Origin of the sequence: Streptomyces sp. NPDC004610 (genome assembly GCF_040609715.1) — a bacterium.
Classification (GTDB): domain Bacteria; phylum Actinomycetota; class Actinomycetes; order Streptomycetales; family Streptomycetaceae; genus Streptomyces.
Window position 1 is genome coordinate 55425 of record NZ_JBEXLA010000011.1, and the last position, 57671, is coordinate 113095.

The 57671-nt window shown below is 73.6% G+C and carries 43 protein-coding genes and 3 pseudogenes (2 of these 46 cut by a window edge); 18 read left to right on the forward strand and 28 right to left on the reverse strand.

What is annotated here, in order from left to right; all coding sequences use genetic code 11:
- The 4 genes from ABZX40_RS14535 to ABZX40_RS14550 all read right to left on the reverse strand — a co-directional run.
- A protein-coding gene (locus tag ABZX40_RS14535) for a xanthine dehydrogenase family protein molybdopterin-binding subunit (RefSeq protein ID WP_355737945.1) crosses the window boundary here: on the reverse strand, positions 1 to 272 show its 5' end (the start). 1936 nt of this gene lie to the left of the window's left edge; the window shows 272 of its 2208 coding nt (coding positions 1–272); its start codon is at positions 270 to 272; its stop codon lies beyond the left edge, outside the window.
- The gene (locus ABZX40_RS14540; RefSeq protein WP_355737947.1) at positions 269 to 1243 is read right to left on the reverse strand and encodes a xanthine dehydrogenase family protein subunit M; all 975 of its coding nucleotides are present in this window, start codon (positions 1241 to 1243) and stop codon (positions 269 to 271) included. Before ABZX40_RS14540 ends, ABZX40_RS14535 begins: the two co-directional genes overlap by 4 nt.
- A gap of 2 nt (positions 1244 to 1245) precedes the next feature.
- Positions 1246 to 1854, reverse strand: coding sequence for a (2Fe-2S)-binding protein (locus ABZX40_RS14545; protein WP_355737949.1), 609 nt, complete (start codon positions 1852 to 1854; stop codon positions 1246 to 1248).
- Between the two features lie 317 nt (positions 1855 to 2171).
- A complete protein-coding gene (locus tag ABZX40_RS14550) occupies positions 2172 to 2471 on the reverse strand; it encodes a hypothetical protein (protein WP_355737952.1) in 300 nt (99 codons plus the stop codon).
- A 317-nt stretch (positions 2472 to 2788) separates the two neighbouring features.
- Between ABZX40_RS14550 and ABZX40_RS14555 the strand changes: the two genes are divergently transcribed.
- The 4 genes from ABZX40_RS14555 to ABZX40_RS14570 all read left to right on the forward strand — a co-directional run bounded on the left by ABZX40_RS14555 (position 2789) and on the right by ABZX40_RS14570 (position 11773).
- On the forward strand, positions 2789 to 4078 hold the full coding sequence (locus ABZX40_RS14555; RefSeq protein WP_355737954.1) for an ROK family protein: 1290 nt from the start codon (positions 2789 to 2791) through the stop codon (positions 4076 to 4078).
- Positions 4079 to 4419: 341 nt separating this feature from the next.
- On the forward strand, positions 4420 to 7332 hold the full coding sequence (locus tag ABZX40_RS14560; protein ID WP_355737956.1) for a carbohydrate-binding protein: 2913 nt from the start codon (positions 4420 to 4422) through the stop codon (positions 7330 to 7332).
- Positions 7333 to 7336: 4 nt separating this feature from the next.
- Entirely contained in the window at positions 7337 to 9475 is a 2139-nt protein-coding gene (locus ABZX40_RS14565) for a ThuA domain-containing protein (RefSeq protein WP_355737958.1), read from the forward strand.
- A gap of 87 nt (positions 9476 to 9562) precedes the next feature.
- Positions 9563 to 11773: an RICIN domain-containing protein gene (locus ABZX40_RS14570; protein ID WP_355737961.1), complete on the forward strand. Its 2211-nt coding sequence runs from the start codon at positions 9563 to 9565 to the stop codon at positions 11771 to 11773.
- Positions 11774 to 11833: 60 nt separating this feature from the next.
- On the opposite strand, the gene ABZX40_RS14575 is transcribed toward ABZX40_RS14570, so the two are convergent.
- From ABZX40_RS14575 to ABZX40_RS14585, 3 genes are all read right to left on the reverse strand, one after another.
- Positions 11834 to 12550 (reverse strand): NPP1 family protein, encoded by a 717-nt coding sequence (locus tag ABZX40_RS14575; RefSeq protein ID WP_355738357.1) that lies wholly within the window; start codon positions 12548 to 12550, stop codon positions 11834 to 11836.
- Positions 12551 to 12859: 309 nt separating this feature from the next.
- Positions 12860 to 13828 (reverse strand): SDR family NAD(P)-dependent oxidoreductase, encoded by a 969-nt coding sequence (locus ABZX40_RS14580; protein ID WP_355737964.1) that lies wholly within the window; start codon positions 13826 to 13828, stop codon positions 12860 to 12862.
- Between the two features lie 387 nt (positions 13829 to 14215).
- Positions 14216 to 15265, reverse strand: a complete 1050-nt coding sequence (locus ABZX40_RS14585; protein WP_355737966.1) for a PHP domain-containing protein — start codon at positions 15263 to 15265, stop codon at positions 14216 to 14218.
- Between the two features lie 208 nt (positions 15266 to 15473).
- On the opposite strand from ABZX40_RS14585, the gene ABZX40_RS14590 reads away from it, so the two are divergent.
- A complete protein-coding gene (locus ABZX40_RS14590) occupies positions 15474 to 15710 on the forward strand; it encodes a hypothetical protein (RefSeq protein ID WP_355737969.1) in 237 nt (78 codons plus the stop codon).
- A 12-nt stretch (positions 15711 to 15722) separates the two neighbouring features.
- Here the strand turns inward: ABZX40_RS14590 and ABZX40_RS14595 are convergent, their stop codons facing one another.
- From ABZX40_RS14595 to ABZX40_RS14615, 5 genes and pseudogenes are all read right to left on the reverse strand, one after another.
- Positions 15723 to 17012, reverse strand: a complete 1290-nt coding sequence (locus ABZX40_RS14595; protein WP_355737971.1) for a family 16 glycosylhydrolase — start codon at positions 17010 to 17012, stop codon at positions 15723 to 15725.
- Positions 17013 to 17155: 143 nt separating this feature from the next.
- Complete coding sequence (locus tag ABZX40_RS14600) at positions 17156 to 17785, reverse strand: VanZ family protein (RefSeq protein WP_355737974.1); 630 nt, start codon at positions 17783 to 17785, stop codon at positions 17156 to 17158.
- 72 nt (positions 17786 to 17857) lie between these two features.
- Positions 17858 to 18517, reverse strand: coding sequence for a DUF4230 domain-containing protein (locus tag ABZX40_RS14605; protein ID WP_355737977.1), 660 nt, complete (start codon positions 18515 to 18517; stop codon positions 17858 to 17860).
- A gap of 98 nt (positions 18518 to 18615) precedes the next feature.
- On the reverse strand, positions 18616 to 18996 hold the full coding sequence (locus ABZX40_RS14610) for an anti-sigma factor antagonist (RefSeq protein WP_355737979.1): 381 nt from the start codon (positions 18994 to 18996) through the stop codon (positions 18616 to 18618).
- Between the two features lie 367 nt (positions 18997 to 19363).
- Positions 19364 to 19450, reverse strand: a pseudogene (locus tag ABZX40_RS14615) (NADP-dependent oxidoreductase); the annotation flags it as partial.
- Between ABZX40_RS14615 and ABZX40_RS14620 the strand changes: the two are divergent.
- Positions 19449 to 19863: pseudogene (locus ABZX40_RS14620) on the forward strand (helix-turn-helix domain-containing protein); the annotation flags it as partial. The pseudogenes ABZX40_RS14615 and ABZX40_RS14620 sit on opposite strands and share 2 nt — an antisense overlap.
- A gap of 39 nt (positions 19864 to 19902) precedes the next feature.
- Positions 19903 to 20289: a VOC family protein gene (locus tag ABZX40_RS14625; RefSeq protein WP_355737982.1), complete on the forward strand. Its 387-nt coding sequence runs from the start codon at positions 19903 to 19905 to the stop codon at positions 20287 to 20289.
- Between the two features lie 205 nt (positions 20290 to 20494).
- Here ABZX40_RS14625 and ABZX40_RS14630 read toward each other — a convergent pair whose 3' ends face one another.
- Complete coding sequence (locus tag ABZX40_RS14630; RefSeq protein WP_355737984.1) at positions 20495 to 20941, reverse strand: nitroreductase family deazaflavin-dependent oxidoreductase; 447 nt, start codon at positions 20939 to 20941, stop codon at positions 20495 to 20497.
- A gap of 199 nt (positions 20942 to 21140) precedes the next feature.
- Between ABZX40_RS14630 and ABZX40_RS14635 the strand changes: the two genes are divergently transcribed.
- The gene (locus ABZX40_RS14635) at positions 21141 to 21590 is read left to right on the forward strand and encodes a nuclear transport factor 2 family protein (RefSeq protein WP_355737986.1); all 450 of its coding nucleotides are present in this window, start codon (positions 21141 to 21143) and stop codon (positions 21588 to 21590) included.
- Here the strand turns inward: ABZX40_RS14635 and ABZX40_RS14640 are convergent.
- Both ABZX40_RS14640 and ABZX40_RS14645 read right to left on the reverse strand, forming a co-directional pair.
- Positions 21565 to 22067: pseudogene (locus ABZX40_RS14640) on the reverse strand (hypothetical protein); the annotation flags it as partial. The gene ABZX40_RS14635 and the pseudogene ABZX40_RS14640 sit on opposite strands and share 26 nt — an antisense overlap.
- Positions 22068 to 22163: 96 nt before the next feature.
- The gene (locus ABZX40_RS14645; protein WP_355737989.1) at positions 22164 to 23057 is read right to left on the reverse strand and encodes a sigma-70 family RNA polymerase sigma factor; all 894 of its coding nucleotides are present in this window, start codon (positions 23055 to 23057) and stop codon (positions 22164 to 22166) included.
- A gap of 67 nt (positions 23058 to 23124) precedes the next feature.
- On the opposite strand from ABZX40_RS14645, the gene ABZX40_RS14650 reads away from it, so the two are divergent.
- Complete coding sequence (locus ABZX40_RS14650; RefSeq protein WP_355737991.1) at positions 23125 to 23793, forward strand: NAD(P)H-dependent oxidoreductase; 669 nt, start codon at positions 23125 to 23127, stop codon at positions 23791 to 23793.
- Here ABZX40_RS14650 and ABZX40_RS14655 read toward each other — a convergent pair.
- The gene (locus ABZX40_RS14655) at positions 23790 to 24353 is read right to left on the reverse strand and encodes a TetR/AcrR family transcriptional regulator (protein WP_355737994.1); all 564 of its coding nucleotides are present in this window, start codon (positions 24351 to 24353) and stop codon (positions 23790 to 23792) included. The two genes, ABZX40_RS14650 and ABZX40_RS14655, sit on opposite strands and share 4 nt — an antisense overlap.
- Before the next feature lie 99 nt (positions 24354 to 24452).
- On the opposite strand from ABZX40_RS14655, the gene ABZX40_RS14660 reads away from it, so the two are divergent.
- The 3 genes from ABZX40_RS14660 (at position 24453) to ABZX40_RS14670 (ending at position 26509) form a co-directional block, all read left to right on the forward strand.
- The gene (locus ABZX40_RS14660; protein ID WP_355737997.1) at positions 24453 to 24908 is read left to right on the forward strand and encodes a nuclear transport factor 2 family protein; all 456 of its coding nucleotides are present in this window, start codon (positions 24453 to 24455) and stop codon (positions 24906 to 24908) included.
- A gap of 9 nt (positions 24909 to 24917) precedes the next feature.
- Positions 24918 to 25460, forward strand: a complete 543-nt coding sequence (locus ABZX40_RS14665) for a flavoprotein (protein ID WP_355737999.1) — start codon at positions 24918 to 24920, stop codon at positions 25458 to 25460.
- An 80-nt stretch (positions 25461 to 25540) separates the two neighbouring features.
- Entirely contained in the window at positions 25541 to 26509 is a 969-nt protein-coding gene (locus ABZX40_RS14670) for an aldo/keto reductase (protein WP_355738002.1), read from the forward strand.
- 17 nt (positions 26510 to 26526) lie between these two features.
- On the opposite strand, the gene ABZX40_RS14675 is transcribed toward ABZX40_RS14670, so the two are convergent.
- Positions 26527 to 27348, reverse strand: coding sequence for a phytanoyl-CoA dioxygenase family protein (locus tag ABZX40_RS14675; RefSeq protein ID WP_355738004.1), 822 nt, complete (start codon positions 27346 to 27348; stop codon positions 26527 to 26529).
- 70 nt (positions 27349 to 27418) lie between these two features.
- Between ABZX40_RS14675 and ABZX40_RS14680 the strand changes: the two genes are divergently transcribed.
- Positions 27419 to 28339 carry a helix-turn-helix domain-containing protein gene (locus tag ABZX40_RS14680; protein ID WP_355738006.1) on the forward strand — a complete coding sequence of 307 codons (921 nt, stop codon included), beginning with the start codon at positions 27419 to 27421 and terminating at the stop codon, positions 28337 to 28339.
- Between the two features lie 385 nt (positions 28340 to 28724).
- The gene (locus ABZX40_RS14685) at positions 28725 to 30530 is read left to right on the forward strand and encodes a ricin-type beta-trefoil lectin domain protein (RefSeq protein ID WP_355738009.1); all 1806 of its coding nucleotides are present in this window, start codon (positions 28725 to 28727) and stop codon (positions 30528 to 30530) included.
- Positions 30531 to 30545: 15 nt separating this feature from the next.
- Here ABZX40_RS14685 and ABZX40_RS14690 read toward each other — a convergent pair whose 3' ends face one another.
- The 4 genes from ABZX40_RS14690 to ABZX40_RS14705 all read right to left on the reverse strand — a co-directional run bounded on the left by ABZX40_RS14690 (position 30546) and on the right by ABZX40_RS14705 (position 36515).
- Complete coding sequence (locus ABZX40_RS14690) at positions 30546 to 32915, reverse strand: SpoIIE family protein phosphatase (protein WP_355738011.1); 2370 nt, start codon at positions 32913 to 32915, stop codon at positions 30546 to 30548.
- Between the two features lie 223 nt (positions 32916 to 33138).
- A complete protein-coding gene (locus tag ABZX40_RS14695) occupies positions 33139 to 34731 on the reverse strand; it encodes a cytochrome bc complex cytochrome b subunit (protein ID WP_355738014.1) in 1593 nt (530 codons plus the stop codon).
- The gene (gene sigJ, locus ABZX40_RS14700; protein WP_355738016.1) at positions 34728 to 35666 is read right to left on the reverse strand and encodes an RNA polymerase sigma factor SigJ; all 939 of its coding nucleotides are present in this window, start codon (positions 35664 to 35666) and stop codon (positions 34728 to 34730) included. The genes ABZX40_RS14695 and sigJ overlap by 4 nt, the downstream gene beginning before the upstream one ends.
- A 126-nt stretch (positions 35667 to 35792) precedes the next feature.
- Positions 35793 to 36515 (reverse strand): 2OG-Fe(II) oxygenase, encoded by a 723-nt coding sequence (locus ABZX40_RS14705; RefSeq protein WP_355738019.1) that lies wholly within the window; start codon positions 36513 to 36515, stop codon positions 35793 to 35795.
- Positions 36516 to 36698: 183 nt separating this feature from the next.
- Here ABZX40_RS14705 and ABZX40_RS14710 point away from each other — a divergent pair, with 183 nt between their 5' ends.
- The 3 genes from ABZX40_RS14710 (at position 36699) to ABZX40_RS14720 (ending at position 39403) form a co-directional block, all read left to right on the forward strand.
- Complete coding sequence (locus ABZX40_RS14710; protein ID WP_355738021.1) at positions 36699 to 36944, forward strand: hypothetical protein; 246 nt, start codon at positions 36699 to 36701, stop codon at positions 36942 to 36944.
- A gap of 3 nt (positions 36945 to 36947) precedes the next feature.
- The gene (locus tag ABZX40_RS14715) at positions 36948 to 37331 is read left to right on the forward strand and encodes a toxin Doc (RefSeq protein WP_355738023.1); all 384 of its coding nucleotides are present in this window, start codon (positions 36948 to 36950) and stop codon (positions 37329 to 37331) included.
- A gap of 503 nt (positions 37332 to 37834) precedes the next feature.
- Complete coding sequence (locus ABZX40_RS14720) at positions 37835 to 39403, forward strand: RICIN domain-containing protein (protein ID WP_355738025.1); 1569 nt, start codon at positions 37835 to 37837, stop codon at positions 39401 to 39403.
- 1085 nt (positions 39404 to 40488) lie between these two features.
- On the opposite strand, the gene ABZX40_RS14725 is transcribed toward ABZX40_RS14720, so the two are convergent.
- The 4 genes from ABZX40_RS14725 to ABZX40_RS14740 form a co-directional block, all read right to left on the reverse strand.
- Positions 40489 to 40812 (reverse strand): hypothetical protein, encoded by a 324-nt coding sequence (locus ABZX40_RS14725; protein WP_355738027.1) that lies wholly within the window; start codon positions 40810 to 40812, stop codon positions 40489 to 40491.
- A 109-nt stretch (positions 40813 to 40921) separates the two neighbouring features.
- Positions 40922 to 46579, reverse strand: a complete 5658-nt coding sequence (locus ABZX40_RS14730; RefSeq protein WP_355738030.1) for an amino acid adenylation domain-containing protein — start codon at positions 46577 to 46579, stop codon at positions 40922 to 40924.
- Positions 46579 to 49689, reverse strand: coding sequence for an amino acid adenylation domain-containing protein (locus tag ABZX40_RS14735; RefSeq protein WP_355738033.1), 3111 nt, complete (start codon positions 49687 to 49689; stop codon positions 46579 to 46581). Before ABZX40_RS14735 ends, ABZX40_RS14730 begins: the two co-directional genes overlap by 1 nt.
- A 127-nt stretch (positions 49690 to 49816) precedes the next feature.
- Positions 49817 to 52921: an AMP-binding protein gene (locus ABZX40_RS14740; protein WP_355738036.1), complete on the reverse strand. Its 3105-nt coding sequence runs from the start codon at positions 52919 to 52921 to the stop codon at positions 49817 to 49819.
- A gap of 463 nt (positions 52922 to 53384) precedes the next feature.
- Between ABZX40_RS14740 and ABZX40_RS14745 the strand changes: the two genes are divergently transcribed.
- The gene (locus tag ABZX40_RS14745) at positions 53385 to 54428 is read left to right on the forward strand and encodes a polysaccharide deacetylase family protein (protein WP_355738039.1); all 1044 of its coding nucleotides are present in this window, start codon (positions 53385 to 53387) and stop codon (positions 54426 to 54428) included.
- Between the two features lie 362 nt (positions 54429 to 54790).
- Here ABZX40_RS14745 and ABZX40_RS14750 read toward each other — a convergent pair whose 3' ends face one another.
- The 3 genes from ABZX40_RS14750 to ABZX40_RS14760 form a co-directional block, all read right to left on the reverse strand.
- Positions 54791 to 55534, reverse strand: a complete 744-nt coding sequence (locus ABZX40_RS14750; protein WP_355738041.1) for a peptidase E — start codon at positions 55532 to 55534, stop codon at positions 54791 to 54793.
- A gap of 96 nt (positions 55535 to 55630) precedes the next feature.
- Complete coding sequence (locus ABZX40_RS14755) at positions 55631 to 56962, reverse strand: sugar ABC transporter substrate-binding protein (protein WP_355738044.1); 1332 nt, start codon at positions 56960 to 56962, stop codon at positions 55631 to 55633.
- 134 nt (positions 56963 to 57096) lie between these two features.
- Positions 57097 to 57671, reverse strand: the 3' portion of a protein-coding gene (locus ABZX40_RS14760) for a lactate 2-monooxygenase (RefSeq protein WP_355738047.1). It continues 604 nt past the right edge of the window; only the last 575 of its 1179 coding nucleotides appear in the window; its start codon lies off the right edge, out of view; it ends in the stop codon at positions 57097 to 57099.

The following is a 57671-nucleotide window of genomic DNA, read 5'->3' on the forward strand; positions in this document are numbered from 1 at the left end:
TCCCCGGACTCCGGGGTGCCGGGCCACTCGGGCCGGTTCTCATGGGTGAGGACGGCGAGCACCCCGGGCGCCCGCTCGGCGGCGGAGATGTCGATGCTCCGGATCCGGGCGGAGGCCAGCGGGCTGGTCACCAGGCTCGCGTTCACCGCGCCGGTCACCTGGACGTCCCCGGTGTAGACGGCCCCGCCGGTGACCTTCGCGGTGGCCTCGACCCGGTCCAGCGGGGCGCCGATCGGCTCGGTCCACCCGGAGCGCTCGGGCGCGGTCGTCATGCTGCCACCTCCGTCAGGGCCCGGCGGACCACACCGCGGACCAGTTCCACCTTGTAGGCGTTGTCCCGCTGCGGCCGGGCGCCCTCGGTCGCCGCGTCGGCGGCGTCCTCGATGGCCTCGGCGTCGAACGTCCGCCCCACCAGGGCCCGTTCGGCCCCCTCCGCCCGCCAGGGCCGGGGCGCCACCCCGCCCAGCGCGATCCGCGCCGACCGCACCCGGCGCCCGTCCAGATCCACCACGACCGCCCCCGAGACCAGCGCGAACGCGTACGACGTACGCTCCCGGAACTTCACATAGTGCGAGCGCCGACCGCGCGGCTGCGCCCCGATCCGCACCCCCACGATCAGCTCCGCCCGCCGCAGCTCCGTCTGCCGCTCCGGGGTGTCGCCCGGCAGCCGGTGGAAGGAGCCGAGCGGGATCTCCCGCCGCCCGTCCGGCCCCTGCACCAGCACCACCGCGTCCAGCGCCAGGAGCGCCACGGCCATGTCGGAGGGGTGCACGGCGATACAGGACGAGGAGGTGCCGAAGAGGGCCTGCCCCGGGTTGGCGCCCTCGATGGAGGCGCAGCCGCTGCCCGGGTCGCGGCGGTTGCAGGCGAACTCGGTCTGCCGGTAGTAGGGGCAGCGCACGCCCTGGAGCAGATTGCCCGCGGTGGTGGCCATGTTCCGGATCTGCGCGGAGGCGCCCGACCGGATCGCCTCGGACAGCACGGGCGTACGCTCCCGCAACGTCCGGGCGGTGTCGCTGTTGGTGGCGAGCGCGCCGAGGGTGATCGTGCCGTCCGGTGCCCGGGTGATCCCGGCGAGATCGAGCCCGGCCACGTCGACCAGCCGGCCCGGCGTCTCGATGCCCTCCTTCATCAGGGCGACCAGATCCGTGCCGCCCGCGATGACCTTGGCCTCCGGGTCCGAGTCCAGCAGCCGCACCGCCTGCGCGACGGTGTCCGGCCGTTCCAGGTGAAAGGTCCGCACGGTCAGCGCCTCCCGCGGGCGTCGCGGATGGCCTGATGCATGTTCTGGTAGGCGGCACAGCGGCAGAGATTGCCGCTCATCAGCTCCGGGATGTCCTCGTCGGCGACATCCGGTTCCTCCGCGAGCAGCCCGACCGCGGACACCACCTGACCCGAGGTGCAGAAGCCGCACTGGAAGCCGTCCCGCTCGACGAACGCGGCCTGCACCGGGTGGAGTCGGCCCCCCTTGGCCAGTCCCTCGACGGTGGTGATCCGGCGCCCCTCGTAGCGCGCGGCCAGGGTGATGCAGGACAACTGCCGCTCACCGTCGACCAGTACGGTGCACGCTCCGCACGCGCCCTGGTTGCAGCCCTTCTTGCTGCCGGTCAGCCCGAGCCCGTCCCGCACCGCCTCCAGCAGGCTGGCCCGCACATCCAGGTCGACGGCGTGGGTGCGGCCGTTGACGTTCAGCGTCACCCGGGTGGTCTCGACGGGCGCGGCGGGCGCCGCCTCCACGGGCGCGGCGCCACCCCCCACGACGGTGGCCCCGACGAGGGTGCCTCCGGTCCCCAGACTGCGAGCGAGAAACGTACGACGACTGCTGCCGTCGGGTAGAAGAGCGTCCTGGGGCATGGGCGATGTCCTTTCGAGGGGGTGGGGGGTGGGGTGGGGGGGGGTGAGGTCGGGGGGAGGAGACGGCGGGATGTGGGAGGCGGGATACGAGAGGATTTCAGGTCGCAAATGCTAGGAACACCGACCGAAAGCCGAGCTAAAGCAAGGTCGAACACGGGGTCGCTCCGCGGGGGTGGTGGGGGAGGAGGGCGTGGGGAGGTGAGCCGCGGGGCGGCGGGCGCGGGTACGGGGCGCAATCCGCGAGGGGACGCGGGGCCAGGTCACCGGGGCCAGGTGACCGGGGCCGGATGACCGGGGCCGGATGGCCGGGTCCCGGGTCACCGCGTCCGGCGGCACGGCGTCCGGCAACCCGGCATCGGGCAACAGGCGTCCGGTGGCACCGCGTCCGGCCACACGGCATTCGGCGATACGGCATCCAGCGGCACCGCGTCCGGCCACACGGCATTCGGCGATACGGCATCCAGCGCCACGGCGTCCGGCCACACGGCATCCAGCGCCACTACGTCCGGCGCCACCGCGTCCGGCAGCATGGCACCCGGCGGCACCGCGTCCGGCCACACCGCCTCCAGCAACACGGCACCCAGCCACACGGCCTCCGACCGCACCCGGAAATCCAACCCCCGCAGCCAACACGCCACCCACCTCACGCATCCGAACAATTCCGGCCACACCGCGCGGCAGCGCCCCGTGGGGAATGTCCCGGTGGGTCGCGAAACGCCCCGCGTTCACTACCCTGTGAACCGTGCGCCGGGACCGCATAGCCGCCGCACAGGGGGCCGCCGCCCGCGAGACGGTCGCCCCGGTCGTCGCCCCGTACCCCGCCCGGCGGAGCCCCCCGCTTCGCTCAGCACATGAATTAAGGGTTCGAGAAAGGTCGCGGTCAGGACAGCCCGAGAGGTATGTTGCAGGTCGGACACAGGGCGGAAGGAGCCACATGACGGGGCGGAACGGGCGCACGGTACGGGATCTGAGGCGGGCCAACCGCACAGCCGTGCTGCAACGGCTCTACTTCGACGGCCCCCTCAGCCGCTTCGAGCTCGGCCCGGCCACGGGCCTCAGCTCCGGCTCGATCAGCAATGTGGTCGCCGACCTGGTCGGGGACGGCCTGGTCGAGGAGGCCGGCAGCGTCGACTCCGACGGCGGCCGGCCCCGTACCCTGCTCCGCGTCGCCCCCGGCAGCGGTCATATGATCGGCGTCGATGTCGGCGAGACCCGCGTCCGGGTCGAGCTGTTCGACCTCACCCTCACCGAACTCGCCCGCACCGAACGCCCCCTCGCCCCCCAGCGCTACGACGTCGAGGTGATCGTCGGTCATATCCGCGACGGCATCGCCGAGGTGCTGGAGTCCGCCGCCATCGCCCCCGAGCAGCTGCTCGGCGTGGGCATCGGCGTACCCGGCATCGTCGAGCGCACCGCCGGACGCGGCGCGGTGGTGCACGGCCAGACCATCGGCTGGGACGCGGTCCCGCTGGAGGAACTGCTCCGCGAGGGCTCCCCGCTGCCGGGCACGGTCCGCTACTTCATCGACAACGGCGCCAAGACCCTCGGCCAGGCCGAGATGTGGTTCGGCGGCGGGCGCGGCGCGCACAACGCCGTCGTCGTGCTGTTCGGCTCCGGCGTCGGGGCCTGCCTGGTCACCGCCGAGGTGGACAACGGGCGGGCCGTCGAGTGGGGGCATCTGACGGTCCGGGTGCGCGGGCGCCGCTGCCGCTGCGGAGCGCTCGGCTGTCTGGAGGCGTACGCGGGCGCCGAGTCGCTGCTGGAACGCTGGCGCGAGGCGGGCGGGCAGCCCCCTCGGGGCACCGACGAGGAGACCGCCCTCACCGCGATGCTCGCCGCCGCCTACCCCGCCGACGGCACCGACCCCGACCCGGTCGCCCTCGGGGTGCTGGAGGAGACCGCCGAGTACCTGGGCGCCGGGCTGTCCGATCTGATCAACCTCTTCCAGCCCGAGCGGATCCTGATCGGCGGCTGGGCCGGACTCCAGCTCGGCACCCGCTTTCTGCCCGCCGTCCGCCGCCACGCCATGTCGTACGCGCTGACCTATCCGGCGCAGAAGGTGACCGTGGAACTGGGGCGGCTCGGGCCGGACGCGGTCACCGTGGGGGCGGCGATCCTGCCGCTGGCCGACTTCTTCGCGCGCGGCGGACGCCGGCTGGAGCCCGCCCCGGAGGGGCCGACCCCCGCGTGGCAGGCGGTCCTTGAGGAGCGCGCCCCGCACTGAGGAGGCGGCGGGAGGAGGGCCGAGGGGGCCGGGGGGAGGGCCGAGGAGGGTCAAGGGGGCTGAGGGGGAGCCGAGGGAGGCCGGGGAGCGCCGGGGGAAGCCGTACCCGGCCCGGCCGGAAGTGCTCGTCTGTAACGTAGTTTTGACAGGCACTTGACAAATGGCCGGGTGGCCAACAGCATGCAAAGGGTTAGCAGAAATCTGCAATTCCCTTGGCTGTGTCACGCAATTAATACACACCGCAAGGGATATGCGCCCGAGCACGCCCAGAAGCCACCCGGCAAGCGCGGCCGGCGCGCGCCTTGCCTGACATCCCCCACCGTCAGGAAGGACGATCCTTCATGCATTGGCGCCCTCGCGCGGGGCTGAGAACGCTCACCGCGCTCGCGCTCGTCCTGGCCGGAGCCGTCACCGCGGCCCCCGCCGCCAGTACGGCCCCGCACGCCAGCACGACGTCCCACGCCAGTACGGAGTCCCACTCCAGTACGGAGTCCGCGGCGGCGGCCGACCTCCCGCCCGCCGACTACCAGCAGATCCAGCTCGCCACCGGAGCCGCCGAGACGGGCGAGCCGATGTCGCTGGCCGTGCTGCCCGACCGCTCCGTCCTGCACACCGCCCGCGACGGCACGATCCGCCTCACCGACGCGGCCGGCAACACCAAGCAGGCCGGGAAGCTCGACGTCTACACCCATGACGAGGAAGGGCTCCAGGGGATCGCCGCCGACCCGGCCTTCACCACCAACCGGTTCGTATACGTCTACTACTCCCCGAAGCTCACCACCCCGGCCGGTGACGCCCCCACCACCGGCACCGCCGCCGACTTCGAGCCCTGGAAGGGCCACCTCAACCTGTCCCGGTTCACCCTGAGGGCCGATGGCACCCTGGACATGGCCAGCGAGCGGATCGTCCTCGAAGTCCCCAACGACCGTGGCCAGTGCTGCCATGTCGGCGGCGACATCGACTTCGACACCGCCGGGAACCTCTATCTGACCACCGGCGACGACACCAACCCCTTCGACTCCGCCGGATACGCGCCGATCGACGAACGCACCAACCGCAACCCGCAGTTCGACGCCCAGCGTTCCTCCGGCAACACCAACGACCTGCGCGGCAAGCTGCTGCGGATCAAGCCCACCGCGGCCGGCGGCTACACCGTCCCGGCGGGCAACCTCTTCGCCGCGGGCACCGCGAACACCCGCCCCGAGATCTACGCCATGGGCTTCCGCAACCCGTTCCGGATGTCCGTCGACCGCGCCACCGGCACCGTCTACCTCGGCGACTACGGCCCCGACGCGGGCGGCACCGACGCCAACCGGGGACCCGGCGGCCAGGTCGAGTTCAACCGCATCACCTCGCCCGGCAACTACGGCTGGCCCTACTGCACCGGCACCAACACCACCGCCGAGACCTACAACGAGTACACCTTCCCGAGCGGCCCCTCGGCCGCCAAGTACACCTGCTCCGGCGGCCCGGCCAACAACTCCTTCCGCAACACCGGCCAGTCCACCCTGCCACCCGCCAGGGCGAGCTGGATCAAGTACGGCCTGGACGGCTCCCCGCCCGAGTTCGGCGGCGGCTCCGAGTCCCCGATGGGCGGCGAGGTCTACCGCTACGACCCGAACTCCACCTCCACGGTCAAGTTCCCCCAGTCCCTCGACGGCCGCTTCTTCGCCGCCGAGTACGGCCGCCAGTGGATCAAGGCCATCGAGGTCAAGGCCGACGGCACCTACGGCGTCATCGAGGACATGCCCTGGAACGGCACCCAGGTCATGGACACCGACTTCGGCCCCGACGGCGCCCTCTACGTCCTGGACTACGGCACCGGCGGCAACAACTCCGCCCTGTACCGCATCGAGTACATCGGCGGCGCCAACCGCAACCCGGTCGCCCAGGCGTCCGCCAACCGCACCTCCGGCGCCCTGCCGCTCGCCGTCCAGTTCTCCAGCGCGGGCAGCTCCGACCCCGAGGGCGGCGCGCTGACCTACTCCTGGAACTTCGGCGACGGCACCACCTCCACCGCGGCCAACCCCAGCCACACCTACACCACCGCGGGCACCTACCGCCCCACCCTCACCGTCCGCGACCCCCAGGGACTCACCGGCACCGCCAGTCTCGTCGTCACCGCGGGCAACACCGCGCCGACGGTCACCCTGCAACAACCCCTGGACGGCCAGCTGTTCTCCTTCGGCGACACCGTGCCCTTCACGGTGCAGGTCTCCGACCCCGAGGACGGCACGATCGACTGCTCCAAGGTCAAGGTCACCTATCTCCTCGGCCATGACGCCCACACCCACGCCATCACCTCCTCCACCGGCTGCCAGGGCACCATCACCGTCCCCGCCGACGGCGAGCACGACAGCGCCGCCAATCTGTACGGGGTCTTCGACGCCGAGTACACCGACGCCGCCGGGCTCACCACCCACTCCCTGCGCACCCTCCAGCCACGCCACCGGCAGGGCGAGCACTTCACCGCCCAGTCCGGCATCCAGACCGCCGACCACGGCCCCGCCGAGGGCGGCAGGACCGTCGGCTTCACCGACGACGGCGACTGGATCTCCTTCAAGCCGTACGCCCTCGCGGGTGCCACCCGGTTCACCGCCCGGGTCTCCTCCGGCGGCGTGGGCGGCCGGATCGAGGTCCGCGCCGGTTCCGCGACCGGCACCCTGCTCGGCACCGCGACCGTGCCGGTGACCGGCGGCTGGGAGACCTTCACCGACGTCACCGCCACCCTCGCCGGGGCACCGGCCGGGACCACCGACCTCTACCTCGTGTTCCGCGGGGTGACCGGACAGGGCAACCTCTTCGACCTCGACGCCTTCACCCTGGCCAGCGGCGGCACCACGACCACCCCGTGGGAGGCCGAGTCGTTCTCCTCCCAGTCCGGCGTCCAGGCCGCCGCGCACACCCCGGCCAGCGGCGGCTACACCCTCGGCTACATCGACAACGGCGACTGGGCGGGCTACGCCTCCGTCTCCACCTCCGGCGCCCGCTCCTTCACCGCGAAGGTCTCCTCCGCGGGCGCGGGCGGCACCATCACCGTCCGCTCCGGCTCCCAGACCGGACCCGTCCTCGGTTCGATGACCGTCCCGGTGACCGGCGGCTGGGAGACCTTCACCTCCGTCACCACCGCGCTCACCGGCACCGGCACCGGCCCGCTGTTCCTCACCTTCACCGGCGGCGCCGGAGCCCTCTTCGACATCGACACCTTCTCGCTGGGCACCACCGTCCTCACCTCCACGGCACGGAAGGGGTGACGACATGACCCGACCGACCCGACTGACCCGCGCCCTGCGCCGCCTCACCTCGGCCGCGGCCCTGGCCCTCATGGGTTCCCTGATCGTCCCGGCGGGCACCGCCCACGCCGCCGCCTTCGACGTCCTGGTGTTCTCCAAGACCGCCGGATTCCGCCACGACGCCATCCCCACCGGCCTCGACACCCTGCGCACCCTCGGCACCCAGAACGACTTCACCGTCACCACCACCGAGGACGCGAACGCCTTCACCACCGCCAACCTGGGCCAGTACGAGGCGGTGGTGTTCCTCAACACCACCGGCGATGTCCTCAACGCCACCCAGCAGACCGCGTTCCAGACCTATGTCGACTCCGGCGGCGGCTACCTCGGGGTGCACGCCGCCGCCGACACCGAGTACGACTGGCCCTACTACGGACAGCTGGTCGGCGCCTGGTTCCAGAGCCACCCGGCGATCCAGTCGGCCACCGTCCGCACCGAGGACCGCACCCACCCGGCCACCCAGCACCTGGGCGCCACCTGGACCCGCACCGACGAGTGGTACAACTACCGCGCCAACCCCCGCCCCAGCGTCCATGTCCTCCAGACGCTCGACGAGTCCACCTACAGCGGCGGCTCCATGGGCTCCGACCACCCCATCACCTGGTGCCACGGCCAGGGCCAGGGCCGCTCCTTCTACACCGGACTCGGCCACACCATCGAGTCCTACGCCGACCCCAACTTCCGCTCCCTGCTGCTCGGCGGGGTCCGCTACGCGGCCGGTCAGGTCACCGCCAACTGCGCGCCCCCGGCCGGTACCGGACAGATCGAGGCCGAGTCCTTCACCTCCCAGTCCGGTGTCCAGGCCGCCGCGCACGGCCCGGCCAGCGGCGGCCAGACCCTCGGCTACATCGACAACGGCGACTGGGCGGGCTACGCCTCCGTCTCCACCGCGGGCGCCCGCACCTTCACCGCGAAGGTGTCCTCGGCGGGCGCGGGCGGCCGGATCGAGGTCCGCTCCGGCTCCGCCACCGGCACCCTGCTGGGCTCGGTCGCGGTCCCGGTGACCGGCGGCTGGGAGACCTTCACCACCGTCTCCACCACCCTCACCGGCACCGCCACCGGCCCGCTCTTCCTGCGCTTCACCGGCGGCTCCGGCGCCCTCTTCGACATCGACACCTTCAGCCTCGCCGCCCAGACCACCCAGGCCCTCTCCAACGACGTCCACCTCTTCTACTACCCCTGGTACGGCAGCCCCGCCGTCAACGGCGGCTGGCGCCACTGGCAGCAGGGCACCCGCACCCCGCCCAGCGACGTGGGCGCCGACCTCTACCCCACCCTCGGCGCCTATGACTCCGGCGACTTCGCCGGAGCCGTCGCCCAGCACATGGAGTGGGTCGCCCGCTCCGGCGCCGGAGTGCTGGTCTACAGCTGGTGGGGCCAGGGCAGCTACGAGGACCGGCTCGCCCGCGGAGTCCTGGACGCGGCCCAGAAGAAGGGCATCAAGGTCGCCTGGCACCTGGAACCGTACGGCGGCCGATCCGCCGCCTCCACCGTCGCCGACATCCAGTACATCAACAGCACCTACGGCGGCCACCCGGCCTTCTACCGCTCCGCCGCCCACGGCAACAAGGGCGCCTACTACGTCTTCCAGAGCCTGGACATCCCCGACTGGACGGCGCTGGACCAGGTCACCGGCTCCAGCATCGTCCTCGCCCAGACCACCGACACCACCAAGATCGCGCACTTCTCCGGCATGTACACCTACGACGGCATCGCCGGTGCCACCGCCCCCGGCTGGAAGCAGGCCGGTGACTATGCCCGCGCCAACGGCCTGATCTGGTCCCCGTCCGTCGCCCCTGGCTACATCGACGACCGGGCCGTCCCCGGCAACTCCACTCCCACGGTGGCCCGCGCCAATGGCGCCGCCTACGACCGGCAGTGGAACAACGCCCTGGACCCGGCCATCGGTGGCAACCCCACCTGGGTGTCGGTGACCTCGTTCAACGAATGGCACGAGGGCAGTTCCATCGAGCCCGCCGACTCCACCCCGCCCACCGGCTTCGGCTACCAGACCTACAACGGTGCCTACGGACAGACCGGCACCGCCGCCGAGACCGCCTACCTCGACCGCACGGCGTACTGGGTGGGCCGCTTCAACCCGTAGTCAAGGCCCCTCTCCGAGGGTGCCCGGACCTCACCGTCCGGGCACCCGTTCCCCCTGCTCCCGGCCGAGTCCTCATCAGGAGGATGCGTGTCTCTCCTCTCCGCCCCCACCGCCACCCGGCGCAGCAGCTGGGCCGCCGCCCTGCTCACCGCCGCGTCCCTGCTCACCGCGGCCCCCGCCCAGGCCGCCCCCGACGCCGCCACCGGCATCGCCGCCCTGCCCACCGACTGGTCCACCGTCGTCAACCAGGGCAGCGGCAAATGCCTGGACGCCCGCGCCGCGGGCACCGCCAACGGCACCGCCGTCCAGCAGTACACCTGCAACAACTCCACCGCCCAGCAGTGGTCGTTCACCACCACCACCGACGGCTACATCCGGATCAACAACCGGGGCAACGCCACCCAGGTCGTCGACGTCTCCAACGTCTCCACCGCCGACAACGCCGCCGTCCACCTCTGGGCCTACGGCGGCGGCACCAACCAGCAGTGGCTGCCGGTGGACGAGGGCGGCGGCGCCTATCACTTCGTCAACCGCAACAGCGGCAAGTGCCTGGACGTCCCCGCCGCCTCCACCGCCGACAGCGTCCAGCTCGTGCAGTACACCTGCAACGGCAGCGCCGCCCAGACCTTCCAGGTCGCCCCGGTCACCCCGCCGCCCGGCGGCATCGACCTCGGCCCCAATGTGGCCGTCTTCGACCCCTCCATGCCGGCGTCGACCATCCAGAGCCGGGTCAACTCCATCTTCCAGCAGCAGGAGACCAACCAGTTCGGCTCCCAGCGCTACGCCCTGCTCTTCAAACCCGGCACCTACAGCGCCGATGTCAATGTCGGCTTCTACACCCAGGTCGCCGGGCTGGGGCTGTCGCCGGACTCGGTGAACATCAATGGGGCCGTGCATGTGGAGGCGGACTGGTTCCCGCCGCAGAACGCCACCCAGAACTTCTGGCGGGGCGCCGAGAATCTGTCGGTGAATCCGGCGGGCGGCGCGGACCGGTGGTCGGTGTCCCAGGCGTCCGCCTACCGGCGGATGCATGTCCGGGGCGGTCTGGCGCTCAGTGACGGTGGCTGGTCCAGCGGTGGGTTCATGGCCGACAGCAAGATCGACGGCCAGGTCAACTCGGGTACGCAGCAGCAGTGGCTGACCCGCAACTCACAGCTGGGCAGCTGGACCGGCTCCAACTGGAACATGGTGTTTGTCGGCAGCCAGGGCGTCCCCGGCACCAGCTTCCCCAGCCCGCCCTACACCACCGTCGCGCAAACCCCGGTCGTCCGTGAGAAGCCGTTCCTCTACATCGACTCGGCGGGCACCTACCAGGTCTTCGTCCCCGCCCTGCGCGCCAACAGCACCGGCACCACCTGGGCCAACGGAACGGCGGCGGGGTCGTCGCTGCCGATCGACCAGTTCCACATCGTCAAGCCGGGCGCGACGGCCGCCGAGATCAACGCGGCACTCGCGGCGGGCAAGAACCTCCTGGTCACCCCCGGTGTCTACCACCTCAACCAGACCCTCCAGATCAACCGCCCCGACACCGTCGTCCTCGGTCTCGGCCTGGCCACCTTCATCCCCGACAACGGCATCACCGCCATGCGCGTCGCCGACGTCGACGGGGTGAAACTCGCCGGGATCCTCTTCGACGCCGGGACGGCCAACTCACCCACCCTCCTGGAGGTCGGCCCCGCGAACTCCGCCGCCTCCCACGCCGCCAACCCCACCTCCCTGCACGACATCTACTTCCGCGTCGGCGGCGCCGCCGTCGGCAGGGCCACCACCAGCCTCACCGTCAACAGCGACCACGTCATCGGCGACCACCTGTGGATCTGGCGCGGCGACCACGGCACCGGCATCGGCTGGAACACCAACACCGGCGACACCGGACTCATCGTCAACGGCGACAACGTCACCATGTACGGCCTCTTCGTCGAGCACTACCAGAAGTACCAGACCATCTGGAACGGCAACGGCGGCCGGACCTACTTCTACCAGAACGAAATGCCCTACGACCCACCCAACCAGGCAGCCTGGATGAACGGCACCACCCAGGGCTACGCCGCCTACAAGGTCGCCAACACCGTCACCAGCCATCAGGTCTACGGCTTCGGGAGCTACTGCTACTTCAACGTCAATCCGGGGGTGGCCGCCGAGCGGGCCATCGAAGCCCCGAACACGGCGAATGTGCGGTTCACCAGCATGGTGACCGTCTCCCTCGGCGGGGTCGGCACCATCCGCCGGGTCATCAACGACCGGGGCGGGCCGTCCAACTCCACCACCAACGTCGCCAACCTCACCAGCTACCCCTGACCACCCCCCACAGGCCGGAGGCCGGGAACCCCGCCGAGGGCTCCCGGCCTCCGGGTCCGGTCAGGCGTAGGCGTCGAAGGCGATGCCCGAGGGCTTCGAGTAGTTGAGGTGCCACTCGAAGTCGCCGTTCTTGATCTTGAGGGAGGCGGAGCCGAAGTTCGCCGCCGTCAGCTTGTCGCGGTAGCCCGCCGGGTAGCCGTCCCAGCCCACCAGACGCGGGTAGAACCAGTTGCCGGTGTGGTTCTCGGCCGGCTCGTCATTGCCGTTGGCGAACCGGAAGCAGTGGGTCGACGCCCCGTCCTTGTGGTACACGATCTTCGGATGGGTCCCGTCGAACCGGATCGCCGACCGGGCGGCCACCTGGTACGAGGAGTGCTGGGACACCGACACGTACGCGACCTGGTCGTTCTGGATCCACACCACGACATGCTCCCAGTCATGGGTGTGCCCGATCGCGGCCGGGCCCAGGGTGGCCTGGTCCTTCTCGAAGTAACTCGCGTACATCACCGCGCACCAGCCGTTGTTGCACTTGGCGCGCGAGTAGGTGTTGGCCTGGGCGAGCTGGGCGTAGTCGCGGCACTTGCCGTTGACGTCGCCGCCCAGCGGCAGTCCAGGGTTGATCGTGCCGTCGGCGCCGATCGCGGCGGTGGCGTAGCAGCCGTCGCCGTCGTAGTCGTAGGCGGGGGAGAAGGTCTGGTCCAGGCCCGGCGCGTTCTGCGGCAGCGCGGTGAGCACACTGGCCCGGGCCTGGGCGGGGAGGGCGACGACCAGGGCCATCGCGCCGAGGGCGGCGGCGACCACGGAACGGCGCCGGACACGGGTGGGGGCGGCGGTGCCGGAACCTCTGGTGGGGGACAGCGGGTTGCGCACGTCGACTCCTGACTGCGAACGAGACGCTGGATGCGCTCGGCCAATTCAGGTCCAGACCTTCGCAGGCCCGATTCGACGACGTCAATGACTCGGCGACAGACGGCACTTGACCTCCGTCGGGAGCACCCGAGCCGTTCACCTGCCGGTCGGAATGACCCCGTCCGCGGCCATCGCTGGTACCGCGCCTCCGGCGACCCCGCCGTCCGGACGGATCCGTCAGCGCCGCCCCCCGAACGCGTCCACCCCCGTCCGCTCCGCCGACAGGGTCCACAGGCGGGCCGCCTGCTCCGGGTCCGTCGCGTAGGGCATGACGCCGGAGCGCGCGCCGTCGGCGGCGGGCTCGGCGATGTCGCAGTCCTCCAGGTACACCCCGCCCAGCCCGTCCAGCCGGGGCGAGGTCGCCGCCCAGACCTGGGTGGCGGCGCCCTGCTGCGGGGTCTTGAAGGCGTCCGGGTCGACCGGCTCGCCGTGCTCGTCGATCCAGCCGCGCCCGACCATCTCCTCGGTGCTCAGATGGCGCTGGAGCGGGGTCAGGATGCCGCCCGGGTGCAGGGCGAAGGCCCGGACCCCGGCGTCCCGCCCGAGCCGGTCCAGCTCCACCGCGAACAGCACATTGGCGGTCTTGGCCTGGCCGTAGGCGAGCCACTTGTCGTAGCCGTCGCGGAAGTCGATGTCGTCCCAGCGGACGGCGGAGTTGTGGTGGCCGGCCGAGGACACCGACACCACCCGCGCCCCGCCCGGCTCGATGGCCGGCCACAGCCGGTTGACCAGGGCGAAGTGCCCGAGGTGGTTGGTGGCGAACTGGGCCTCCCAGCCGGGGCCGACCCGGGTCTCGGGGCAGGCCATGATCCCGGCGTTGTCGATCATGAGGTCGATGGTGCGCCCGGAGGCCAGGAAGCGGTCGGCGAAGCCGCGCACACTCTCCAGGTCACCGAGGTCCAGCGCGTCCACTTCGACCCCGTCCAGGTCCTTCAGCGCCTCGCGGGCGGCCTCCGGGCGGCGGGCCGGGACGACGACCCGGGCACCGGCGCGGACCAGCGAGCGGGTGGTCTCCAGACCGAGCCCCGAGTAGCCGCCGGTGACGACGGCGAGCCGTCCGGTGAGATCGATGCCCTCAAGCACCTCGTCGGCGGTGGTGCGGGCGCCGAAGCCGGATCCGATCGCGTGCTGTGCAGTGGTGGTCATGTTCGGAACGCTACGAATTGGAGCGCCCTCGAAGTCAAGCGCGGGCGGCCCGGTCGGGGCCGCGAGCGGCCCGTCGCGGGCAGGGGAAAGCCCCGACCGCGACGGGGGAACCACGGTCGGGGCAGCTCAGGGTGGGGTGCGAAGGGCGGTCGCCTCCTGGCGAGGGGCTCCACAGGGCTTCAGCCGAACGATCGTCCCTGTGGGCGAAAGGTGAGGCCCGGGGACACTGTTCCCTTCGCACCCACGGTCTGTTCAACGGAGAACCACCTCTGGTTGTTCCCGCCCCTGCGTGAACCGTGTCACCGCCCTGCGTGAGCCGTGCCACTGCCCTCCGCCAGTCGTGCCACTGCCCTCCGTCAGCCGTGCCACCGCCCTCCATGAGCCCTGTCACCGCGCCACCCCGGCCGGTACCCGACCCTCCTTGGTCCAGGCCAGCAGCTCCTCCCGGGACCAGGTGGTGACCACCCGTTCGGCGGGCACCCCGCACTCCTCGGCCCGCGCGCACCCCAGGAGCTGCCAGTCCAGCTGGCCGGGCGCGTGGGCGTCGGTGTCGATCGAGAACAGCACGCCCGCGTCCACCGCCCGGCGCAGCAGCCGCCGGGGCGGGTCGAGCCGCTCGGGCCTGCTGTTGATCTCCAGTGCCGTCCCGGTCTCGGCGCACGCCGCGAACACCTCGTCCGCGTCGAAACTGGACTCGGGCCGGGGCCGCCCGCCGTCCCGCCCGATCAGCAGCCGCCCGGTGCAGTGCCCGAGGATGTCGGAGCGCGGATCGCGGACGGCGGCCACCATCCGCCGGGTCATCGCGCGGGCGTCCATCCGCAGCTTGGAGTGGACCGACACCACGACCACGTCGAGCCGCTCCAGCAGCTCGGGCTCCTGGTCCAGCGAGCCGTCCTCGTGGATGTCGCACTCGATGCCGGTGAGCAGCCGGAAGGGCGCCCAGGTCGCGTTGAGGGCGGCGATCACATCGAGCTGTTCGCGCAGCCGCCCGGGGCTCAGCCCGCGCGCCACCGTCAGCCGGGGGGAGTGGTCGGTGAGCGCCGCCCACTCATGGCCGAGCGCGGCGGCCGTACGGCCCATCTCCTCGATCGGGCTGCCGCCGTCGGACCAGTCGGAGTGCAGATGGCAGTCGCCGCGCAGCAGCGCCCGCAGCTCGCGCCCCCGCTCGGGCTCCGGCCCGGCCGCCGCCTCGTCCTCCAGCCCCGCCAGATACTCCGGTACGTGTCCGGCGAGGGCCTCGGTCACCACCTGGCCGGTCTTGGGGCCGACGCCCTTGAGCCCCTCCAGTGTCCCGGCCTCCGCCCGCCGCCGCACCTCGTCCGGGCCGAGGGCGGTGAGCACCCGGGCGGCGGTGCGGAAGGCGCGCACCCGGTAGGACGGCGCCAGGGACCGCTCCAGCAGGAAGGCGATCCGCTCCAGGGCCTCGACGGGATCCATCGCCACCTCCTGCCCCCAGGGTTCCGCACCCCCGCCCCCGGCGCACGGCGGAGCCCCGGGCCCGGCGCAGCGCCCGTGCCGAGGGATCTTCCCGGGGCCCGCCGATCACCGCCGACGGGCCCCGGAGGGCGTGACGCGTCCGGGCCGGGGGTGCCGACCCGGACGCATCAACAGATCATTCCGGACAAATGCGCTCTACGCTCTAGGCATGACCGAAGTAGCGAGTCCGCGTATCTTCCGCCCGCGGATCATGGTGCTCGGCGTCCAGCCCGGCACCCCGCCGTTCCGCATCGTGGAGATCGACGGCGAGGTGGTCGGCGCGGCGAGGACCGTCATCGACGTCCTCGAAGTGGCCGCCGAGTGGGGTATCACCGTGCACGATCTGGACGATCCGGACGTGGTCTGCTGGGTCGGCGGTGACAAGTTCACCTGGATCCCGCGCTGACCGGCCCTCCGCTCAGCCGACGGTCCACTTCTGGGCGGCGGTGCCGTTGCACGTCCACAGTTGGAGCCGGGTCCCGTTGGCGGAACTGGCGCCGGTCACGTCCACGCACTTGTTCGCCTGGACGTTCACGATGTCCTGCGCCGCGCTGACCGACCATCTCTGGGCGCCGGACCCGTTGCAGTCCCACAGCTGGAGCCGGGTGCCGTCGGCGGTCCCGCCCCCGGTGGCGTCCAGGCACTTGCCCAGCGCCCGGATGGTGCCGTCCGAGCCGACCGTCCACTGCTGCGCCCCGGACCCGTTGCAGTCGTAGAGCTGGACGGCGGTGCCGTTGGCGGAGCCGCCGCCCGCCACGTCGGCGCACTTTCCGGCCAGGCCCCGGATCGCCGAGCCGCTGCCGCCGCTGTCGCCGGTGGTGACGGTGACATGGTCGACCACCATCTGCTGCGGGAACACCGAGGAGCCGTTCGGGTCGCCGGGCCAGTAGCCGCCCACCGCGAAGTTCAGGATCAGGAAGAACGGCTTGTTGAACACCCACTGACGGCCGCCGAGGTCGGCCGGGGTGCGGGTCTGGTAGACGTTGCCGTCCACGGACCAGGTGATGGCGTTGGGCGACCAGTCCACCGCGAAGGTGTGGAAGGCGTCCGCGAACGCCTGCCCGCCCGGCAGCGAGTAGGCCGCGCCGATCCCGCCCGACCCGGAGTAGCCGGGACCGTGGAGGGTGCCGTGCACGGTCGACGGTTCGAAGCCGACGTTCTCCATCACGTCGATCTCGCCCGAGTTGGGCCAGCCGACCTGGCCGAGGTCGTTGCCGAGCATCCAGAACGCCGGCCACATGCCCTGACCGCGCGGCACCTTGATCCGGGCCTCGACATGCCCGTACTGCGCGGTGAACCGCCCGGCGGTGTTCAGCCGGGCCGAGGTGTACTCGCACCGGCCGTACCAGCACTGGTAGTTGTTCGGGTTCTCCCGGCGGGCGGTGATCACCAGCTGGCCCTGGCCGTTGAGGGCCGCGTTGGCGTTGCCTGCGGTGTAGTACTGCCGCTCATGGTTGTTGACGTTGTCGCCGGTCTCGATCTGCCACTTCGAACCGTTCACGGCGGAACCGGCCGCACCGTCGAAGTAGTCGGAGAAGACCACCGCCTGGGCACCGATCTCACCTTCGGCGGTCACGGTCGCGGTGGCGGAGACGGTGGCGGCGTCGTCCGGACGGGCCTGTGCGGGGGTGGCGACCGCCGCCGAGCCGACCATCACGGCCGACAGGGCGGCGAGCAGACATCTGCGGAGCAGTCGTGGAGAGGCCACGGCTCTCCCTTCCGTAGGCGGCCCGAGGGGGCGGGTGTGCCTACCGAGGTGGGGGAAAGAGAGGTCGCCCTTGATTTAAGTAATGAGATAAGGGGCCGTCAATACTCTGGTCCGGACCATTATTCGAAGTCATGGTTCGCACCTCACCGAGCCGGTTCCCGGGAGTCCCGGGTGTCCCGGGTGTGAACGACCCGGCCCAGCCGCCGCCCGAGCAGCAGATAGCCGACCAGTGCGCCCGTGCTGTTGAGGATCACATCGTCGACGTCGAAGGCCCGCCCGGTCACCATCGCGCCCTGCACCAGTTCCACGCACAGCATCACGAACGCGGTGAGCAGCAGGATCCGCAGCACGCCGCGCGCCTTCGGGGCGACCACCGGCACCAGCACCCCGAACGGCACGCCCAGCAGCAGATTCCCGCCGACCTGCTTCGCCGCGTCCCGCAGTTCGGGCTGGTCCAGATAGGCCATCAGGGAGCGGCCGGGGTGCAGATTGGTGTGGGTCAGCGCCTCGGAGGCGGGGGAGGGCTGGAGGGTGAGCCGGGCGAGCACCGCCGCGAACGCCACCATCAGCGCGAACGCACAGACCACGGCGAGGGAGCGGAGGAGCAGCCGCAGATACCGGCGGGCCGAGCGGCGCCCGGTCCCCCTGCCTTCCGGTGCCTTCTGCTGCGGCTGCGGCTTCGCCTTCGCTTTTGCCTTCTGCTTCTGCTTCGGCTTGCTCTTGCCGGGGCGTGCGCGCTGCGGTAGCCGGGGACGTGCGGCTGCACGGGCCATGGCAGGGCTCCTCCTGTCGGTGGACGGGCGGTTCGGGGGAGGTTCGGGGAGGGGGCGGGCGTCAGACGGGGCTCACCCGTACGTCACCTTCACGTCCTCGAAGCCGAGGGAGCGCAGGAGCCCCTCCAGCATCCCGGTGGTGTTGCTCTCGGCGCGGGCGGTGAGCCCGCTCTCCTTCGCGGCGTCGCCGATGTGCTGGACGGCGAGTTTCTGCACCGCCTGCTCGCTGTTGGGGTTGCCGGAGAAGAGGTCGCCGAGGCGGTCGAGGAGCCCGCGCTGCTTGGAGACCGCGTAGGAGCGTTCGGGGTCGAGGGCCGGGGTGCCGAGCGCGGCGTGCGGCAGCCGCAGGGTGGCGGAGGTGCGGTCCTCGTTCACCGTGACGTCGTTCTCGCCGACCTTGCCGAGGTCGACATAGGCGTCGACCGTGCCCGCGCCGACATACAGCGTGCGGGTGCCCCGGATCGCGTCCGGCAGCAGCCGGGCGTCCTTCTCCAGGTCGACCACGACCTGGAAGTTGCCCGAGGCGGCTTCGTAGCGGCTCATGTCCTGGATGGACTGGAGCAGGGCGGGACCGGAGCGGTCCTGGGTGTCACTGCCGAAGAGATCCTTGAGCCCGGGGACCACGCTCAGCCGGAGACCGGCGAAGAGCACGGCGAGCACCAGCACCACGACGGCCGCGAGCTTGGCCCAGCCGGGTATCCGGCCGGGGAGGCGCCTGAGGTGAGTCGACATGTCGACGGCCCTCCTTCCTCCCTTCCGGATGCCCAGCCAAGTCCCGCGCCATACCGATGGGTTGACGGAGCACCTTTCCCCGGGGGCGCCCGGGACGGTCAGACCGAGCCCTTGGCCGCCCCCGGCCGGGCCGTCGCCTCCTCCAGAGTGGCGACCGGCGGCAGCAGTCGGGAGAGCCCGGTCACCCGCAGCACCCGCAGGGTCAGCGGATGGGCGCAGACCAACTGGAGCCGCCCGTCCCGGTCGAGCACCCGGGTGCGGGCCCGGTACAGCAGACGCAGCCCCGAGCAGTCGAAGAACTCGATGTGGGTGAGGTCGAGCACGATCAACGAACCGGGGCGGGCGGTCACCGCGTCGAGATGCGGGGCGATCTCCGCCGCGGCGGCGATGTCGATCTCGCCGCGGAACTCCACGACGGTGTAGCCGCGCACCCGGTGGACTCGCAGCTGCCGGCTGAGCGGCGCGGGGTCCTGCTGCACGACATCGCCTCCTACCTGCTGAACCCGCGGGGCACGGTCCAACACCGTCCACTGCCCCGCAAGTTACCCTCGTTAGAAGGAATTCCAGCATGTTCGATTGACATATGTCGCCGAATTGAGAGCGAGATCTGTGTTCTCGGGGCAGAGACCGACCGTAGTTGTGTACTTTGTGGTCCCAGCGGAGCGTAACCGTCCCACCGGTCAACGGCAGCCCCGGGTGCCTCAATCGGCCACCGGGACCAGCTTCCCGGTCGGTCGTCCGGCCGGTCCCGCCCCGCGCTCGAGCGCCCGCGCCGCCTCCGAGCCGACAGCGGGAACGTCCTCCGCAGCGCCCCCGCTTGCCCGCGCTCGCCGTGCTGATCACCTACGCGCCGCGCGCCTTGGTGATCTGCACGGCCACCTGACCGACCCCACCGGCCGCCGCGTGGATCAGCACCCGCTGCCCGGCGGCCAGCGCCGTCGCCGACACCGTCGCCCGGCGCTGTGTCGTCCCGCCCTGGCGCGACGGCGGCCAGGCCCGGTTCATCGAGCGGCCGGTCCCCGCGCCGGGTGCCACCGGCACGGCCGCCACCCGCGCCTGGATGCTGAAGCGGCTGGGCGATCCGGTCACCCGCGCCTGGGCGCCGGAGCGGCTCGGCGATCCGCGCGTGGCCCGAGCCCGGCATCTCCTGGAGGCCGACGACCTCCCGGTCGACCACATCGCCGGGCAGGTCGGCTTCATCACCGCCGCGTCCCTGCGCCGGCATCTGCACGCGGCGATCGGCGTCCTCCCCACAGGCGCACCGCCGTACGTTCGGAGCGCGCCCGGTGCCGACCGCGTGGACGCGTTCACGCCGGGCCAGGACTGAATCCCCTGAACCGGGATAGCCGGGAAAGACCAACCCGGAACCGGCCCCTGGAGGAGAGATGACCCTGGTGCGCACGGGGATCGTGGTGCTCGACTGTGCCGAGCCCGAGAAACTCGCCGATTTCTACCGGGAGTTGCTGGGGGCCGGTGAGGCGGAGGTGAGCGTCGACCGGGTGGACCTCCGCGGCGCCGACGGCATCCGGCTCGCCTTCCGCCGCGATCCCACCGCCACCCCACCGAGCTGGCCCCGCCCCGAGGACGCCCTCCAGGCCCATCTGGAGTTCCTCGTCGACACCGCCGACGACATGGACGCGGCGGAACGCGCGATCATCACCCTCGGCGGCCGGATCCTCGACGCCCCGTCCACCCCCGGCCCGACCGAGGAACGGCTCTGCGCCGACCCCGCGGGCCACTCCTTCACCCTGCGCCACACCCCGGGCGCCTGACACCGCCGCCGGGACCAGCCGCGAGGCGCCGGGAGGCTCTGCACAGCAGGCCCGACGACAGGCCCGACGGCAGTCGCCGGGCAGCGAGAGGCCCCGCCGCGACGGGGGAACGCGGCGGGGCCTGACAGTCGAGTGCCCGGCGCGAGGCAGATTTATGCACGCCCGGCGCGGAGAGTTCGGTTCCGCTCCGGCGCGGGCGCCCCGCTCACGCCCCCGCCGCCTCCACCACGAACACCGGGATCACCCGGTCCGTCTTCGTCTGGTACTCCGCGTACGGCGGATACGCCTCCACCGCCCGCGCCCACCACCGCTCGCGCTCCGGCCCGGACAGCTCGCGGGCGACCATGTCCCACTTCTCCGGCCCGTCCTGGAGCTCCACCCGGGGCTCGGACTTCAAGTTGTAGTACCAGACCGGGTTCTTCGGGGCTCCGCCCAGCGAGGCGACCACCGCGTAGTCACCGTCGTGCTCCACCCGCATCACCGGCGTCTTGCGGATCTTGCCGCTCCGCGCGCCCACACTGGTGAGGATCACCACGGGCAGATCACCGCCGGGCTGATGATTGCCCTCGGCCCCGCCGGTCCGCTCGTACAGCTGGACCTGGTCCTCCACCCACTTGTTCGGGCTCGGCTCGTACTCACCTTCCAGAGGCATGACTTCCGTCCCTTCCCGTCCCGCTGTCACGCGGCTCGCGGACAGCGCACCTGTCGGCTGCAACACCGCGCCGCACCCGTTTCATCCACCGGGCCCGGTCCGGCACGCCATTACCCCGGACGTCATCGCCCCGCCGCGGGCCCGTCCGGCACAGTGGTGATCACCGCGACCAACATCGCACGACGACAGGGGAGGGGCCATGACCAGCGCCGACGACACGACCACCCGCACCGTGGTGGAGGAACTGCTGCGCCGGATCGCCGCGGGCGACCCGGAGCACGTCGCCGAGCTGTACGCCGACGACACCGACTGGAAACTGAACTGGCCCGAGGAGGAGCACGGACGCACCGCCACCCCGTGGATCCGCCCCCGCCGCACCCGCGCCGACGCCGCCGCGCACTACCGGGAGCTGGGCGCCCACCACCGCCCCGACGAGGTGGACACCCGGGTCGAACGCGTCCTGGTGGACGGCGCCGACGCGGTGGTCCTCGGCGAGATCCGCCAGACCGCCGCCGCGACCGGCCGCGCCTACCGGGCCCGCTTCGCCCTCCATCTGACCGTCACCGACGGCCTCGTGGTCCGCCACCACGTCTACGAGGACAGCCTCGCCGTCTCCCGGGCCTTCACCCCGGACGGCCACCCCGGCTGACCCCGTCCGGACGGCTCCGGCCGACCCGTCGAGGGGCGGTCAGCCAAGGCGCCATCCGTGCCGCAGGGCCCGTCAGCACCGCGCCGGACACCAACGCGGTCACCAGCCGCCCCCGGTGCCGGTCAGCGCCCGGCCCAGGAGCGCACCGCCGCCCGCCGGCTCGCGGAGGCGGCAGCACGAACACCGCCCGCTCCGATGCGGACCCGGCTGCCCCCGGCCCCCGCTGCCGAGCCCCAGCGCCCGCGCCCGGTACCGCCGTACGGCGGACACCGCGCCCAAGGCCGCCGGGGCAGCAGGCACCAGGGCCGACGCCCAGCGCAGCGGCACCGTCCAGGGGCGCAGCGCGTCGGCGAGAGCGGCACCGCCCACCACGTACACCCCGTCGGCCACGGCCACGGCCACGCCGAGGGCGGCGCATACCCCGGTCCGCCACGACATCCGGGCGCTCAGCGACACGAGACACGCCCCGCCCGCCCCGCCCCCACCGAATCACCCGCCCCGACGCTGCCCCCACGGCGTGCCACGCCCCGCCCCCACCGAATCACCCCCGCCCAACCCGCCCCACCCAGCCCCTCACCACCCCAGCACCCCCACCTCCACCCCCCGCAACCGCCCCTGATCCGCGATCACCTCGTACCCGGTGACCCGCTCCCCGGCCACACTCACCCGCAGCACGCACAGCAGCCGTCCGCCCGGGGCGACGACGATGCCGACCGTGCCGTCCACCAGGGCGACCGCGCCCGACCGGGCCCGTTCCCGCAGCAGGACCGTGCCCTCCGCCACCGCGCGGGCGCCCCGCAGCTCCACCGGCATCCCCGGTGGCAGTACGGCCGGGTCGGCGTGCCGGACGACATCGGGGGCGAGGACCGCGAGCAGCGCCGCCGTGTCACCGCCCCGCGCCGCCGCGAGGAACGCCTCGACCACCCGCCGGTGCCCTTCGAGCGTCTCGCCGGGCAGTGCGGAGGTGCCCCGCACCTTGTGCCGGGCGCGGCTGGCGAGTTTCTTCGCGGCGGGCGGCGAGCGGTCCACGATCGGCGCCACCTCCTCGAACGGCAGCGCGAACAGATCGTGCAGCACGAACGCCACCCGCTCCGCCGGGGTCAGCCGCTCCAGCACCACCAGCAGCGCCAGCCCCACCGACTCCGCCAGCACCGCCCGCTCCTCGGGCACATTCCCCTCCCCGGGACCGCCCGGCTCCGGAGCGTGGGGCCCGTACGGCTCCTCCCGGCGGGACGCGCGCGCCCGCAGCAGGTCCAGGCAGACCCGGGAGATCACGGTCGTCAGCCAGCCCGCCAGATTGCCGACCCCCTCGGCGCCGGAGCGGCTCAGCCGCAGCCAGGTCTCCTGGACGGCGTCCTCCGCCTCCTCCGGCGAGCCCAGCATCCGGTACGCGACCGCCCGCAGCCGCCCGCGCTGCTCCTCGAACCGGAGGGCCAGTTCCTCGCCCCCGCCGCCGTTGCCGTGCATCGGTCACCTTTCCCTGTCGTGCCCCGTCACCTCTCTGACGAGCCCACGACCACCGAGGTGACCACGGATGACTCTCCTGCACATCGACTCCAGCGCCGACACGCCCGCCGACTCGGTGAGCCGCGGTCTGACCGGGCGGTTCCTGACCGCCTGGCGGGCCCGCCACCGGGGCCCGGTCCGCCATCGCGATCTGGCCGCCGATCCGGTGCCGCCGCTGACCGCCGCCTACACCGCGCTCGGCCGCCGGGTGGAGCGCGAGGGCATGGTCCCGCCGGACAAGGTGCCCGCCCTGCTCACCGGCCCGGACGAGGAACGCGAGTGGGCGCTGACCCGCCCCCTCGTCGACGAACTGCTCGCCGCGCGGACCGTGCTGCTCGGCGTCCCCATGTACAACCTCTCGGTGCCCGCGTCCCTGAAGGCATGGATCGACCGGGTCACCTTCCCCGGCGCCTTCACCGACCCGGACTCCGGTGAGAGCCTGCTCGCCGGGACCCGGGTGGTGGCCGTGCTGGCGCGCGGCGGCGGATACGGCCCCGGCACCCCGCGCGAGCACCATGACTTCCAGGCCCCCTATCTGCGCACCTACTTCGGCAACCTCGGCGTGACCGATCTCCATCTGGTGACCGCCGAACTCACCCGCGTCGACCTCATCCCCCAACTGGCCGGCCTGGAGCACCTGGCCGCCCGCTCCCTGACCGAGGCGGAGGAGAGGGTGACCGCCCTGGCGGCGGCCTAGGGAGTGTCCGCGAGCAACGACCGTGCCGCGTCGCGCGCCCGCGCGGCCGGTTCGGTCGTGCCCTCGATACCGGCCGTCACCATCGCCCCCTCGGCCAGCAGGAACAGCGGCCACACCAGCGCGGCGGGCTGCCCGGCGTCCGCCACCAGGCCCGCCAGATAGCGCCGGAACTCCTCCTTGTGCGCCCGCACCCGTTCCGCGACCCCGGCGGAGGTGGCGCCCAGCTCGCCGTAGGCGTTGATCCAGGCGCAGCCCCGGAAGCCGTCCTCGGCGAACCAGCCGCCCAGCCAGTCGTAGACCGCGAGGATCCGCTCGCGCGGGTCGCCCTCACCCCGGCCCTCCACATACCCGGCGAGCCGTCCTCGCCAGTCGGCGTCCCGCCGGTCCAGATATGCCTCGACCAGCCCCTCCTTCGACGGGAAGAGCTGGTACAGCCGCTTGAGCGAGAGCCCCGAGGCGGCCCGCACCGCGTCCATCCCGACCGACTGCACACCCCGCCGGTAGAACAACTCCTCGGCGGCGTCGAGCGCCCGGTCCCGTACGGCGGCTGCGCTGTCCATGGACTGCCTTCCTTGACGTGGAGAACGACCGTTCTCTACCTTAGCCGAGCGACGGAGAACGCCCGTTCTCCCCCCTGTGTCCGGACCTCTGGAGCCCCCATGGACCGCCCGCCCCTGCCCCCCTTCACCCACCGGACCGCCGCCCGCAAGGTGCAGGCCGCCGAGGACGCCTGGAACACCCGCGACCCGCACACGGTCTCGCTCGCCTACTCCGAGGACTCCGTCTGGCGCAACCGCGACACCTTTCTCACCGGCCGCGCCGAGATCGTCGCCTTCCTCACCGCCAAGTGGGCCCGCGAGCAGGAGTACGCGCTGCGCAAGCACCTCTGGGCCTTCAGCGGCAACCGCATCGCCGTCCGCTTCCAGTACGAGTGCCGGGACACCGGGGGCCGGTGGTGGCGGTCGTACGGCAATGAACTGTGGGAGTTCGACGCGCACGGACTGATGACCCGCCGGGAGGCCGGCATCGACGACGTCCCCATCGAGGAGCGCGAACGCCGGATCCACGGCCCCCGCCCGGAGGCCGAACGCGGAGTGTCCTTCCCCCTTCAGTAGGGTGCCCGGATGAGCCGGCAGAGCCCCGGGGACGACGGACCGTTCCTGTACGTCGTCGTCTGCGCCGCCGGGATCGCCGCCGAGGTCGGTGAGCTGATCGACGCGGCCCGGCGGCGGGGCTGGGAGACCGGGGTCATCGCCACCCCGGTCGCCGCGGGCGGCGGTTTCCTCGACCTCGCGGACATCGAGGCCCGCACCGGACGCCCGATCCGCTCGGCCTGGCGCAGCCCCGGCGACCCCCGCCCGTTCCCGCCGCCGGACGCGGTGGTGGTCGCGCCCGCCACCTTCAACACCGTCAACAAATGGGCCGCGGGCCTCGCCGACACCCTGGCCGTGGCCACCCTGTGCGAGACGTACGGCCTCGGCGTCCCGGTCGCCGCGCTGCCCTGTGTCGCCGACGCGCTGGCCGCCCACCCCGCCTACCAGGACAGTCTGATCCGGCTGCGCGCGATGGGCGTCCGCTTCGGCGAGCCCTACTCCGGCGACCCGGACGAGCACGGCCACCGCCCGCGTTTCGGATGGGAACGGGCCCTGGACCTCGTGGAGCGCTGACCCCGGCGCCCGGCCCGGAGCGGGCACGGCGTCGTAGGCTGCCTGCCGGTCGCCTCCACACCACGACGGGAGCAGCAACGATGGAGTACGTGAAGCTCGGCTCGACCGGTATGGACGTGTCCCGGATCTGCCTGGGCTGTATGACCTACGGCGTCCCCGACCGGGGCACCCATGAGTGGACCCTGGACGAGGACGCCGCCCGTCCGCTGATCAAGCAGGCGCTCGACGCCGGGATCACCTTCTTCGACACCGCGAACGTCTACTCGGACGGCACGAGCGAGGAGATCGTCGGCCGGGCGCTGCGGGACTTCGCGGACCGGGACGAGATCGTGCTCGCCACCAAGGTGCAGGGGCGGATGCGGCCCGGCCCCAACGGCGGCGGACTGTCCCGCAAGGCGATCATGACGGAGATCGACCGGAGCCTGACCCGTCTCGGCACCGACCATGTCGACCTCTACCAGATCCACCGCTGGGATCCGCACACCCCCATCGAGGAGACGATGGAGGCGCTGCACGATCTGGTGCGGGCGGGCAAGGTCCGCTATCTCGGGGCGAGTTCGATGTACGCCTGGCAGTTCTCGAAGGCCCAGTACACCGCCGCCGCCCATGGCTGGACGCGGTTCGTGTCCATGCAGAACCACTACAACCTCCTCTACCGCGAGGAGGAGCGCGAGATGCTCCCCCTGTGCGCGGACCAGGGGGTGGGTGTCCTGCCCTGGAGCCCGCTCGCCCGGGGGCGCCTCACCCGCGACTGGGGCACGGCCACCGGCCGCAGCGCCACCGACCGGTTCGGCAGCACCCTCTACCAGGACGGCGACCGGGCCGTCGTCGAGACGGTCACCCGGATCGCCGCCGAGCGGGGCGTCCCCCGCGCCCGGGTCGCCCTGGCCTGGCTGCTCCAGCGGGACACGGTCACCGCGCCCATCGTCGGCGCGTCCAGGCCCGGTCATCTGGAGGACGCGGTCGCCGCCGTCGATCTCACCCTCACCGACCAGGAGATCGAGGAACTGGAGCGGCCCTACACCCCGCACCCGGTCTCCGGCCACTGAGCCTCCTCGTCGGCTCCCTAGTGCGGTCCGCCCGGGGTGAACTCCGTGCCGCACGGGCCCGCGCCCTCGCTCTCGGGGAGCGGGACCCGTCGGCCGTCCATGGTGAGGGTGCGGTAGTAGCCGCCGATCCGCTCGGTGGAGCGGCCGACGTAGTGGCCGATGAAGGAGCGCCGGAACCGGTTCGCGGAGCGGTTCGGGTGGGAGCCGTGCACCAGGCTGCCGTTGAAGAACAGCACGTCACCCGGGGCCATGTCGACGGGGACCGGGGCCAGACCGGGCGGCGGGGGGACGTACTCCCGGGCGAAGGACAGCTCCTCGTCCGCCGTCTCCGGGCAGAACAGGTCCATCCGGTGGGTGCCCGGCACCACCTCCAGGCCGCCGTTCTCCCGGTCGATGACATCGCAGGCCACCCAGGCCGCCACACAGGTGCCCGGCTCGACCCGCAGATAGAAGTTGTCCTGGTGCAGCGCCTGCCCCCGGGCGCCCGGCGGCTTGAAGTAGAACATGCTCTGCGCGGCGAGCACCTCCTCCCCGAGCAGCGTCTCCAGCACCGTCCGCAGCCGGAGGTCCAGCAGCATGTCCCGGGCGGGCGGGCTGATCTCGTGCGGCTGCATCACCCGCGGATAGTCGGCCAGCGGATCACCGGCGGCGCCCCGGCCCGGTTCGAAATGCCCCGGCAGCGGACCGGCCGCGTGCAGCGCGTCAAACACCTCGCACAGTCGTTCGATCTCGGCCGTTCCGAAGAGGCCCCGTACCACCAGGTAGCCGTCCTGGAAGCTGGCCAGCTCGGTGTGGGCCAGGATGGAGGAGTCGGCGGTGCCGTTGTCCGTGGCTGTCATGCTCTGCTCCCTCGGTCCGGCGTCCGTGCACAGGTCACGCTAGGTCGGCGGATCGCACCGGAGGATGTCCATGAGCGCTGACGAATTGTCCGTGGCCGCCGCCCCGGGCAATCCCTCCCCGCCGCCCGGCCTGGTGGTCGCCGGCCACTACGACCAGCGGCCCGGCTACACCGTCAGCCGTCCGGGCGGCGCCGACAGCTGGCTGTTCACCTGGACCACGGCCGGGCGCGGCCGGCTCCGCCAGGGCGCCACCGAGGTGACCGCGGGCCCGGGAGAACTGGTGGCACTGGCACCCGGCGTCCGGCAGCTCTACACAGTGGCGCCCCGCGCCCGCCACTGGCGGTTCTGGTGGGCGCACTGCCGGGCCCGATCCGCCTGGCTCGGCTGGCTCCGCCCGTACGAGGCCGGGGACGGCGTCTATGTCGTGGCGCCGGTCGCGGCCGGGCTGCACCCCCGGGTGGAGTCGGCGTTCCTGCGGCTGCTCGCCGACGCCCGCTGGTCCGGCGACCCCGGCGCCACCCCCGGACCGGTGGGCGACCCGGTCCCGCCGTCCGGTGAGGCGGTCGCCGTCGCCCACGGCACCCTCACCACCGAGCTGGCCCTCGTGGCACTGGAGGAGGCGGTGCTGCTCGCCACCGGCACGGCCCGCTCCGCCCCCACCGCCCCCGGCGCCGACCTGCGGCTGCTGCGCGCCCAGGCCGTCATCGCCGCCGACCCGGGCGCCCCGCACACCGTGGCCTCGCTGGCCGCCGGCGTCGCCCTCTCCCCGTCCCGGTTCGCCCATCTCTTCGCCCAGCAGCTCGGCGAGTCCCCGATGCGGGCGCTGCGCGAGGCCCGGCTCCAGTACGCGGCCCGGCTGCTGGAGGCCAGCGACCTGCCCGTCGAGCGGGTCGCCGCCACCTCCGGCTTCGCCAGCCCCTTCCACTTCAACCGGGTCTTCCACCGCCGCTACGGAGCCCCGCCGGGCGCCTACCGCGCCGCCCACCGCTGAACACCCGCCCACCGCTGAACACCCGCCCGGCGCCGCTGCCCGGCGCCGCTGCCCGGCGCCGCTGCTCGGCGCCCCCGCCCGGTGCCTCTGCCGGGCGGCGAATGGCGTCGAATTCCCTTGTCGACTTTCCTGGTCGACTTCCCAGGTCTGCTTCCCAGGTCGACTTCCCTGGTCGACAAGAGGCTGATTTCCGGTCGATTCGACCCCGCCCCTTTTGGATCTCCGGAGAATTGACATGCGGTCAAATACCGTCCGGAGCCCGCCAAAACCGGGCCCCTCCAGAAATGAAGATGTCCCTTGTTCCGCCAGATGCCCTGTGCGAAGGTGTGCGCAGTTGGTGTGCAGACATTGCGTTCGCCGCATGTCCTTTGAGAGGAATGCAGCCGTGCTCGACGCAGGCTCGTCGAATTCCCCGGACCCCGTGCCCCACCCCGTGGGTGAACTCCTCGACCGGCACTGGGAAGCGGCCTTCGCCTACGCCCGGCTGTGCACCGACGGCACCCGCGCCGCCGGAATGCTCACCACGGCCGCGTTCACCAGGCTCTTCGGCCAATGGCCGGCCCACGGCGAACCGTCCCCCCTGTGGCGCCAGCGCCTGCTGACCGCCGTCCGCCGTATCGCGGCGGAATGGAGCGCCGACGAACGGCACGCACTGCTGGCCCCCGAACTGCGCGCACAACTGCGCGGAGAACCGCGCGCACAACCGCGCGGCCACGGCACCCGCCGCGCCCCTGCCGCCGCCCTCGTGCCGTCCGCCGAACGGCGCCTGGTCGCCGCCGCGTTCCAGCGCCTGCCCGAATCCGCCCGCTGTCTGCTCTGGCACACCGACGTCGAGTCCGACCCCCTCGCCGTCCCCGCCGCCCTGCTCGACTGCGACCCGCGCGGCGCCGACACCGATCTGCGCCGGGCCCGCGAACGGCTGCGCACCGAAGCCGTCCAGGTCCACCACGAACTCGCCCCCTCCCCGCGCTGCCGCCACTTCAGCCGGATGCTCGACGTCACCTGCCGCCGCGGCGGCGCCGGCCTCGACCCCGACCTCGGCACCCACATCGACGCCTGCCCGCACTGCCGGCACACCGCCGACCAGCTCCGCCGGTTCGACACCGACCTCGGTGCCGTCCTCGCCGAGGCCGTCCTCGGCTGGGGCGCCCGGCCCTATGTCGCCGCCCGCGCCGCCCGTGGGACACGCGCCGCCGGAATCCCGCCGCGCCCGGTCCACGCCCCCCTCGCCGCCATGCCGTCACAACCCGGGGCACCCGCGCCCGAGTCCCTCGCCGCCGTCCCCTCCACCGCCCTCGGCCCCCGCCCGCCGGCCCCCCGGGTGGCCGCCCGCCGCGCCGCCGCCCGGCGCCGCAACCGGGCCGCCGCGCTCTTCACCGTCGGCGCGCTGGTCGCCCTCCCGCTCGCCCTGTGGGCCGCGAACGGCTCCGGCGAGGGCGCCCCCCTCACCGCCGGCACCCCCGACACCGACGCCGCCGAACCCCCGACCGGGCCCGAGGACCCCTCCGGCTTCGACAACGCCTCCGCCCCCGAGCGAGACCTCCAGGGCCGGCTCCACAATGTCGCCTCCGGGCTCTGTCTCTCCGTCGCGGACGGCGAGGTCGCCCAGGGCGCCGGGACCGAACTCGCCCCCTGCGGCGACGACCCCGCCCAGCGCTGGTCGTACGAGACCGACGGACTGCTGCGCAGCGCCGCCGACCCCGGGCTGTGTGTCGACGCCCGGATCGGGCACTCGGTACGCCTCACCGCCTGCGCGGACACCGCCGATGTCCGCTACGACCTCACCGCCCAGGGCACCCTGGTGCCGCGCTGGGACCGGGACCTCGCGCTCACCCCCGCCGCCACCGACGGCACCGGCGCCCTCATGGTGAAACTGCGCGACGGCGGCCAGGCCCAGCGCTGGGCGTTCGACACCTCCCGGCCCGATCTGCGGATGGCCGCGGTCGACCGGGACGACGTCGGCGCCCTCGGCCGCACCACCCCACCGGCCCCCGCCCCCGCCCCCACCACCGCGAAGCCCTCACCCACCCCCTCGCGCCCGCCCGCGACCCCCACCCCGACACCCGAGCCGTCCACCGAGCACCCCTGCTACCCGTACTCGTACTGCTACGGGGACGGCGATGACGGCAGGGACGAGGGGCGCGGCGACGGCGGGGGCGGGCACGGCGGCGGGGGCCGGGGCGGACGCTGAGCCCGCGGGCCCGGCTCAGGAGTCTTCGTAGAGGCCCAGTTCGGCCCAGATGGTCTTGCCCTCGGGGGTGTGGCGGCTGCCCCAGCGCTGGGTGAGCTGGGCGACCAGGAGCAGACCCCGGCCCCCCTCGTCCCAGGTACGGGCGCGGCGCAGATGCGGGGCCGTGTGACTGGTGTCGGAGACCTCGCAGATCAGGGTGTCCGTGTCATGGATCAGCCGGAGCCGGATCGGATGGGCGCCGTAGCGGATGGCGTTGGTGACCAGCTCGCTCACCACCAGTTCGGCGGTGAACGCCGCCTCCTCCAGCTTCCAGACGCCGAGCTGCTCCACCACCTGCTTGCGGATCGGGGCGACCAGCGCCGGATCGGCCGGGATGTCCCAGGTGGCGATCCGGGCCGGGGGCAAGCCCCGGGTGCGGGCCAGCAGCAGGGCCACGTCGTCGCAGGCGCCGCCCGCCGGGAGCAGGGTGTGCAGGATGTGATCGCAGGTCTCGTCCAGCGAACCGCCGAGGTCGGCCAGTGCGTCGGAGAGCAGCCGCAGCCCCTCGTCCTGCGGGCGGCCCTCGGACTCCAGCAGACCGTCCGTGTAGAACGACAGGACACTGCCCTCGGCGAGATACAGCTCCGCCGTCTCGAACGGCAGCCCGTCGAGGCCGAGCGCCGGGCCCTCCGGCACCGCCACCTGCCGGGGCTCCCCGCCCGGCGGCAGCAGCAGCGGCGGGGGATGACCGGCGCTCGCCATCGTGCACCGCCGGGACACCGGGTCGTACACCGCGTACAGACAGGTCGCCCCGACCTCTCCCGGGCTGCCCTCGCCCCCGGACTCCTCCGACAGCCGCAGCACCAGATCGTCGAGGTGGGTGAGGAGTTCGTCCGGCGCGAGATCGATGTCGGCGAGGGTGCGGACGGCGGTGCGCAGCCGCCCCATCGTGGCCGACGCGGCGACGCCCCGCCCGACCACGTCGCCGACCACCATGGCGACCCGCAGCCCGGACAGCGGGATCACATCGAACCAGTCACCGCCCACCCCGGCCCGCGCGGCCGGCAGATAGCGGGAGGCGGCGTCGACGGCGGCCGTACGGGGCAGGGTGCGGGGCAGCAGACTGCGCTGGAGGGCGAGCGCGGTCTGCCGTTCGCGGGAGTAGCGGCGGGCGTTGTCCAGACAGACCGCGGCCCGCGCGGTGAGGTCCTCGGCGAGCAGGACATCGTCCTCGGTGAACGGGTCGGGGCGTCGAAAGCGGGTGAAGACGGCGACGCCGAGGGTGATGCCGCGGGCCCGTATCGGCACCGACATCGTGGCGTGCACCCCCATCCGGCGGACGCGCTCGCTGCGCAGGGCCGCCGTGGCCAGCCAGGGGTCCAGATCACCGGCCGCCACCGAGGAGAGGACGGTGTGCCCGGCGGTGAGCGAGGCGGCGTGCGGGGCGGTGGCCGGATAGCGGTCGACGTCACCGGGTTTGACGGTGGCCTCGGGGGTGCCCGGGGTGATGGAGCCGTGGGCGGCGCGGCGCAGCACGACCGGGGCGGTGAGCCGGAGCGGGGGTTCGCCGCCGTAGTCCTCCGGGTCCAGCAGATCGACGCTGACGAAGTCGGCGAGGGCGGGGACGCAGATGTCGACGAGCTCCTGCGCCGTGCGGGTGAGGTCGAGGGTGCTGCCGATCCGGACGCTGGCCTCGTTCAGCAGCTGGAGGCGGTCCCGGGCGAAGTGGTTCTCGGTGACGTCGTGGGCGGCCAGGCAGATTCCCCGCACCCGGCCCTCGGAGTCGGTGAGCGGGGCCATTCGGGTGAGCCAGGCCCGCGCGCGCTCGCTGCCGCGGCTGCGCATCCACATCTCGACGTCCAGGGCGCGCCGCTCGGTGAGGGACTCCCGCAGCCGCTCCTCCAGGTGCTCGGTCTCCGGTGTCCCGCCGATCTCGGCGGGGCGCAGGCCCCTGACGCGGTCGCCGGGCAGACCGATGATCTCGGCCATCGCTGCGTTGAGGCCCCGTAGCCGCAGCTGCTCGTCGCAGACCGCGACGGCGCAGGGGGACTGGGTGAGGACCGCGCTGTCCAGGGTGTCGTCCGGGGTGAGGGCGGCATCGCCCACAGGGGTGACCACCAGCCAGTCGCCCGGTGCGCCGTCCGGGGGTCGGCGGTGGTGGATCAGCAGCCACACCGGGAGCGCGCGCCCGTCCCGGTGGCGCAAAGTGAGCGTTCCGTCCCAGCGGAGGGACCGGGGGACCGGGAACGCGCCGTCCACCAGCGCGGTGACCGGGCGGCCCACGACCTCGGCGGCGGTCCAGCCCAGCAGCCTGCGGGCTCCTTCGTTCCACTCCGCCACATCACCGTGGGCATCGATGACCGCCCTGGCCGTCGAGGCATCGTCGAACGGATCGTCCGGGCTCATCGTCGCCACTCCTACGCGCACACTCACCGTGAAGGGTGAGTCACTTGAGTCCAAGCGTAGTGCGTTCCGACGCTTCCCGAGCGACAAGCCCCAACCTCGCCACGCGGCTCAGCTGAGCAGGTCAAGGAGGGGAACCGGCCGGTCCGGGGTACGAGGCGGGGCCGTACACCGGGGAACCGGCCGGGCGGTGACTGAGGGGCCGTCATGATCACTCCGGTCGCGATCAGTTGTCGGTGGGGCCGCGTCCGGACGATCCACCGGAGTCCCGGCCGCCGTCCCCGGCCCCCGGCCCGGCCTCGTAGCCGGTGCCGTCCCGGACCGGGGGCCCAGGGGGTTCCCCGGGTCCGTCCCCGGCGGGGCGGCCGTCGCCGTGGCCCACCGGCGGGCCCGGCCGCTCGTGGGCCGTCAGGACATGGCGGCGGGCCGCGTCCAGCGGCTCGTGCACCTCGATGTACTCCCCGTGCGGCAGCCGGACGATCCGGCCCGTCGCGCGGCCGTGCGCCACCAGCTCCCGGTCCCGCAGCCGGAGCCCCCGACAGATCCGCCGGGTGAGGACGAGGACCAGCACCGGGACGGCGAACACCGCGATCCGTACCGCCCAGGTCACCGTGTTGATCGACAGCTGCAGCCGGGTCGCCACGATGTCATTGCCGCCGCCCGCCAGCAGGACCAGATACAGAGCGATCCAGGCCGCGCCGATCGCCGTGCGCACCGGCCGGTCGCGGGGCCGGTCCAGGAGATGGTGCTCGCTCCGGTCGCGGGTGAGGCGGGCCTCGGCGAACGGGTACACCCCGATGAACACCAGCAGCAGCGGGAACACCACCACCGGGATCAGCACCCCCAGCACCAGCGTGTGCCCCCAGGCGTTGATCTCCCACCCCGGCATCACCCGGACCAGTCCCTCGGCGAAGCCCAGATACCAGTCGGGCTGGGCGCCCGTGGAGACCTGGTCGGCGCGGAACGGGCCGTAGCTCCACACCGGGTTGACCGTCGCCACCGCCGCGATCACCGCCAGCACCCCGAACACCAGGAAGAAGAACCCGCCCGCCTTCGCCAGATACACCGGCAGGAACGGGGCGCCCACCACATTGCGCTCGGTCCGGCCCGGCCCCGGGAACTGGGTGTGCTTGTGGTAGATGACCAGCAGAATGTGCGCCACGATCAGCGCCGCCATGACGCCCGGCACCAGCAGTACGTGCAGCGAGTAGAAGCGGCCCACGATGTCGTCGCCCGGGAACTCCCCGCCGAACAGGAACAGCGTCAGATACGTCCCCACGACCGGCGTCGCCAGCAGCGCCCCCGCCACGAACCGCAGCCCGGTCCCCGACAGCAGATCGTCCGGCAGCGAATAGCCGAACAGCCCCTCGAACATACCGAGGAACAGCAGCAGCCAGCCGAACACCCAGTTCACCTCGCGCGGCCTGCGGAACGAGCCGGTGAAGAAGTGCCGCATCATGTGCGTCAGCATCGCCGCGACGAAGATCAGCGCCGCCCAGTGGTGCAGCTGCCGGATCAGCAGCCCGCCGCGCACATCGAAGGAGATCTCCAGCGTGGAGGCGTACGCCTCGGACATCCGCACACCGTTCAGCGGCACATAGCCGCCCTCGTACACCACCTCGTTCATCGACGGGTGGAAGAAGAACGTCAGCCAGACGCCGGTCAGGATCAGCACCACGAAGCAGTAGAGGCAGATCTCGCCGAGCAGGAACGACCAGTGGTCCGGGAAGACCTTGCGCAGATACCTCCGGCCCAGGGTGTGGACGCCGAGCCGTCCGTCGAACCAGTCGGCGACCCGCTCGCCCCGTCCGGCGCTCACCGCTCCGCCCGCCGGACACCCGTCAGCTTCTCCGGGTTGGTGACCACATACACCGCCGCCACCCGGTCGCCCTCGGCTGTGAGGTCCGTGACCAGCACCGCGTACGGCTCCGCGCCCCGGAACAGCACGGCCGCCGGGTCCCCGTTGACCTGCCGGAAGGCCAGATCGAGCCGGAGCGGCGCACTCCGCCGCGCATATCCGGCGATCAGCCGTGCGGCCTTGTCCCGGCCGTGCACCGGGTGCCGTCCGCTCGCCTCGGTGCGTCCCCCGCCGTCCGTCCACACCGTCACATCCGGCGCGAGGATCTCCAGCAGCGCGGCGATGTCCCCGCCGACCGCCGCCCGGACGAACCGCTCGGTGGCCTCCCGCCGCACCCGGGGATGCGCCCGGTAGCGGGGCCGCCGGGCGTGCACATGCTCCCGCGCCCGGTGCGCGAGCTGCCGTACGGCGGCGGGGGAGCGGCCGAGGATCTCCGCGATCTCGGGGTGCGGGTAGCCGAACACCTCGTGCAGCACGAACACCGCCCGCTCCAGCGGGGTGAGGGTCTCCAGCACCACCAGCATCGCCAGCGACACCGACTCGGCGCGCAGCGCGGGATCGCCGTCCCCGTCCGGGGCGGCGACCAGCGGCTCGGGCAGCCACGGCCCGATGTAGGTCTCCTGGCGGCGGCTGATCGCGGCCCGTCTGCTCAGCGCGTGGTTCACGGCGATCCGCACCAGGTAGGCGCGCGGCGCGGCGATCCCGGCGAGGTCCCGGCCGGCGCCCCGGGCCGTCCAGGACAGCCAGGTCTCCTGGAGCACGTCCTCGGTGTCGGCGACACTGCCGAGGATGTTGTAGACGAGGCGGAACAGCAGCTCACGATGGTCGGTGAAGAGTTCCGTCGCCGGGGCGAGGGGACCGGCGGTGCCGTCGCCGGACAGGGGTCTGTCGGACATGCGTATGCCTCCGCAGCGGTGCTGGGTCACCACTGGGAGGGGGCGGGCGGGCCGGAGTGTGACATCGGCGGGGCTTGTGTGACCCAGCTCTCACCGCGCTGCCGGGCGAGGGAGCGTTCCCCGTTGCTAGGCGGCGTCGTGGAAGACCAGGCCCAGGGTGCGCCGCCGGCCGGAGCGGACCGTGCTCACCCCGTGCCGCATCGCCCCGGCCGACCAGCCGCGCGCCGAGCGCACCGGCCGCTCCCGGGTGGTGAACACCAGCCCGTGCCCCCGCTCCAGCACCGTCGCCAGGCCCCGGGACTGGGCGCGGGCCCGCTGCTCGACCATCAGGAACTCGCCGCCGGTGTAGTCGGCGCCCTGCGCGTCCAGGCCGATCACCACCTGGAGGGGGAAGACCAGCTCGCCGAAGACATCGCGGTGCAGGGCGTTCCAGTCGCCCTCGGTGTAGCGCAGCAGGATCTGCGCCGAGCGGTCCTGCCCGGCCGCGTGGCAGCGCTCCAGCCACGCGTCCAGGGAGTCCGGCCAGGGCGCGGGACGGCCGAGCCGCGCCGCCCACTCGCGCGCGATCGGCAGCAGCCGGGGGTAGAGGGCGGCGCGCAGGGCGGCGACCGGTGCGGGCAGGTCATGGGTGAAGTAGCGGTACCGCCCGGAGCCGAAGCGGTGCCGGGCCAGATCGACGGTGGTCCGGAACAGCTCCGGGGTGTCGTACAGGTCCGCCAGGTCCCGGCACTCGTCGGGGGTCAGCAGCGGCCCGGTGGGCGCACAGCCGTGCCGGTCCAGTTCGGCCGCGAGGGCGGGCCAGTCGGTCCCGGCGGTGCGGCGGCGGGCCTCGGCGGGAGTGAGCGTCATGGGTGTTTCCTCTGCCGTACGGAAATGAGCGTCCATGACCGAGTCTGGTGGGGCTGGGCGTCCCTTTCCGGCGGAAATCGGACCTGGTCCTCGATGCCGCCCCTGGCCCGGCCGGTACCGTGCCGCATCCCTCATGACCTGGCGATATTTACGGGTGAGTACCCCGGGGGCTACCGTTGGGGCATGCCAGCTCTCAATGTGGAGTTCAGTGACCGCGAACTGGAGGATCTCCGGCAGATCGCCAAGGAGCGCGGTACCTCGATGAAGGCGCTCGTGCGCGAGGCCGCCGCGGCCGACATCGCGCGCCACCGGGCGTTGCAGGAAGGGGCGGAGGCGTTCCGCCGGTTCTTCGCGTCGCACGCCGACGAGTTCGCGGCGGCGTTCCCGGAGGACGAACCGGCCGTCAAGGGTGCCGGGCGGGTCGGCTGATCGATGAGCCCCGCTCCCGTCATCCACATCGATGTCCCCTGGCTGCTCCAGCGGCACGAAGAGGTGCTGCCGGACCAGCCCACCGTCAATGACTTCTCCGCCCTGGTCGCCGCCGTCGCCCGGCACCGGGTCGATCCGCCCCGGCTCGGGGTCGACTCCGACCCGGCCTGGCGGGCCGCCGCCCTGCTGCACACCCTCGCCCTGCTCAAACCCCTGCCCGCGGCCAACGCCCGCTTCGCCTGCTCGACCGCGGTGGCCTACATGTTCGTCAGCGGCGTCGGTATCGACCCGCCCTACGGGGCCCTGGTCGACCTGGTCCGCGCGCTGATCGACGGCAAGACGGATGTGTACGGGGCGGCGGACCGGCTGCGGTCCTGGCAGATCTGAGGGCCACCCCTTGGGGAAGGGGATTCCCCTGGGGCCGCCGGCCGAGGGCGGATGATCGGGGCCGGCGGCCGTGACGCGCAGGAGAGCCGCCGTTCTGCGCGTGGCCTCGCGGGAAGGGGGGCCGGGTCCAGTGCACCGCGCGGCGGCCGGGCAGCGGCAGGGGGCGTGCGGGGTCGGCGGGTGCGGAGGATTCACACGGGGCGCGGGGCACGGGGGAAAGGTGAAATCCCTCCCGTGCGGTCCACGACGGCGTTGTCCGGTTTTCCCTCGGCGATATGGATGTTGCCCAAGTGCCTTGTTGGCCTTGAGCGACGTGTGCGAGGGTTTACGCCCCAGGGGGGAATGGGCGGGGCCGATCGGCGTCCGCCGGTGAACGAAGTCCGGCCGACCGCGGACGAATTCGCCCTCCCCGCGACCTCGCCAAAAAGGTACACACCATCTCGGACCCCTTTTCGGCGACCGAAATCCTGAGTGTCACGCGCGCGTGGGAAGGAATCCGCTCAGTGCCCACCCCCCACCCCCCTCGTCCGCCCTACCCGCCGCCCGGCGGGACGCCCGGAGAATCCGACGAGTCCCTCGCCACCCGCCTCAGCGGCAGTACGGACGCGGAAGTCGCCCATTCCACCGCCGTATTGACCGCCCGCCATTGGCGCCCGGCGCACGACTACGCGGTGATCTGTCTGGCGGCCTCGTCCGAAGTCGCCGAGATGGTCACCGGCACCGCCTTCCACCAGGTCTTCGACCGGCTGACCCTGGGCGAGTCGGCCATCGCGCTGCGCCCCCGGCTGCTGGTCGCCGTCCGGGACACGGTCCGGCTCTGGTCCGCGGACGACCGGACGGCCGCCGTTCTCCCGGATGTCCGCCGACCCGCCGGTGGACGTGGCATGCGCACGGCAAAGTCATTGACGCCGGAAAACCGGGTCCTGGCCGAACGCGCATTCAAGGGCCTTACCGGACTCGCCCAGTGCCTCCTGTGGCACACCGAGGTCGAGGCGGAACCGATATCCGTGCCCGCCGCACTGCTCGGCCTGGATCCCGACAGCGCGTCGGCCGCACTTGAACAGGCCCGCGACAAATACCGCGAGGGCCTTGTCCGCGCCCACCGCGAACTCGCCCCCAGCAAGGACTGCGGTTACTACAACCGGCTCCTCGACGTTCCCATTCGGCGCGGCGGCGCCCTGCTGCCCGATGTGCAGCAGCATCTCGCCGCCTGCCGCTACTGCCGGGACGCGGCCGAACAACTGAGCCATTTCGACGGCGGTCTCGATCTGCTCCTCGCCGAGGCCGTCCTCGGCTGGGGCGCCCGCCGCTACCGCGACTCCCGCCCCGGCCGCACCCAGCCCGGCCGCGCCACGGGCCGCCGCGCGAACGCCGGACGCCACCGGATCGTCTCCCGCCTCCCGCTGCCCTCGCGCCCGAACCGGGGCCTGGTCACCGTCGGCCTGGTCTCCGCCGGGCTCCTCGCCGCCGTCCTCACCGCCACCCACTGGGGCGACGGCGGCGCCGCCGACCCCATCGCCTCCGACAGCGCCCCCGGCGGCGGCAACCAGGGCACCGGCGCCTCCGCCCCACCCGGCAGCGCCGGACTGCCCGGCGCGCTGCGCAGCACCCGGCTGCACCATGTCGCCACCGGCGCCTGCCTCGCCGTACGCGGCACCGCCGAGACCGGCGCGGGCACCGAACTCGCCGAGTGCTCCACCGCCCCGGCCCAGCAGTGGGCGTACGAGGCCGACGGACTGCTCCGCAGTGTGGCCGCCCCCGAGCTGTGCCTGGACTCGCACGCCGACGCCGGGGTGGTGATCCTCGGCACCTGCGTGGACGCCCGCTCCGACCGGGCCGCCGACGTCCGCTACGACCTCACCGCCCAGGGCGAGCTGCTGCCCCGCTGGGACGACCGCCTCGCCCTCGCCCCGACCACCGGCGACCTCGCCGCCGACCTGGTCGTCAAGGTCCGCGACGGCTCCGACACCCAGCGCTGGCACACCGACGCCCCGTCCTCCGGGTCCGGCTCCCTGTCCATCGACAGCGCCCGCCCGTCCCCGCGCGCGGTGGGCGCGGCGGACACGCACTGAGAGGGACGAGGCCGTGGGCCCGGGACGGTAAGCACTGGCCGACCCGGTCGCGGGCGCCGGGGTGGAGGTGGCGCGCGAGGGTGACGACGAGTTCCCCGGCGCCCCGGGGCCGGTCTCCCGCGAGGGCCTATCGCCGCCTGAGGGAGATCATCGACCGCGCCGCGCCGCGCGGCGGCCGGGCGGAGGCGGGGGATGGTCCCCACTGGTCCGGGGGAGGCGGTCCGGCGGCTGCTGGTGCGACTGCCGACGGGCCGCTCCGCGGGGTGACGGGGGAGCCGGGGCGGGGCCCCTTCGGGCCGCCCTGGTCGATCGTCACGTCCTCGGCTTCCGCCGGCACCGGTCGCCGGGCAGGACGCGGGACGGGCCGTGTCCGCGTCCCGGCACCCGGAGTCGGGGCCGTCGCGACACCGCGTCGGGGCGAGGCGCCCGGCGCGTTGCGTTCGGAGATCGTGTCTGGGGCGAGGCGCCCGGCGCGAGGCATTCGGAGATCGCGTCTGGGGCGAGGCGCCCGGCGTGAGACCGACCCGGGTCATGCGCGGGACAGGTGCTCCGCGAACGCCGTCCGGATCAGGTGCCCCGCGTAGGGCCCGATCGGGCCCGTCCGGGTCACGCCTGCGGCGTGGGTGGTTCGTACGCCGTACCTGAGGCAGGCGCCCGGCGCGGGATCCGCCCACGTCCCGCTCGGGTCAGGCGGCTCGGGTGAGGCGTTCGCGAACTCCGCGCGGATCGGGTGCCCTGTGCAAGGCCCGCGTAGGCCGCCCCCTCCGGGGCAAGCCCGCGGCGCGAAGCGTGCACATGCCGAGCCCGGTGCAGGCGCCCGGCGCAAGCCCCGCGCAGGCCCCGCCGGGATCCGGCGCCCCGCAAGAGACGGCGCTCGCTCACCTCATCCGGGGTGGGCATCCGGCGTGAGCCTCCGCCCCGCTGCCCGGCGTGAGTCCCGCCCCGCAACGCCGCGCTCGCTCACCTCATCCGGGGTGGGCACCCGGCGCGAGCCTCCGCCCCGCAACCCGGCGTGAGCCTCCGCCCCACAACCCGGCGCGAGCCCCCGCCCCACAACCCCGCGCGAGCCCCGCCCCACACCCCCCTCACGCCCCCGCGGGCAGGTCGGCGATCTCGCCGTTCTCGTCGATCGTGTGGGTGCGCCAGTACACATCCCACTCGTCGTCGACCTGCTGTGGCACCTTGCCCTCGGGGTAGCGGGTGAAGCCCGCGTCGGGCTCCGCGCCGTTGCGTTCGCAGTACGAGCCCCCGCCGCCGATGGAGAGGGCCGGGTACTCGCCTCCCCGGCAGATGTCCTCCTGGATCTGGAGCGAACAGCCCGTCAGGGCCAGCGCTCCGGCGGCGAGGGCGGCGACCGTGAGGGCGAGTCGGCGCGGGGCGGAGGGGCGGTCGGAGGTGGTCGTGGTCACCGGAGGTCTCTTCTCGGGTCGTGGTCGGCTGGCCGCGACCACTGTCCCGAAGAGCGCCGGGCCGCTGCCTGAGTACCCGTACTCAAGGAGCGGCCCGGCGCGTACTCACCTACGCGTCAGTCCCGTGGACGCGCCCCGCGTCCAGCGCCGCCAGCCCCACCAGGTCGTCCGCCTGGGCGTCCGGGACGTCCCTGTCGAAGCGGGCCAGTGCCCGTATCCGCAGGGACACCGCCCCCAGCAGCAGGATCGCCGCCCCCAGCAGGACGTACAGCAGCCCGATGCCCCGGCCGGAGCCCGTGCCGAGGACCGTGCCGACGGTGTCGGCGAGGGCGCCGCCCGGTGCCATCAGGGGGCCCAGCAGTCCGGTGCCGAGCGGGGCGATGACCAGGAAGCCGACCGGCAGGGTGGACCAGGCGACGAGCTGGTTGAGGGCCATCACCCGGCCATGGAACCGCTGGGGCACTTTGACCTGAACGATCGTCAGATAGATGCCGTTGAGGAGGGACAGGGACGCGGCCATGCCGAACACTCCGGCGCTCACCACCAGCAGATCGGGGCGCAGCCCCGTCAGCGCGCAGCACAGCGCGAGGACCGGGACGACCAGCAGCATCCCCCGCATCCGGCGCCGCCGGGGCCCGCCCCACAGGCCCATCGCCAGCCCGCCCACCACCGCGCCCAGCCCGCCCGCCAGCGACACCGAGGCCACCGAGCCCAGCGACGAGAAGCCCAGCACCAGCGGCGAGATCAGCTGGAACAGCACCGGCAGGAACAGGTTCAGCACGGCGAAGAACAGCAGCATCGCCCGGAAGCCGCGTCGGCCGGTGACCAGCCGGAAGCCCTCGACGATCTCCTGCCGCAGGGTCTCCCGGCGCCGCGCGGCCAGGGTGCGCGGGAACCGCACGGTCAGCAGCACGGTCGCGGCGATGGCGTAACTCACCACGTCCAGCAGCAGCACCCCGCCGATGCCGATCGAGGCGAGCAGCCCGACGGCCGCCAGCGGGGCCACGACCTGGGCGATCCCGCCGGAGATCTGGACCACCCCGTTCGCGTGCCCCAGATAGCGCTTGGGGACGAGTTGGGGGATGGCCGACTGGAAGGCGAGGCGCTGGCCGGTCAGGGACACCGAGAGGACCGCCATCAGCACCCCCGTGTGCCAGGGGCTCAGCGCTCCGAAGAGATGGAGCAGCGCGAGCGCGGCCTCCGTCGAGCCGGACACCAGGGTGGCCACGAGCATCACCCGGCGCCGGTCCACCCGGTCCACCAGACTGCCCAGCACGGGCGCGGCGATCAGTCCGGGCACGATCCCGAGCACCGCGAACAGCCCGAACCAGGCCACCGAGCCGCTGGTCAGATAGATCCACAGCGGCAGCGCGAACTCGGTCAGCGCCGACCCCGTCTGGGACACCGTCTGCGACGCGGCCACCGCGACGAACCGGCGGGTGTCCCGCCGGGTGCGGGGAGCGGCGCCCGGGGTCTTAGCCGAGGCGGCGGACTCCCGGTGCGCCCCGTCCAGCCACCAGGTGGCCCCCTCCCCGCGCCCCGCCCGGCACAGATCGTCAGCCGTGCCCCCGTCCACCGCCGGATGGACCGTCGTGACGATCTCGGCGAGTTCCGCGGCCCGGTGCTTGAGGAAGTAGTGACCGCCCTCGTCCAGCACGGCCACCGCCGTCGTCGGCCCGACGAACCCCCACTCGCGGTACCGCTCCCGGTGGAACTCGGTCCCGGGATCGGCCGATCCGACGACCGACACCACCGGGCCGCCGAGCCCGGACGGCGGCCCCGCGAGCCGCTCGGTGAAGTACGCCTCGGCCGCCCGGGAGTCCTCGCGGACATTGCGGACGATGGTGGTGAGCTGCTCGGGATCGAGGCCCTCCAGGTCGGCGCCCATCGAGCGGAGCCAGTTGAGGTGCAGTCGGCCGCTGCGCCGCCGGTCCAGGACCGAGACGCGGGAGAGCAGGCCGAGGAGCCCTTCGGTGGGGCGGGCGAAGGGGAAGATCCCGCCCAGATAGACCGCGTCCGGGTCGCGCCCGGCGGCGGCCAGCAGCCGGGCCGTCTCCACGGCGAGCGCCGCCCCCACCCCGCAGTGCCCGTACACCGCGACCGGCCCGGACACCGACTCCAGCACCTCGTCCGCGCACCGCCGGGCGACCTCCTCCAGCGGCAGGGACTCCTCCGACATCCCCAGATCGTGCCCGGGGACGGCGACCGCGTGCAGGGCCACCCCGTCCGGCAGGGCGTCCGCCAGCGGCTGGTAGACGACAGCGCTGCCACCGCCGTACGGCAGGCAGATCAGGGAGAGGGTCGTCTCGCGGGCGGGGGTGAGGCGGTGCAGGAGGCGGCGCGGGCCGCGTTCCTCGTCGGTGCGTCCGGCGAGGGCGGCTACGGTCGCGACCGTGCGGTGGCGGAAGACGTCCATGAGGGTGATGCCGGCTTCCGGGCCCAGCAGCCGGCGCAGGGACGCCACCATCCGCATCGCGAGCAGCGAGTGCCCGCCGAGGTCGAAGAAGTCGTCGTGCGCGCCGACCCGTTCGAGGTTCAGGAGTTCGGCCCACAGCCCGGCTACCGTCCGCTCGGCGTCGGTGCGCGGCTCCACGTACGCCGCTCCCTCACCCGGGCCGGGCCGCCCCGGTTCCGGCAGCGCCCGCCGGTCCACCTTGCCGTGCGCCTGGCGGGGCAGTTCGGGGAGCACGGCGAAGCGGGACGGGACGAGATAGTCGGGCAGGTGCTCGGCGAGCAGCCGCCGCAGCTCGGCGGCGGGCGGCGGCGGGACCTCCGGGTCGGCGGGCACCAGATAGCCGACGAGGGTCAGCTCCCCGGCGGGTCCGCGCGCGGCGGCCACCGCCTGGCCGACGCCGGGCAGCCGCGCGAGATGCGTCTCGACCTCGCCCAGCTCCACCCGGTAGCCGCGGATCTTGACCTGGTCGTCGCCCCGGCCCAGAAACTCCACGGTCCCGTCGGGACGGTGGCGGGCCAGATCTCCGGTGCGGTACATACGGGCCGGTTCCGGTCCCGGGGGGTGCTCGGCGAACGGGTCAGGGCGGAAGCGGGCCTCGGTGAGGTCGGGCAGATTGAGATAGCCGCGGGCCAGCCGGTCGCCCCCGATCCACAGTTCACCGACCGCTCCGGGCGGCACGGGGGCGCCCTCGGCGTCGAGGAGGTAGACCCGGGCGCCGGGCAGCGGCCGGCCGATGGGGGTGGTGGGCCCCTCGGCGGGGCGGTCCGGGTCGACCAGATGGGTGGTGGCGCCGACAGTGGCCTCGGTGGGCCCGTAGTGGTTGACGACCCGGCAGCCGGTGCGGGCACCCGTCTCGGCGAGGGCCCGGCTCCACTCCCAGCCCGACGCCTCGCCACCGAGGATCAGCAGCCGCCGGGGCAGCAGTACGGCCGGGTCGTCCACCTCGGCGGTCAGGGCGGCCAGATGGGAGGGGGTGAGCTTGACGCAGTCGATGCGGTGCCGGGCGAGCTGGGCGGCCAGCTCGGGCCCCGGGGTGCGCGGCGGCAGCAGATGCAGGGTGCCGCCGGTGGTCAGGGACAGATACAGGGTGGTCAGGCCGAAGTCGAAGGCGAGCGACTGGAGCAGCAGATACCGGGCGCCGTCGGGCAGCCCCGCCGCCGCGAACCGCTGCCGCACCCCGTCCAGATAGGTGAGCACCTGCCGGTGCTGTACCGCCACCCCCTTGGGCGTCCCCGTCGACCCCGAGGTGTAGATGACATACGCCAGATGGTCCGGCCCCGCGACCGGCTCCGGCGGTGCCTCCGGCATCCCGTCGAGCGCGTCCGCCGCCTCGTCCAGCAGGAGGACGGGGGCGTCGGAGCCGTCGAGCAGGGGGCTGTGGGCGGCGGTGGTGACCAGGGCGACCGGCGCGGAGTCGGTGAGCATGTGCCCGAGGCGCCGCGCGGGCTGCTCGGGGTCCAGCGGCACATAGGCGGCCCCGGCCTTGAGGACCGCCAGCAGTGCCACCGCCTGCTCGATGCCCTGGTCCAGACAGACCCCGACCAGCGTGTCCGCGCGGGCCCCGGCGGCGCGCAGCAGATGCGCGAGCCGGTTCGCCCGCCGGTCCAGGTCCCGGTACCCGACGCGCTGCCCGGCGTGGACGAGGGCGATGGCGTCCGGGGTGCGGGCGGCCTGGGCGGCGACGGCGTCCGCGAGGGTCGCCGCGCCCGGGGTGGCCCTCCCGGTGTCGTTCCACTCGGTCAGCACCCGGTGCCGTTCATCGGCGCCCAGCAACTCCAGGGTGCCCACCGGGGCGCCCGGGTCGGCGGCGGCGCCGGTCAGCACCCGCTGCCAGTGCCCGGCGAGCCGGGCGATCGTCGCCGGGTCCCACAGATCGGTGCGGTAGGTGAGGAACGCCTCCAGTGCGCCATCGGTCTCGGTGCAGTAGAGGCCCAGGTCGAGATGGACGCCGGTGCCGTGGAAGGGGAAGGTGCTCCACTCCAGGTCGCGGGGGGTGAAGTGCTGGGCGCGATGGTTCTGGAGCGCGAACGACACCTGGAACAGCGGCGGCCGGCTCACCTCGCGCGGCAGGTCCAGCGCCTCCACCAGCCGCTCGAAGGGCGTGTCCTGATGCTGCTGGGCGCCGAGCGCGGCACCCCGCACCCGGGCGAGCACGGTGCTGAAGCCGGGGGAGGGCCCGCCGGTCCGCTCGGGGCTGAGATCGGCCCGCAGCGGCAGCATCGTGCTGAACAGCCCGATCAGCCCCTCGGTCTCCTCGGCGGGCCGCCCCGCGAACGGCGTGCCGACCGCGAAGTCCGCCTGCCCCGACCAGCGCCCCAGCACCACCTGGAACGCGGCCAGCAGCGTCATATAGAGGGTGACCCCGCGCCCCCGGGCCAGGGCGCGGGCCGCCTCGTACGCCGCCGGGTCGAGCCGGAAGGCGTGCGTGGCACCCCCGGGCCCCGGCAGCGCGGGCCGGGCCCGGTCGGTGGGCAGCTCCAGCGGCGGTACCCCGGCCATCGCCGCCCGCCAGTGCGCGAGCGACTCCCGCGCCCCGGGCAGCTCCTGCCGCGCCCGCTGCCAGTGCGCCACATCGGCGTAGGTGACGGGCAGCGGCGCCCGCTCCGGCACCGAACCACCGGTCAACTCCTCGTGTCCGGAGAGGAGTTCGTCCAGCAGCACGGACGCGGACCAGCCGTCGCCGGTCAGATGGTGCTGGCAGACGGCCAGCACATGATCGTCGTCGGCGAGCCGCAGCAGCAGGGCCCGCACCAGGGGCCCCTCGGCGACATCGAAGGGCCGGGCCACCTCCGCCTCGACCTCCGTGCGAGCCGCCTCCTCCGGCGCGGGCAGCCCGGCCAGATCGACGGTCCGCCACGGCACGGCGAAGGAGTCCGCCGACGCGATCCGCAGCAGCGGAGTCCCGTCCTCGGCAGCCGGGAATGAGGCCCGCAGCGTGTCGTGCCGTACGGCGATCAGCCGCAGCGACTCGGCGAGCGCGGCCGGGTCGAGCGCGCCCCGCAGCCGCCCGGCGATGGGCAGCACATAGGTCGCGGTACCGGGGGTGAGCTGCTCCACGAACCACAGGCGCTCCTGGGCCAGGGACAGCGGCGCGGGCGCACCCGGCGGGCGGGGCGGCACGGACGGGGTACGGGCACCGGGGGCGGGCCGGTCCCGGAGCCGGGCGGCGAGCCGGGCCCGCTGCTCGGGGGTGAGGGTGCGGCGCCCTGTGGACGGCGCGGGTGTGGGGTGGGTCGGCTGGTCGGGGGTGAGGGTGCGGCGTCCCGTGGTCGGTTCGGGTGTGGGCTGGGTCGGCTGGTCGATGGGTGCCATCAGTCCTCCTCCGCCAGCAGTTCGAGGGTGACGGCGTCGGCGACGGCGGCGACGGTGGGGGCCTCGTAGAAGATGTGCAGGGGGACCTCGGCGCCTAGGCGGTCGCGGATCCGGGCGGCGACCTGGGTGATCGTCAGGGAGTGGGCGCCCAGGTCGAAGAGGTCGTCGTCCAGGCCGAGGGAGGCGAGGCCGAGCACCTCGCGCCAGATCGCGGCGACCTCGGTGGTGACCTCGTCCCACGGTTCGTCATCGGGCGCGGGGGAGCCGGTCCCGGGGTCGGTGGCCGGGGTGCGGTCGGGGGCGGGCAGGGCCCGGCGGTCGGTCTTGCCGTTGGGGGTGAGCGGCAGCGCGGGCAGCGGGTGCACCGCCCCGGGCAGCATCACCGGCGGCAGGGTGAGGGCGAGGAAGGCGCGCAGTTCGGCGGGGGTGGGGACGGGGACGCCGGAGCGCCACACCGGGTAGACGGCGAGGAACTGGCCGCCCGGGTCGTCGGGGGTGCCGTGCACGGCGACGGCGGCGGCCGAGACCGCCGGATGCTCCTGGACCCGGGCCTCGATCTCACCCGGCTCGATCCGGTGGCCGCGCAGCTTCACCTGGTCGTCCAGGCGCCCCAGGCAGTCCAGGGAGCCATCGGTGCGGACCCGGGCGAGGTCGCCGGTGCGGTACAGCCGGGTGCCGCTCGCCGGGTCGGTGACGAACCGCCGGGCCGTCAGCTCGGGCCGGTCGCGGTAGCCGCGGGCAAGGCCCGCGCCGCCGAGGGCGAGTTCACCGGGGATGCCGTGCGGGGCGGGCCGCCCGGAGGAGTCCAGGACGAGGGCGGTGGTCCCGGCGATCGGGCGGCCGATGGTGATCTCCCCGGGGGACGGGGGCACTTCGGCGGCGGTCGACCAGATGGTGGTCTCGGTGGGGCCGTAGACGTTCCAGAGCCGTCCGACGCGCTCGCGCAGCCGCCGGGCCAGCGGCAGCGGCAGCGCCTCGCCGCCGCACAGGGCGGTGAGCGCGGGGGCGTCGAGCCCGGCGTCCAGCATCAGCCGCCAGCCGGACGGGGTGGCCTGGAGATGGGTGATGCCGTGCCGCGCGACCAGCGCGGTGAGGGCCCCGCCGTCGCGGACCTGCCGTTCGTCGGCGAGGACCACCTGACCGCCGGTGATCAGCGGCAGCAGCAGTTCCAGGGCGGAGATGTCGAAGGACAGGGAGGTGACGGCGAGCCAGCGGTCACCGGGGCGGGCGGTCAGCGCGGTGCGGAACGCCAGCAGGAGATGGGCCAGGGCGCTGTGCGGCACCTCGACGCCCTTGGGGCGGCCGGTGGAGCCGGAGGTGTAGATGAGGTAGGCGAGACCGGCGGGGTCCGGTGCGGTCTGTCTACCGGTGTCCGCAGCCGCGTCGGCACCCGCGCCCGCCTCCGCCCTCCCGGCGTCGAACAGGCCGTCGATCAGCAGCGTCCGGACCCCCGGCGGGACCCGGTCGGCGGTCGCCCGCTGGGCCAGCGCGAAGGGGGCCCCGGAGTCGTCGAGCACGAACGCCACCCGGTCGCGCGGATAGCCGGGGTCCACGGGCAGATAGGTGCCCCCGGCGAGGGTGACGGCGAGGACGGCGGCCACCGTCTCGCCGGACCGCTGCGCGCAGACCGCGACGACCGTCCCGGGCCGGACCCCCTCGGCGACCAGGCGCCGGGCCAGCCCGCGTGCGGCGCGGGCCAGTTCGCCGTAGGTCAGGGTCCGCTCCCCGGCGGTGAGGGCCGGGCGGTCGGCGTGCGCGGCGAACGCGGCGGTGAGCAGGGCGGGGAGGGTGGCGCCGGGGGCGTCGGGGTCGGGGGCGGGGCCGGTGAGCGGGGTGAGTTCGGCGTCGTCCAGCAGGGGCAGATCGGCCAGCGCGGTGCCGGGGGCGGCGGTGACCGCGGCGAGGAGCCGGCGCAGATGGGCGCCGATCCGCTCCGCGCGCCGGGGCTCCAGCCGGTCGGTGCGGTGGATGAGCAGCACGCTCAGCCGGTCGGGCCCGTCCAGCAGATGGAACCGCAGGGCGCCGCGGGCCGTGCCGGGGAACACGAACCAGTCGGTCGTCGTGGTCAGCCCGTGCAGGGTGACGGGGGCCATCCGGCGCCGGTAGGTGAGGGACACCGGGGCGAGGGTGACGCCGGGGCGCATGCCCCGCACGGCGCGGGCCAGGGGGACCGGGCGGTGCGGGTAGGCGGCCCGGAGTTCGGCCCGGACCGCGCGGGCGAACGTCCCGAAGGGGGTGTCCGGGCGGGGTGCGCCGACCACGGGCAGCTCATTGACGTGCATCCCGGTCCGCCCCTCGTCGCGGGAGCCCCGGGTGCCCAGGTCGACGGCTACGGCCGGCCGCTCGTTGCCGTACCGCAGCAGCAGGGTGTGCACGGCGGTGAGGAGGAGTTCGAAGGTGGTGACGCCGAGCTTCTGGGCGGTGACGTCCAGGTCCGCGCGGAGCGCCGGGTCGAGGTCGAAGGCGACGAAGGCGCCCGGTCCGGTGCCGGGGCCGGAGGGCCCGTCGGGGTCGGCGGCGAGACCGGGCAACCGCACGGTGGGCGCGGGCAGTTCCCGCCTCGACCAGTGCGCGGTGGCCGCGGCGAGGTCCTGGGGCCCGTACGAGGGGAGGGGATCCCCGGCCGGGGCGAGCGGGTCGGGGGCGGGGCCGTGGCCGGTGCGGTGGGCGTAGGCGGCGGCGAGGTCGGTGAGCAGGATGTCGGTGGAGGTGCCGTCGTGGACGAGATGGTGGAGGACCCCCAGCAGGGTGGCCCGGGTGGCGCCGGTGCGCAGCAGGGTGAACCGGGCCGGGGGTCCGGCGGCGAGGTCGAAGGGGGCCGCGCTCTCCTCGGCAGTCACGAAGTCCCGTGACCCGGGGGCGACATCGCGCACGGTGAGCGCGGGCGCCGGGCCGGGGACGAGGACGGGGGTGCCGTCGTCCTCCCGGACGGTGAGGGAGAGCGCGGGGTGCCGGGCGGCCATATCGGCGACGGCGGCGGAGAGCGCCCCTTCGTCGAGGGGGCCCTCGATGTGCAGGGCGAACGACAGATGGTGGAGGGAGCCGAGCGGGGCGAGCCGCTCATTGATCCAGATGCCCTGCTGGGCGGGGCTGGCGGGAATGCGGGTCACGGGAGTCTTCCTCGATCGGTCGTGCGTGCGGGCGGACAGAGGGAGGGACGGCGAGCGGAAAAGGACATGCGGTGCCGTGCGGACGGGGCGGCGCTGCCCACGTCCGGTGAGGGAAGGGAGAGGGGTGTCAGCCGACCGTCGCGGCGGTCAGGGCGGCGGTGAGGTCCTCGGCCAGGGCGGTGATGGCGTCCTCGGCGAAGGCCAGCGCGTTGAACTGGATCCAGCAGTCCAGCGAGCCGTCGGGCTGTTCCACGACGGTGAGTTCGGGGACGCCCAGGTCGCCGCCCGGCAGCGGCCAGGGGACGGTGGTCCCCCGGGGCAGCGTCCAGGGCGCGCAGCGCAGTCCGGGCAGATGGGCGTCGGCGGCCCAGTTCTCGTACCGCAGCCAGGCCGGGAAGGCGACCCGGTGCGGGGTGAACTCGGCGTAGGGGTACATCTGGTGGTCCAGGGCGCCGGTGGTGGCGAGCCGTACCCGCTCGGCGAGTTCGGCGAAGCCGGGGCCGCCGGAACAGTCGACGCGCACCAGCAGGGACTGCACCAGACAGCCCACGGTCCGCTGGGCCTCGGGCCGGGTCCGGCCGGGCACCGGGGTCATCAGCACCAGGTCGGTGCCGCCGCCGCGTCCGGCGAGCAGTCCGCTCCACAGGGCGGCGACCGCCATGAACGGGGTGACACCCAGGTCCCGGGCGCGCTCGCGCAGCCGTCCGGCGGGTCCGGCGGCGACGCTGAAGGGGTGGGCAACGGTGTGGACCCGGTCGACGGCCCGGCGGCCGGGGAACGGGTCCAGCGCCGAGGGGGCGCCGTCCAGCGCGGTCGCGAAGTGCCGCCGTCCCGCCGCCCACTGGTCGCCGGCCCAGCGCACCAAATCCTGGTACGGCAGGGCGTGGGCGGGCAGCCGGGGGGACCGGCCGCGGCGCAGGGCGTCGTAGGCGAGGCCGAGTTCGTGCAGCAGGACGCCGATGGACCAGCCGTCGGCGACCATATGGTGCACGGCGAGCAGGACGACATGGTCCTCGGGGCCCCGGGAGACCACCAGCAGCCGGGTCAGCGGATCCTCGCCGAGATCGGTGAGCCGGTCGCGTTCGGCGATCAGCAGCGCGTCGGTCTCGTGATCGGTGGCGCCGGGCACGTCGAGGACGGTGATCCGGACGCGGGGTTCCTCGTCCAGGACGGTACGGACCAGTCCGGGCAGGTCGCCGGGGACGGGTACGAACCGGGTGCGCAGCGCGGGGTGGCGGGCGGCGAGCGCGGTGACGGCCCGGCCGAGGGCGCCGGTGTCGAGCCGGTCGGTGACCCGGAAGACGGCGGTGACCGCGCCGACATCGCGCCCGGCCTCCTCGGCCGCCCAGTCGAGGAAGTTCTCCTGCTGGCTGGTGAGCGGGACCTCGTGGGGCTGGGCGCGCAGGGCGCGGAGGTAGGGCGGCAGGGCGGGCGGGGCCACCGCTGCCGGGGGTGCGGCGGCTGCCGTGCCGGTGTGCCGGTCGATCCAGGCGGCCTGGGCGCGCAGGGCGGGGCGGCCGAAGACGAGTGCGGCGCCCGCGTCGACGCCGAATCGTTCACTCACGGCGGTGGCCAGCCGCACCGCGCGGAAGGAGTCGCCGCCCAGCGCGAAGAACTCCTCCCCGCTGTGGCGGACCTGACGCCCCAGCACCTCCTGCCACAGCCCGGCGAGGGCCTCCTCGGTGGCGGTGCGCGGCGGCGTCGGTGGGGCGGGGTCGGCCGGGCCGGGCGCGGGGTCGTCGAAGAGGGGGCGGAGCCGGTGCTTGACGACCTTTCCGGTGGCGTTGCGGGGCAGGTCGGCGGCGAGCAGGATCCGTACCGGCAACTCGGCGCGGCTGAGTCTGCCGACCAGGAACAGCCGCAGTTCGTCCAGGTCGAGCCCGTCCTCGGACGGCACCACGACCGCCGCCGGGACCGCGCCCATGACGGGGTGCGCGATGCCGAGGGCGGCGGCGTCGGCGACCCGGGGGTGGGCGTGCAGGCCGTCCTCGATCCGCAGGGTGGAGACCTTCAGGGCGCCGGACTTGATGACATCGCTCTCCCGGTCGACCAGATGGAGAAAGCCCCCGTCGTCCAGCCGCCCCAGATCGCCCATCCGCACCCAGCCGTCCCGGAAGACGGTGGCGGAGGCGTCCGGGTCCCCGGCGTAGGCGCGGGGCGGGCCGGGCTGGCGCAGCCACACCTCACCGGTCTCGCCGGGGGCCACCGGGGTGCCGTCGGGGCCGAGGAGCCGCAGGTCGCCGGGGTCGGTGGGGCGTCCGACGGAGCCGGGGCGGGCGAGGTCGACGATCGTGGAGAGCTGGGCGGGGGACGCCTCGGCGGAGGTGTAGGCGTTGACGACGGTGGCCTTGGGGAGGGCCTCGGTCAGGGCCAGGGCGACGGGGACGGGCAGGGCGGCGGCGGAGGAGGAGAGCAGCAGCACACTGGAGAGGTCGTGGCGGTCGGCGATACGGGAGTTGAGCAGCTCGATCGCCATGGAGGGGACCAGGAAGACGGTCCCGACGCGCAGTTCGGCGACGGTACGGCCGAACTCCTCGGCGTCGAACCGGGGCAGGACGACGCTGGTGGGCGCCGCGGTGAGGGCGCCGATGACCATCATCTGGGCCGCGTTGGTGCCGAGGGGGAAGGCGTGCAGGGCGTGGCGGGAGTGGGCGTAGGGGCGGTGGCGGGGAGTCAGGCGCAGGCCCGCGGTGAGACTCGCGTGGGAGGCGATCACGCCCTTGGACGTCCCGGTGGTGCCGGAGGTGCCGACGATCTGGGCGGTGTCGGTGGGGGCGGGGCGGTACGGGGGTGTGGCGCCGTCGGCCGGTCCGGACGCCTCGACGGCCTCCAGGGTGAGGTCCGTCAAGTCACCGTCAATGGGCGTGAGTTGGGAGCCGCGCAGTACGGCGGTGGCGCCGCAGAGGGCGGCGAGCCGGGCCGCCTCCGGTGCGGGGAGGTCGGCGCGCAGTACGAGGGCGGCGGCCCCGGCGTAGTGGGCGGCGAGAAAGGCGACCGCGTAGCGGTCCCACTCCTCGTTGGTGAAGCGCAGGGCCAGCAGATCACCGGGGCGTATCCCCGCGGCGGCGAGCCCCTGGGCGGCGCGGACGGCCCGTAACCGCCAGGCGCCGTAGGTGAGGGTGGAGCCGCCGCGTACCTGGATCGCGATGCCGTCGGGCTGCTGGGCGGCACGGGCGTCGAGCAGATCGGGAACGGTCGGCACACCGGGCGGTGCGTTGATGATGCCCTCCAAGTTCGTTGTCCGGTCCGGGAGTTGACCCGGACATGGGCTGACACAGGAGTCGGTCGTCAGGCATGGCGCGCGAAGTCCGCCCTTGGGTATGGTCTGGACCATTCGGCGGGGCACGGCGAAGGATAGCGCGCCACTGTCGCACTTGTGTCGCAATGATGGAGAGTTCGTGGACATCGGCGGGGATCGGCCGCGCGAGCCACCCCGCCGGGACCCGGACTCCCCGGTAAAACCCCTCGTCACCGGGGGTGCGCACGGGCAACCGGCGGGTCGGGGCCGCGGGACGGGACGGCCGGAGTCGGTGAAGAACGTCCGACGATTCCGGCCACCCCGCTCCCGATCCTCCACCGGGCACCCACCCTCACACCCATGACGGAATCCGCCTGCCCCCTCACCCCCTCCGACACCCCACATCCAGCCCCCGGGTACGCCGCCGTCCCCGGGCGAGTGAGAAGGAATCACACAGATGCTGTACGCGGGAATCGCCTGGTCCGCCGAGGGCTATCAGGTCGAAGTGGTGGACGCCGACGGCGAACGCGCCATGACGCCCACCCACTGGGGCGCGGAACGGGTACCGGAACTGACCCGCTGGCTGGCCGGTGAGGACAGACGCCCCCAGGGCCCCTGCGCCGTGGCCCTGGAGAGCACCAACGGCCTGGTCGACGGCCTCTTCACGGCGGCCGGACTGGAGGTCTACCGCGCCGACCCCTGGCACCTCGGCGACCGCCCCGACTTCGGCTCCGTACCGGCCCTCGCCCTCGCCGAACTCGCCAGAACCGGCCGCGCCGCCCTCGCCCCGCTGACCGCCGAGGGCGGCGGCCAGACCGGCCGGGACGACGACTACCACGACGGCATCCGCCGCAGCGCGTCCGTCGAGGCCCGGCTCACCGAGGCGGGCCGCTGGTTCCGGCACGGCCCGCGCGACCGCCCCGAGATCGCCCTCACCTTCGACGACGGCCCCGACCCCGTCCACACCCGCCAGATCCTCGACATCCTGGCCCGCTACGACGTCCGGGCCACCTTCTTCTGCGTCGGACTCCATGTGCGCGCCCTGCCCGACGAGGTACGGCGGATCGTGGACGCCGGGCACGGCCTCGGCAACCACACCTGGTCGCACCCCTTCCTGCCCGACCTCACCGCCCGGCAGTTCCGGCTCCAACTCGACCGCACCAGCGAGGCGTTCGACCGGGCGGTGGGCCGCGTCCCGGCTGTCTTCCGCCCCCCGTACGGCGCCCGCACCCCCGAGACCCTCGCCGAACTGCTCCCGTCCGGGCCCGCGCTGGCCCTGTGGGACGTCGACTCCTGGGACTGGGCCCGGCAGGGCCCCGAGAAGATCACCAGCACCGTCCTCGACCACACCCGGCCCGGCTCACTGATCCTGATGCACGACGGCGGCGGCGACCGCAGACAGAGCGTCCAGGCCCTCCCCGCGGTGATCGAGGGACTCCTCGCGCGCGGCCTGTCCTTCGTCCACGCCGACACCCTGGCGGGCCTCCCGGAAACCCTCTGACCGGCGCGCGACGGCGGTTCCGCGACGGCGGCTCGGCGACGGCGGCCCCGCGACGGCGGCCTCGGCCCGGCCCGCGCCTGCCGGGCCGGGGCCGCCGGGACCTGCCGTGGTCCTCCGGTCCGTTCCGGGTGAGTCCGGGGCCTGCGGGACCTGCCGTGGTCCTCCGGTCCGTTCCGGGTGAGTCCGGGGCAGCCGGGATCCGCCGTGGCCCGGTCCGTTCTGGGTGAGTCCGGGGCCCGCAGGACCCGCCGTGATCCGGTCCGTTCTGGGTGAGTCCGGGGCCCGCAGGACCCGCCGTGATCCGGTCCGTTCTGGGTGAGTTCGGGGCAGCCAGGCCCCGCCGTGGCCCGATCCCCTCCGGGTCAGTCCGGGGCCGCAGGCAGCCGGCGCGGCTCGATCCGTTCCTCCACCGCCGTGCCGTCCGCCGCCCGCCGGACCCGGTAGGCGCCCTTGCCGGGCACCTCCGCCACCGCCTCGACCAGCTCCGTGCCCCGGTAGACCAGGCCCACCCCGTCGTCCGTGCAGTGCGCCTCGGCGAAGGTGCCGTCCGCGACCAGCCGGTGGATCAGCGGACGGCGCCCCGGATCCACGTCGTAGTGCACCCCGTTCCCGTACGGCAGCAGACCGAGGCCATTGGTGACGGGGCGCAGCTCGGGCCCGTACGAGTCCGTCGCGCCGCCCTGGAACCAGCACAGGGAACCGGCGCTGACCCCGCTGAGCACCACGCCCGACCGCCAGGCGCGGCGCATGATCGCGTCCAGGCCGTGCACCCGCCACACCGCGAGCAGATTGGCCACCGAGCCGCCCATCACCCACACCACGTCCTGCTCCAGCACCGCCGCCTCGATGTTGTCGACATTGGGCATCGGGAAGAGGTGCAGCGGCGTCAGCTCGAACCCCGCGATCCGCGCGGCCTCCGTCATCCGGGTGGTGAAGTGCTCCGCGTCCCCGATCGCCGTGCCGACATACATCACCTTCGGGCGCCTGCCCGTCACGTCGGCCAGCTCCACCGCGTGATGCACGAGGGCGTCGAACTGGACCCGGGTACGCGTCCCGGCGCGATGGCCGCCGGAGGTGGCGAGGACGGTGGGTTCGGAAGCGGTCATGGGAGGGATCGTAACGAGGGCGGGGCGCGGGGCCCCGGGCAGCGCGGTGCCGGGCGTCGCGACGCGGTGGGGATCCGTCGATCCGTCGGACAGTCGCTAGTGGCGCCAGGCCGCCTGGGCGTTGCGCAGGGCGCGGGTGGCGGTCTGGCCGCCCGCCACCGCGAGCGCCAGTTCGTCGGCCAGCCGCTGGAGATTGCCGGGGTCGTCCGGGCCCTTGGGCCACACCACCGGGGTGCCGTCCAGACCGGCCCGGATCAGCCCGACGGCGGTCGGGGTGGTCTCCCCGTACGCCGCCGAGTGCAGCACACTGCGGCGGTTGGGGTCGATGGCGCTGTTCTTCTGCGTGGTCTCCGTCAGCATGGTGTCCTTCGCCGTCGCCCAGGCGATATAGGCGAGCGCCGCCTCGCGCTGCGGGGACACCGACGACACGCCCAGCGCGTACCCGCCGTTGAGCGGGGTCCGGCGGCGCCGGTTGTGCCCGCCGAGCGGCAGCGCCACCGCGCCCCACTTTCCGGCGATCTTCGACAGCGCGGGATCGTCGGCCCGGCGGGCCAGCCCCGTCCAGGACTCGATCAGCCCGAGCTGTCCGCCGAGGAACGCGTTGGTGGCCGGGTCGAAACTGGGCTGCTCCGGCGGGACGGGCAGCGAGTGGGGCGCCACCTCGATCAGCTGCCGGGCGGCGGCGACGGCCGCGTCCGTGGTGAGCGTCGGACGGCCCGAGCGGTCGACCAGGTCGCCTCCGTAGCCGACGAGCCGGTTGATGAAGCAGCAGCCGAGGCCCATCGCGTGCGGCTGCCGCTGGAGCACGGCACCGTGGTACGCGCCGCCGCCCGCCCGGGTGATCCGCTCGGCCACGGAGTCGAACTCGTCCCAGGTCGCCGGGGGCCGCACACCGTGCGCGTCGAGCAGCTCCCGGTTGTAGAAGACCAGATGCTGGTCGCCGTCGTAGGGCAGACCGTAGCGGCGCCCCCGGTACAGGGTGTACGGGTCGTGGATCGACGGCAGGAAGTCCTGGGTGTCCAGGTCGCGCCGGGACCTGATCCAGCCGGTGAGATCGACGAGCGCCCCCGCCTCCGCCATCGCGCCCAGGCCGTAGTAGTAGTAATCGAAGAGGTCGAACGCGGCCGTGCCGCTGCGGACGTCGTCGATGATCCGGTCCGTCAGCCGGAGGTAGTCGGTGGACGTCACCTCCACCGTGCCACCGGTCAGTTGCTGCCAGGCCGGGGCCAGGACCGTGCGGTGCATGGCGATGTGCGGGGAGTTCACCAGGATCCGCAGCGTGACACCCGTGAGATCGGGCAGCGGCGGCGCGAGCGGGGCGGCGGACGCGGCACCCGCACCGGCGCCGAGTGCGGCGAGTGCGGCGGCACCGCGCAGGACATGCCGGCGGGCGGGGGAGGGGACACGGCCGGGAAGCGCGGAGGACACGGGGGCTCCTTGGAGAGGGGACGCCCGAGATCTACTCGCCCCCTGAGAAAAGGGTCAAGGAGAAGTGCGGATCTCTGGGCAAACACAAAGCAAGCCGTCAGGTGCCATGCCGGGGCCTCTGTCTTCCTGTTCCGCTACGGCGTCCCGCCCGGCGCCTCCGTCAGGTCCGCCGCCGTCACCGACGACGGAGTCGCATGGCCGGACAGGGCCAGCGTCAGATCGAGTTCGGCCAGCAGACAGCGGATGACATGCTCGACGCCCGCCTGCCCGTCGAGCCCCAGCCCGTACGCGTACGGCCGCCCCACCAGCACCGCCCGCGCGCCGAGCGCGAGCGCCTTGACGATGTCGTCGCCGGTCCGGACGCCGCTGTCGAACAGCACGGTCAGCCGGTCGCCCACCGCCCGCGCGATCCCCGGCAGCGCGTCCGCCGCCGCGACCGAGCCCGCCACCTGCCGGCCCCCGTGGTTGGACACCACCACCCCGTCCATCCCGGCGTCCGCCGCCAGCCGGGCGTCGTCCGGGTGCAGCACCCCCTTCAGCACGATCGGCCCGTCCCAGTGCTCCCGCAGGAACGCCAGGTCCGGCCAGGTCTTCCCGGGATCCGCGAACAGGTTCACGAAGTGCATCACCGCCGCGTTCGGATCCTCCTGCACCGGCTTGGCCAGCCCCGCGCGAAACGCCGGGTCGGTGAAGTAGTTGGCCGTGCCCA

Excerpts from the sequence above, each read along its gene's own strand:
- ABZX40_RS14545 (WP_355737949.1), bottom strand. The coding sequence starts at position 1,854 with ATGCCCCAGGACGCTCTTCTACCCGACGGCAGCAGTCGTCGTACGTTT.
- ABZX40_RS14555 (WP_355737954.1), top strand. The coding sequence starts at position 2,789 with ATGACGGGGCGGAACGGGCGCACGGTACGGGATCTGAGGCGGGCCAAC.
- ABZX40_RS14560 (WP_355737956.1), top strand. The coding sequence starts at position 4,420 with ATGCATTGGCGCCCTCGCGCGGGGCTGAGAACGCTCACCGCGCTCGCG.
- ABZX40_RS14565 (WP_355737958.1), top strand. The coding sequence starts at position 7,337 with ATGACCCGACCGACCCGACTGACCCGCGCCCTGCGCCGCCTCACCTCG.
- ABZX40_RS14575 (WP_355738357.1), bottom strand. The coding sequence starts at position 12,550 with ATGGCCCTGGTCGTCGCCCTCCCCGCCCAGGCCCGGGCCAGTGTGCTC.
- ABZX40_RS14580 (WP_355737964.1), bottom strand. The coding sequence starts at position 13,828 with ATGACCACCACTGCACAGCACGCGATCGGATCCGGCTTCGGCGCCCGC.
- ABZX40_RS14585 (WP_355737966.1), bottom strand. The coding sequence starts at position 15,265 with ATGGATCCCGTCGAGGCCCTGGAGCGGATCGCCTTCCTGCTGGAGCGG.
- ABZX40_RS14590 (WP_355737969.1), top strand. The coding sequence starts at position 15,474 with ATGACCGAAGTAGCGAGTCCGCGTATCTTCCGCCCGCGGATCATGGTG.
- ABZX40_RS14600 (WP_355737974.1), bottom strand. The coding sequence starts at position 17,785 with ATGGCCCGTGCAGCCGCACGTCCCCGGCTACCGCAGCGCGCACGCCCC.
- ABZX40_RS14605 (WP_355737977.1), bottom strand. The coding sequence starts at position 18,517 with ATGTCGACTCACCTCAGGCGCCTCCCCGGCCGGATACCCGGCTGGGCC.
- ABZX40_RS14625 (WP_355737982.1), top strand. The coding sequence starts at position 19,903 with ATGACCCTGGTGCGCACGGGGATCGTGGTGCTCGACTGTGCCGAGCCC.
- ABZX40_RS14630 (WP_355737984.1), bottom strand. The coding sequence starts at position 20,941 with ATGCCTCTGGAAGGTGAGTACGAGCCGAGCCCGAACAAGTGGGTGGAG.
- ABZX40_RS14635 (WP_355737986.1), top strand. The coding sequence starts at position 21,141 with ATGACCAGCGCCGACGACACGACCACCCGCACCGTGGTGGAGGAACTG.
- ABZX40_RS14645 (WP_355737989.1), bottom strand. The coding sequence starts at position 23,057 with ATGCACGGCAACGGCGGCGGGGGCGAGGAACTGGCCCTCCGGTTCGAG.
- ABZX40_RS14650 (WP_355737991.1), top strand. The coding sequence starts at position 23,125 with ATGACTCTCCTGCACATCGACTCCAGCGCCGACACGCCCGCCGACTCG.
- ABZX40_RS14655 (WP_355737994.1), bottom strand. The coding sequence starts at position 24,353 with ATGGACAGCGCAGCCGCCGTACGGGACCGGGCGCTCGACGCCGCCGAG.
- ABZX40_RS14660 (WP_355737997.1), top strand. The coding sequence starts at position 24,453 with ATGGACCGCCCGCCCCTGCCCCCCTTCACCCACCGGACCGCCGCCCGC.
- ABZX40_RS14665 (WP_355737999.1), top strand. The coding sequence starts at position 24,918 with ATGAGCCGGCAGAGCCCCGGGGACGACGGACCGTTCCTGTACGTCGTC.
- ABZX40_RS14670 (WP_355738002.1), top strand. The coding sequence starts at position 25,541 with ATGGAGTACGTGAAGCTCGGCTCGACCGGTATGGACGTGTCCCGGATC.
- ABZX40_RS14675 (WP_355738004.1), bottom strand. The coding sequence starts at position 27,348 with ATGACAGCCACGGACAACGGCACCGCCGACTCCTCCATCCTGGCCCAC.
- ABZX40_RS14680 (WP_355738006.1), top strand. The coding sequence starts at position 27,419 with ATGAGCGCTGACGAATTGTCCGTGGCCGCCGCCCCGGGCAATCCCTCC.
- ABZX40_RS14690 (WP_355738011.1), bottom strand. The coding sequence starts at position 32,915 with ATGAGCCCGGACGATCCGTTCGACGATGCCTCGACGGCCAGGGCGGTC.
- sigJ (WP_355738016.1), bottom strand. The coding sequence starts at position 35,666 with ATGTCCGACAGACCCCTGTCCGGCGACGGCACCGCCGGTCCCCTCGCC.
- ABZX40_RS14705 (WP_355738019.1), bottom strand. The coding sequence starts at position 36,515 with ATGACGCTCACTCCCGCCGAGGCCCGCCGCCGCACCGCCGGGACCGAC.
- ABZX40_RS14710 (WP_355738021.1), top strand. The coding sequence starts at position 36,699 with ATGCCAGCTCTCAATGTGGAGTTCAGTGACCGCGAACTGGAGGATCTC.
- ABZX40_RS14715 (WP_355738023.1), top strand. The coding sequence starts at position 36,948 with ATGAGCCCCGCTCCCGTCATCCACATCGATGTCCCCTGGCTGCTCCAG.
- ABZX40_RS14730 (WP_355738030.1), bottom strand. The coding sequence starts at position 46,579 with ATGGCACCCATCGACCAGCCGACCCAGCCCACACCCGAACCGACCACG.
- ABZX40_RS14745 (WP_355738039.1), top strand. The coding sequence starts at position 53,385 with ATGCTGTACGCGGGAATCGCCTGGTCCGCCGAGGGCTATCAGGTCGAA.
- ABZX40_RS14750 (WP_355738041.1), bottom strand. The coding sequence starts at position 55,534 with ATGACCGCTTCCGAACCCACCGTCCTCGCCACCTCCGGCGGCCATCGC.